Here is a 56,268-nt window from a genome sequence, read left to right on the forward strand (position 1 = left end):
TAATTGTTCAAAAAGAACGCAAAGATAAGGTAAAGACCCGTTTTTCTTAGTAGTACGAGTGTTCACCAGCTTGGTGCTCGGTCGCATCTTTCACGCCGGTAAGTTCACCAGGAAAACGTTGCAGCAGTTCTTTTTCAATGCCTTCTTTTAAAGTGACATCAACCATACTGCAGCCATTGCAACCGCCGCCAAACTGCAACACGGCAATGCCGTCGTCGGTTATTTGGCTGACTGCCACTTTACCGCCATGGTTAGCCAACTGTGGGTTAACTTCAGATTGAATCACATACTCAACGCGCTCAATCAGAGGCGCATCGTCAGCAACTTTCTTGGCTTTCGCATTCGGTGCTTTTAGGGTCAGTTGCGAGCCTAAATCTTGTTCTTCAAAATCAATCACAGCATCGGTTAAGAAAGGGGCACTACCTGAGTCAACCACCGCATCAAAACCGCTAAATGGTAATACTTCGTCGTCAGCTTCTACCGAGTCTGGTGGGCAATAAGATACGCCACATTCTGCTGAAGGCGTGCCCGGGTTAACAACAAATACGCGGATATTGGTGTTATCCGGTTGCTCAGCAAGCAGTTTACGAAAATGAGCTTGTGCGCTTTCGGTAATACGAATCATGGGCAAATCACCTCAATACTTTTGAATTACTCGTCGTTGGTAGGTAGCTATAAGCTAGTCGCTACCAAGCTATACTTGACTAAATCAGTAGGGTATATCTTATCGCAATTTTTGGGCATTGCATAGTAACCACTGTGGGCATTCGGTTAAGAGTTTGCTAGTTTACAAGACTACTTTTGGTTTCAGCAGGAAAATTTCATGCAACGTTTGCTTACTCTATGTGTGCTTTGCTTTATTGCAGTAGCTAGTTTTGCTAGCAATGCTACCAGCTTAGATGATTATCTTCCCGACGATGTAACTTACAACCCTGATATTCCAACGCCACAGCAGGTACTCGGCTACGAAGTGGGCGAATGGCACGTAAGGCCTGAACAGTTGGTTCGTTACATGGAAATTCTTGCGGAAAAGTCCGACCGGTTCAGCCTTGAAGTCACAGGGTATACCCATGAGCGACGCCCACTTTTATTATTAACTGTGACCGCCCCAGAAAACCACAGCAATATTGAGCAGTTACGTGATCAACACCTCGCTTTGGCCGATCCGAAACGCAAAGGCAACCCGGATACTGCGCCGCTAGTACTCTACATGGGTTACAGCATTCATGGTGATGAACCTAGTGGCAGTAACTCCGCCTTGCTGTATGCCTATTATTTGGCCGCAGCTGAAGGCGAGAAAATCGAGCGCGTCTTAAAAGATACCATTATCTTGCTTGACCCTGCCTACAACCCTGATGGCTTAGCTCGTTTTGCACAGTGGGCTAATCAGCATAAAAGCATCAACTTAGTCAGCGATACTCAACATCGTGAGCACGTGCAGCCTACGCCTCGTGGCCGAGTTAACCACTATTGGTTTGACTTAAACCGCGATTGGTTGTTGTTACAGCATCCTGAGTCACGCGCTCGTATTGCCAATTTTCAAAAATGGAAGCCTAACGTCCTTACCGATTTTCATGAGATGGGCACAGATAGCACCTTTTTCTTCCAGCCGGGTATTCCATCACGAAAAAACCCGAATACGCCAGACGAAAACGTACGTCTAACCCAAACTCTGGCGGAGGGTCATGCGGCGGCACTGGATGAACAAGGCCGGTTGTATTTTACTGAAGAAGCCTTTGATGATTTCTATGTTGGGAAAGGTTCCACTTATCCTGATGTGCAAGGTGCTATCGGTATCCTTTTTGAGCAGGCTTCTAGCCGTGGTCATGCCCAAGACTCTATTAATGGCTTATTAGAGTTTCCTTTTACCATTCAAAACCAATTTACCACGTCGTTAACCAGCATGTATGGCGCTCACGCCAATAAGAAGTGGTTCTTGGATTACCAACAACGTTTTTACGATGACTCGATGGCCGCAGCTAAAAAAGCTGACTTTAACGGCTATGTGGTAGGTGATGAAACCGATCCTGCGCGGCTACACGAGATGCTTAACATTTTGCGTCAGCACGGCGTTCAGAGTTATGTGTTAACCGATGATCTAAAACTAAACGGGGTCACTTACCAAGCAGATCATGCTGCTTACATCCCGCTAGAACAACCTCAGTATTTATTGATTCGTGCGATGTTCATGAATCAGAAGAGCTTTAAAGACAATACTTTCTATGATGTTTCGGCATGGACCCTACCCCATGCGTTTAACCTGAACTGGGCAACCTACGATGGTCGCCGCGTAAAAATTGCCGACCAAGCGTGGCAACCCACCACCACCCCTAACCATGACTTGGCTGCTGATGCCTACGCTTATGCGTTTGAATGGCACCATTATTTTGCCCCGAAAACTCTGAACCGGTTATTGCAAGCGGGCATTCATGTGCGTCAAGCAAACCAAGCTTTTACTGCATCGACTAGCGCGGGCGATTATAACTTCACGGCTGGTACCGTGGTGGTGACTAAAGCCTATCAGCAACAAGATTGGGCTGAAGTACAACAGCAGCTTGCCGCCATTACCGCAGAAACCGGCGTAACAGTGCATGCCATCAGCTCGGGTTTAACCCGGCGCGGTATTGACCTTGGTAGCCGTAATTTGGCACCGGTGAAACCTATCCAAGTGATGATGCTAGTAGGTAACGATGCCAACATGTACGAAGGCGGCGAAGCTTGGTATTACCTCGATCGCCATGTTGGTGTACCACTTTCGATGGTTGATACGGACCGTTTTGGTGGCGTTGATTTAAGCCGCTATACGCACATTTTAATGGTCGACGGTCGTTATTCTAACCTGTCTAAGCGAGACGCAGAGCGACTGCAGCAATGGGTGCGCGACGGCGGTGTGGTAATTGGCCAACAAAACGGTGCACGTTGGTTAAGTCAGCATGATATTTTGGCGGCCGAATTTGTGAATTCAGATGAGTTTTCGAAGAAGTTTCCAACCGCGGGACTCACTTTTGCCGACCAAGATCATTTTTACGGTCAGCGCCGCGTAGCCGGAGCTATCTTTGAACTTGAATTAGATGCTACCCATCCGCTTACGTTTGGCTATCCTCGCGCTACCTTGCCGGTCTTTAAAGACAGCTTAAATGCGATGGTGGTGCCTGAGCAGCCGTTTGTTACCGTGGCAACATACCGTGCTAACGATCCACTGTTAGCCGGTTTTGCCGCCTCTCAGAACCGTGAAGTATTGGCAGGTAAAGCAGCAATCATCGCCCATCGTCACGGTCGTGGCCGCGTTATTGCCTTTACCGATGACATTAACTTCCGTGCCTTCTTCTGGGGCACCGCTAAGTTACTCAGTAATGCTATCTTCTTAGCAGATCAGGTCACTCCTAGCCTGAGCGACGAAGAAAATGCTGCCGAGGCTGCCGCTGAAGCGGCTGAAAGTGCTCACTAAGCACCTCTCTTAGGAGTTATTCATTGAGCGGTGGATGAGGTTCAGCAAAAGCGAACGTCCATGCATCCACCGCTTTGGCGCCGCGCTGCTCAATTGCAGCTGCGGCCGCCGATATTGATGCGCCCGTAGTCAGCACATCATCCACCACCGCGACCGTGAGCCCGGTCATATTACCAGTGCAATACAGACTGCGCTGCATACTATCCCAACGTTGTGAGGCACTGCTATGATGTTGTTGGGTACCGGTATCGTAGAGTCGTCGTAAACCACCACTAATGATCGGCAACTGCAACTGTTCAGCGACCGCCCGCGCCAGCAATCCGGCTTGATTATAACCACGCTTAACCCAACGCGAATAACTCATCGGCATCGCCATAATCGCATCTGGCCGGGGCTTATCCTGATAGCAATGCAGTACCTGGGCCACCATCAAGGGTGCTAGCACCTGAGCTAACTCGGGACAACTGTGGAATTTAAAACGATGCACGAGTGAGCGCGTATCTGCTTGCCAGCTCATCGCCGCATACCAGTATCGCCCTTGCGCTCGTTCGGGTTGCTGACAACGCCATTTTAGGCAGCTCGGCGGTAATCGCGGTAGGTCATACAAACACACCAAACAGAGTCCGCCACCTGTTCGACCAGTTAAAGATTGATTACAGAGCCAGCAATAACCTAACATAGAGGGCCTTTTTTCAAGTGGTTTAAGTTAGCAAGGACACTCATGGTAGACTCAGTTTGGCGCGCCGTCAGGGGCACAGGGACGGATATTGTGGTACTCCATGGCTGGGGTTTGAATGCGAACATCTGGACGCCAATTGTCGCTGATTTAGCCAAATTAGGCCGTGTCCATCGCCTAGACCTACCCGGCTATGGCGAGTCACCTTGGCCTGCGGACCGCGAACTGACGTTTGCTAATCTGTGTGAACTCACGCTAGCAGCCTTGCCTTCACACTGTCATTTAATCGGCTGGTCTCTTGGCGGCTTAGTAGCAAGCCAGATCGGATTGCAAGCTCCAGAACGCCTGCATAGCTTAACCACCGTAGCTTCATCGCCTTATTTTCCTGCAACACCTGAATGGCCAGGCATCGAACCGCATATCTTGCATACCTTTGCGAAACAACTGAGCAAAGATTTCAAACGTACGGTGGAACGCTTCCTGGCGCTCCAGTCGTTAGGCGCGCCGCATGCCAAAGAAGATATTAAACAGATTAAAGCATGGCTTTTTGCCAAACCGATGGCGACCCCTGCGGTGCTCGATGCTGGTTTAGATATGTTGGCCAGTGTGGATTTGCGTCCGCAGTTGGCGCAACTGGCGGTACCTTTATTGCGGGTTTATGGCAAATTAGATGCGTTAGTGCCGGCCGCAGTAGCTGACCACGTAAGCCAGCTCCTGCCAAGCACTGCGAGCGCACAGCATCAGTATCTGGCGCCACGCTGTAGTCATGCGCCTTTCATCAGCGATCCGAGCGGCTTTATGGCCGCCCTACAACCCTTTTTGCAGCAATACGCGCCCAGTTAACGCTGACATTGTGGGCAATACACGGTACTACGCTGACCTAAACGGATTTCTTTCAAGGTGCTCTTGCACTGCATGCAAGCTTTACCGCCGCGCCCGTACACCATCAGTTCTTGCTTGAAGTAACCAGGCTGACCATCGGCTTGAGTGAAATCTTGCAAGGTAGTGCCGCCTTGTTCAATGGCTCTAGCAAGGGTTTCTTTGATGATGGGCACCAAGCGTTGATAACGTGCTTTACTGACTTTACCAGCAGCACGTTTTGGATGAATTCCCGCTTTAAACAAAGACTCATTGGCGTAGATGTTCCCTACCCCAACCACCACATGATTATCCATAATGAAGGTTTTAATGGCTTGCTGGCGGCCACGCGAGGCGTTGAATAGATAGTCTAAGGTAAAGTCATCGGTTAAGGGTTCCGGCCCTAACTCGCGCAATAACGGGTGATCCGCACTAGGATGAGTTGCGCTGTACAACCAACAACCAAAGCGGCGCGGGTCGTTAAAGCGTAAACAAAGGCCGGATCCTAGCACCAGATCAATATGGTCATGTTTAACTACCAGACTATCTGCGGGTACCACCCGCAAAGCTCCGGACATCCCCAAGTGCACAATCAGGTAGCCCTTTGTGGTGCTAATAATCAGGTATTTGGAGCGGCGTTCGACGCCTTCGATGGTAGCCCCAGCAACTGTTTCTAAAGAAGCTGGAACCGGCCAGCGTAAGCGTCGATCACGGACAATTACCTGGGTAATCTGTTGCCCTGTAAGATGGGGGCTGATACCTAGACGACTGACTTCAACTTCGGGTAATTCTGGCATGGCTAGACCTCATCAAAAAATACCGCGCAGCTTGTGTTTATAGCTACGCTATTTTATATTCCCGCTCTTGTTCTACACCACATATTTGCAGTATGTTGAGGCATGCACCACATGACCGCCGAAATTAGTTTAAGCGAACAACAATTTCGTACTCAAGCTATTGATTATGACCAGCTTGCTGCGCACGGGTATGTTATTGTACCGCAGTATCTAGCTGCGCCTTACTGCCTGCAATTGTACCAGTATGCCCAACAATTGAGTAGCAACTGCTGGCAACAGGCCGGCATCGGTCGGGCTGATCAGTACACCACCAATACGGCCGTGCGCCAGGATAAGATCCGCTGGTTACAACGCGAATTTGCACTTGAAAACGCTTATTTAACCATGATGGATAACTTGCGCTTAGAAGTAAATCGCGAGCTCTTTATGGGTTTATTTGATTACGAGTGCCACCTTGCTCACTATCCGCCTGGTGCTTTTTATCGCAAACACCTAGATGCTTTTAAAGGTCGCAGTAATCGTATCTTAACCAGCGTGTTCTACTTAAATCCAGATTGGCAAGACGCCGATGGTGGGCAACTCATTATTTATGGTAAACGTGGTGAGGTGCTCGAGACGGTGCTCCCCGAGGCGGGCAAGTTAGTGCTGTTTTTAAGCGATGTGTTTGTGCATGAAGTACTTGCCGGACAACGCGACCGTTATAGCATTACCGGCTGGTATCGGCATAACAATAGTATCAATGGTGTTATTGATCCTACCCGTTAACCCGGTGCTTGAGCACACTAAATAGCGCCCATAAAAAAACCCAGCTAGGCTGGGTTTTTTTATGCTCAGAAGAAGCTTACTTAATTTTAGCTTCTTTGAAAACCACGTGCTTACGAACCACTGGATCGTATTTTTTGATTTCCATTTTTTCTGGCATGTTGCGCTTGTTCTTGTCGGTAGTGTAGAAATAACCAGTACCGGCAGAAGAAACTAAACGAATCTTATCACGCATGGTTTATCTCCTTACACAGCTTCGCCACGAGCGCGCAAATCTGCGAGCACCGCGTCGATACCATTTTTATCAACAATACGCATACCTTTGGTAGAGATACGCAATTTAACCCAACGCTTTTCTGATTCTACCCAGAAGCGGTGTGATTGCAGGTTCGGCAGGAAACGACGCTTGGTCGCATTGCGCGCGTGAGAACGGTTATTACCGGTAACCGGACGCTTTCCTGTAACTTGACATACTCGTGACATTCTATTTACTCCAAAATTGCTTCAAGCTCGCCTGTCGCCCATCGCGGCCTTGCCTTGAATCCGAGGGCGCATTTTATACAGCAAATTGGCCCGGCAATCAAGTGATCGCAGATATTTTTTGATCTTTCTGATCCTATAAACGGCGGCGCTACTTTACTACAACAACCCTCGTTCAGCAAATGAAACTGGTGATCCAGCACCAATTATAAAGTGATCGAGTAGCGCGACGTCGATCATCGCTAGGGCTCGCTTCAAGCGCTCAGTGACGCGCTGGTCGGCTTGGCTAGGTTCAGCCACCCCGGACGGATGATTGTGCGCTAGTATAACCGCTGCCGCATTACATTGCAGTACTAACTTAACCACCTCACGCGGATAAACTGGAGCCGCATTGATGGTGCCCTGAAATAATTCCACGTATTTTAACAGCCGGTGCTGACTATCAAGTAGCAGCACCACAAACACTTCGCGTTCTTGATGACGCAACTGTGCGGTAAGATAGTCACGCACCATGGAGGGTTGGGTAAAGCCATCGTCACGCCGTAATTGCCAAGCCAAATAGCGCCGTGAAATTTCCATCACCACTTGCAATTGCATTACCCGGGCCGGGCCAATCCCTGTCTGCTGCAGGAGACTCTCGGCGGGCGCCGCGAGCAAACCGCCAATACCCTCGTAATGGCTCAACAGGTCGCGTGAGTAGGTGACCACATCTTTGCCCTTAACTCCGGTGCCGAGCAAGATAGCCAATAATTCAGCATCGGTTAAGGTGGCGACTCCTAGTTCAGCCATTTTTTCGCGTGGGCGCTCAGCGACTGGCCAATCTTTTACGGTGGGCATGGTTACTTTCCTTGTTTACTCAGATGTGTCAGAGCGCCTAATGTAGCTAATTTTGACCGACGATCGGCCGCCATTGGTTAACGACCCAAAGCCAGAAGGTCTGATATTCATGCGCCAAAGCGCTAAACTAAGGGCTTGCGCAGCAGGCGTGCGTCCTTATCTAAGCTAGATTGCGTGATTGAAAAGTACCACGTCAGATATCGCCTAAAGCTATCCCAATGTGCTAAGGTAAAGACCTTGTAAAGGTAAGGACTTACTATGACTTATAGCCCCGAGCAACCGCTAGCCGACCGCAACATACTGGTGGGTGTAAGCGGTGGTATTGCCGCTTATAAAATTCCCGAATTGGTGCGTCGTCTGCGTGATTACGGCGCCTCTGTGCGCGTGGTGATGACCCAAGGTGCCCAAGCCTTTATCACGCCACTAACGCTCCAAGCGGTATCGGGACATCCGGTGCATCATGACTTGCTTGACCCTGCGGCCGAAGCTGCCATGGGCCATATAGAATTGGCTAAATGGGCTGATTTAGTGCTGCTAGCGCCTGCGAGTGCAAATATGCTGGCAAGACTTGCTAACGGCAGCGCTGATGACTTACTTAGCACCCTGTGCTTAGCTACTGCCGCTCCTATCTGGGTGGCACCTGCCATGAACCAGCAGATGTGGGCAGCACCAGCAGTACAAGCTAACTTGCAACGGATTAAGCAGTACGGCATGCAGCTGATAGAACCTAATAGCGGTGCTCAAGCTTGCGGTGATGTTGGTAGTGGGCGTATGCCAGAACCGCTAGAGCTGCGAGAGCTGGTAGTACGGGCGTTAGCAGCGGATAAACAATCTGTGGCTGCTCTTCTGGCGAATCAACACGTGGTGATTACCGCAGGTCCCACCCGCGAGGCGATCGACCCGGTACGCTATTTGTCTAACCATAGCTCGGGTAAAATGGGGTTCGCTTTAGCTACGGCGGCGCAACAACTAGGCGCTACTGTGACTTTAATTGCCGGCCCTTGTCAGCTCCCCACTCCAGCAGGCGTGACGCGCATCGATGTGACTAGTGCTGAGGACATGTTAGCGGCAGTGTTAGCAGCGGTTCCCTCAGCCGACATTTTTATTGGGTGTGCAGCAGTCGCCGATTATCGTCCGGCAACCGTTGCTAGCCATAAAATGAAAAAGACCGCGGAGCAAGATGAGTTAGCTCTGACTCTCATTAAGAACCCAGATATTTTGGCCACCGTCAGTAACTTACCTAAGCCACCTTTTACTATTGGCTTCGCCGCTGAAACCAATGACGTTGCCCGGTATGCCCAAAGTAAATTGGTACGAAAGAAACTCGCGATGATCGCTGCTAACGATGTTAGTAGCAGCGCTATCGGCTTTAACAGCGACGTCAATGCCATGACACTCTACTGGCACGACCAACAAGGGCAACTCAAGCACTTAGATCTGCCGGTGGCAGATAAACTGAGTATTGCTACCCAGTTGTTACAGCATGCCGTTAAACTAAAAAATAGCCATGACTTTTCTTTTCAAAGTGGCGCAGATTCAGCAACCTCTTAAGTTTAGAACCAGGAACCCAGCATGACTGCTATCGACCTTAAAATTCTTGACCCTAAAATTGGCCAAAGCATCCCCTTGCCAACTTACGCAACCCCAGGTTCAGCCGGCCTAGATTTGCGTGCTTGTCTTGACCAACCACTTACGGTGGAGCCAGGCGAGACCCATCTGGTAGGAACCGGGCTAGCGATTCATATCGCCGACCCTAACCTTGCCGCTACCCTGCTGCCACGTTCTGGATTGGGACATAAACATGGCTTGGTGCTAGGTAATTTAGTGGGGTTAATCGATTCAGATTATCAAGGTGAACTGAAAGTGTCGGTTTGGAACCGCAGCACTAATGCTTATACCATTGAGCCTGGCGAGCGCATTGCGCAGATGGTTATCGTGCCGGTGGTGCAAGTGCAATTTAATCTCGTTGAAGATTTTTCTGAGTCCGACAGAGGCGCCGGTGGCTTCGGTCATTCGGGTACCCGCTAAGCCGTGCTAAATAGGCTCTGCTACTAAGAATCATAACCAAGGAAGCAACCACGTGACCGCAAAACAGAATCGTAAACAGGATATTTTAGCGGCTCTCGCCGCCATGTTAGAAACCAGCCCGGGCCAACGCATCACCACAGCCCGTTTGGCTGCTGAAGTGGGTGTCTCTGAGGCCGCTTTGTACCGTCATTTCGCCTCGAAAGCGAAAATGTTTGAAGGCCTGATTGATTTTACTGAAGATGCCATTTTGTCACGCATCAACCAGATCTTAGAAAATGAAAAAGACACGTTAGCGCGCTGTGAAATGATGGTGCGGCTAGTGCTTACTTTTGTTGAGCGTAACCCTGGCATCACGCGGGTGATTACCGGAGATGCCCTACTCGGTGAGCACGAACGTTTACGAGACCGAGTGACTGGCATTTTTGATAAGCTAGAAGCTAACTTCAAACAGGTATTACGGGAGCGTCGATTACGTGAGAAAGTGGTCGCTGGGCTAGATGAAGGGATGCTCGCCAATCTACTTATGGCTTATACCGATGGTAAAATCGCGCAGTTTGTGCGGTCAGGGTTTACCCATAAACCAACCACTCATTTTGAGCAGCAGTGGCAAACCATTGCGGAACAATTGCTACGCTAGTCAGGCAACTAGCACCAGAAGCATGAGCAGCTTAGACTGGTCTGCTTCTGGTCATATCAATGCATCGCTTAATTGTTCTCACTGGCTGTATCAGTCGCCACCGATTCAGACGTCCGAGCGCGGCTTAGCAAGTTAATTGCGGCTTGCTGTGGCGTGGTATCTCCGTACAGAACATCATACAACTGCTCACAAATCGGCATTTCCACACCATGGCGTCGTGCTAGAGTCACCACTTCGCGCGTGTTGCGATAGCCTTCCACCGCTTGGCCGATTTCAGCCATGGCTTGGTCAACCGTTTTGCCTTGACCCAAAGCCAAACCAAAACGCCGATTACGTGATTGGTTGTCGGTACAAGTTAGAATTAAGTCGCCTAATCCTGCCATGCCAGTAAAGGTTTCTGGTTTAGCCCCAAGCTTTAATCCTAATCGGGTGAGCTCAGCCAAGCCGCGTGTAATGAGGGCAGTGCGAGCATTAGCGCCAAAACCCACACCATCCGCCATCCCCGCACCAATAGCGATCACATTCTTAACGGCGCCACCTAACTGCACGCCAATAAAGTCGTCGTTGGTATAAACGCGAAAACTGCGATCGCAGTGCAGCAGTTCAGACAGATCTTCAACAAATTGCGGATCCGTAGAAGACATCGAGATAGCGGTAGGTAAACCTTTGGCCATTTCCATCGCAAAAGTTGGGCCAGAAAGCACCGCTAAGGCGTGCTCGTCACCCAAAATATCTTCTGCTACTTCAAATAATAACCGGCCTGTTTCGGGCTCTAAACCTTTGGTCGCCCATGCCACACGGGCATCAGGCAATAATTGCGGCGCAATATCTTGTAGTACTTGCTTAAAGCCGCCACTGGGCACAACCACCACTATATTATGGCACGCAGCTACCGCTTCAGCTAAGTCTGCAGTAACTTGGAGATTATCAGGTAAGGTAATGCCTGGCAGATAGCGTTTGTTCTCGCGCTCAGCAGCCATAGCTGCAACTTGCTCGGCATCGCGACCCCATAAACAGGTCGCCGTACCCTTACGGGCAAAACAAAGTGCTAGGGCGGTTCCATAAGAACCGGCTCCTAGCACTGTTACTTGTGCATTACGCATTCGTTTTGCAATCTAACTTATTGCTGAGTAGCTTCGGCAGCTTCTTGCTGCTGACGCTGGATATGCTGAGCAAATACCGCGTCGAAGTTAACTGGCGCTAAGTTCAATTGTGGGAAGGTTGCGCGGCTAACTAAGCTAGACAAAGTTTCGCGTGCGTATGGGAACAAGATATTCGGGCAGAACGCGCCTAATAAGTGTGCACGTTGACCATCTTCGAGTGAATCAGCGATGGTGAAAATACCTGCTTGGTGAACTTCAGCCAAGAACGCTACTTCGCCATTTACTTTGTTGGTTGCAGTAATTTTCAACACAACTTCGTAGGTGTTGTCTTCTAACTTAGTGTTATTCACATTTAAGTCTAAGCTCAACTCTGGCTTCCACTCTTGACGGAAAACTGCCGGCGAGTTTGGCGCTTCAAACGAAACATCTTTGACATAGACGCGTTGAATTTGGAATGCTTGTTGTTGTGGTGCGTCGTCCTGTGCGGCGCCATTTACTTGCTGTTCATCAGCCATTGTTCTACTTCCTATTGCTTGATCAAACGATTATTTTTTTACCAGTGGGAAACTGGCGCCCTGCCAGGCAGAAATTCCACCTTGGAGTATTGCAACCTGTTCAAACCCAGCTTTAGCTAACGTAGCTGCAGCCCCTTTTGCGGTCATTCCCGTTGCGCATACCACCACGATGGGGGCAGATTTGAATTTCTCAAGTGGTGCCAGTTCATTTTTCCGGATTTTATCGGCAGTTAAATGCAGAGAATCCTGAATGTGCCCTTTACGGTACTCATCCACCGAGCGAATATCAACATACACCCCATCATTTCTATTAATTAATAAGGTTGCTTGCTGCGGGGTCAAACTTTTTATTTTGGAAGTTGCGGCTTGAACATAAGTAACCACAATGGCAATTAAAAGAATAACCCAAAGCAGACTCATAAATAGGTGGTCTGCAGCGAAGGCAAGGATTTGCTCCATGGTGAACGTAACTCCAGTTGAAAAACAAGCCACAGAGTATACCTACTGATTTGCCCGTTGCCAGTAAAATTTGGTGTTAATGAATGTCTAGAAAGGGTGCGGAGCAAGCTAAAATCGCATAAAATAGATTCAATTTGATGAATTTACTAAAAAACCACCGAGGATGTTATGGGTAAAGCGCATACACCATTGGCGTTAATTATTTTAGACGGTTGGGGCCATCGTGAGGCAGTTGCCGATAATGCGATAGCGGCAGCACATACTCCGACTATGGATGCCCTGTGGCAACAATGCCCACATACATTGATTGACGGCTCAGGGATGGCAGTAGGCCTACCCGACGGGCAAATGGGTAACTCTGAGGTGGGCCATGTGAACCTTGGTGCAGGCCGTGTGGTGTATCAAGACTTTACCCGCATCAGCAAAGCTATCAGCGATGGCGATTTCTTTGCTAATCCTGCTTTAACTGAGGCGGTAGACAAGGCGGTGCGGGCCGACCAAGCGGTTCACATCATGGGGCTGTTATCACCAGGTGGCGTGCATAGTCACGAAGACCATCTGTTAGCCATGGTTGAACTAGCCGCCCAGCGCGGGGCACAAAAAATTTATGTGCATGGATTTCTAGACGGTCGTGACACCCCACCACGTTCTGCCAAAGCTTCTCTGGAGCGCTTTGATGCCTTGTTTAGTCAGCTTGGCGTGGGGCGATTTGCAAGTCTATGCGGACGCTACTTTGCGATGGACCGAGATAAGCGCTGGGAGCGAGTCGCGCAAGCTTGGGATTTAATCGTCCATGGCAAGGCTTCTTATCAAGCAGATAGTGCCTTAGTAGCACTTGCTGATGCCTACGAACGTGGCGAAAATGACGAGTTTGTGCAAGCCACCCGGATTGGCGATAAAGCGCCGATGCAAGAGGGTGATGCAGTGATCTTCATGAACTTCCGCGCCGACCGCGCGCGTCAACTGAGCCACGCCTTTTTAGATCAAGACTTTACTGGATTTGACCGTGGTCAGCGGCCCCAGTTAGGAGCCTTTGTTATGCTTACAGAATATGCAGCAGAGCTGAATGGCCCCGTTGCCTATCCGCCTGAGTCTCTGCATAACGTTTTAGGCGAATGGCTCGCCAAGCATGACTACACCCAGTTGCGTATTTCTGAAACCGAAAAGTATGCGCATGTCACCTTTTTCTTCAGTGGCGGACGGGAACAAGAGTTTGCTGGGGAACAGCGAGTGTTGATCCCATCTCCCAATGTAGCAACCTACGATTTGCAGCCAGAGATGAATTCCGAGCTACTCACTGATGAGTTGGTTGCCGCTATTCGCGCCGGCCAACATGACGTGATTATCTGTAACTACCCGAACGGCGACATGGTCGGTCATACGGGCAATTTTGCCGCAGCGGTACAGGCTTGTGAAGCTGTCGATCGTTGTATTGCGCGGGTGGTTGAAGCGCTGCGCGAGGTTGGCGGTGAGTGTCTAATTACTGCAGATCACGGCAATGCTGAGCAAATGCAAGACCACCATACCGGCCAATCACACACTGCCCACACCAGTGAGCTGGTGCCGTTTATTTATGTGGGTCGTGATGCCACAGCTCGTGCCGGTGGCACCTTGTCTGATGTAGCTCCTACGATGCTGCATTTATTAGGGCTACCAACTCCGCCAGAAATGACGGGCAAACCCATTGTTACCTTAACTCAAAGCAGCTAATGGTAGCTACTTGGGGTCGCTGGCTGGCGCTGACATTCTGGCTCTTAAGTAGTGCTGCGACCGCAGCGCAGACGGACAGCCAAGCAGAGCAAGCTGCAACTGAAGCCCAGTTGCAGCAAATTGCGACTGAGCTTAAGCGCCGGCAGCAAGCCTTAGACCAACGCTCTGAACAACTCAGCTTAACTGAGCGCGAACTACAACAGTTAGAACGGCAAATAGCCAGTATTGCTAACGAACTTAACCATACCGCCACCGAGCTAGCGGCGACTGTCGCTCGTATCAAGGATTTACAGCAACAGCAGCAGCAACTAGAACAGCAACAGCAACAACAGCTGGCGCTTTTGGCTGAACAAATTGATACCGCCTATCGGTTAGGCAAACACGATTATTTAAAGCTGTTATTGCAACAACAAGAGCCCAGCAAAATTGAGCGGGTGCTGGGCTACTATCGCTACTTTAATGAAGCTCGGATGCAGCAATTAGAGCAGCTGCAAGCTACCTATGCGCAACTAGAACAAGTACGGGCCGACGTTGATGAGCAACAAGCTAAGCAGCAACAGCAATTGGCTGAGCAGCGCCAGCAACAAGGCGTGTTGCAGCAACAACAGCAGCAACAACAACAACTTATCGCACGCTTAAATCGCGAGCAACAAGCGGATCAGCAAGCCATTAGCCAACTCCGCCAGAACCAAGAAGCCTTAGAGCAGGTGTTGGCGGCAATCATCGCAGCAATGCGCAATGAGCCGCAATTAAATGGATTGGCCGAGCTCAAGCGACAGTTACAGTGGCCTGCCGAGGGCAAAGTACAACGAGTGTTTGGTACAGCGCGAAGTGGCGGCTTACAGTGGAAAGGTGTGATCATTGACGCGGCAGATGGCACCCCTGTTACGGCTATCGCTGATGGCCGCGTCTTGTTTGCTAATTGGTTACGTGGCTACGGCCTATTACTAGTACTCGACCATGGCGATGGTTATATGAGCCTGTATGGCCACAACCAAACCATTTTACCCGCCGAGGGTGACATAGTGCGCCGTAATGAAACCATCGCCTTAGTGGGACAAAGCGGTGGCCGTGAGAGCCCAGCCTTGTATTTTGAGATCCGAGTTAAAGGCGACGCTGTTAACCCTACCCAGTGGTGTCGCTAAATGTCGCGCCCGTTGCTAGGGGGTGCTTGCCTGTTAATCTTGAGCTTGATCGCAAGCAAAGCCTTAGCCCAGCCTCCTCAGCTACTAACCCCGCCATTCAGCGAAGCGCCAAAGCCAGCCAAGATTGCTCTCGTGATTGACGATGTGGGCCACCACCTTCGCCATCAAGAGTTTCTCGACTTAGCTATACCTATTACTATAGCTATCTTACCAGGCTCGCCGCATGCCACTAAACTAGCGACCACTGCGCATCAGGCTGGTCATCAGGTGATGCTGCACCTACCGATGCAAGCTCAAGGACAGCAGACCGCCACAGAAGCTGGCATGCTAAGCGCGAGCGACTCGTTAGCACATATTGAACTCTTGCTTGATTATGCATTGCAGCAGGTGCCCCATGCACAAGGGGTGAACAATCATCAAGGCAGCTATTTAACCGAACAAGAACAAAGTATGGCGTGGTTGATGCAAGCCTTAAAGCAGCGTCAGTTGTATTTTTTAGATAGCCGTACTAGCGCAGCTACCGTGGCAGAACAACAGGCCCTTGCTCATGGCGTACCCACCATAAGGCGGCATGTATTTCTTGATAATCAGTTGCAGCAGGTGGCGTTAGAACAAGCTTGGCAGGGACTCCTAGAATTGGCCCAACAGCAGTCGCAGGCGGTGGTGATTGCGCACCCTCACCCAGAAACATTGGCCTTTCTAAAAGCAAAGATTCCGCTGTTGCCAACGGAATCTTTTCAGTTTGTGTACGTTTCTGAGCTCTTAAATTAAGCCATCGCTAAACGCAATTTCTTCATTGCATTCACTTCTAACTGGCGTACTCGCTCGGCTGACACTTGATATTTTTCTGCCAGCTCTTGTAGGGTCGTTTTATTCTCTTCATCTAACCAACGCGCCCTAACAATATCTTGGCTACGCTCATCCAGAGTATTAATTGCCGATAATAAACGCTGCTGAGTATGAGACTCCCACTGCTCTTGCTCAACTTCTTCAGCGAGGTCTGAGCGCTTATCTTCTAGATATTGAGCCGGTGAGTAATTGCTACCTTCGCGCGCATCATCATCGTCTGAGCTCAACTCAAAGGCTTGGTCATGGGCACTCATTCGAGCTTCCATTTCCAATACTTCAGAAGTACTAACACCTAAAGTTTCAGCTACCGTGTTTACTTCATCTTGAGTAAACCAACCCAAACGCTTTTTCATTTTGCGCAGGTTGAAGAACAATTTACGTTGTGCTTTGGTAGTAGCGATTTTGACTAAACGCCAGTTCTTCAGCACGTACTCATGGATTTCAGCTTTAATCCAATGCACCGCGAAAGATACCAAGCGTACCCCCACGGTCGGGTCAAACCGGCGTACAGCTTTCATCAAGCCAATGTTGCCTTCTTGAATTAAATCGGCCTGAGGCAAGCCATAACCTGAGTAGCTGCGGGCCACATGTACGACAAAGCGCAGGTGCGACATGATGAGCTGACGTGCAGCCTCTAAATCGTCCTGTTCTTGTAGGCGCTCCGCCAACTCGCGTTCTTCTTCTGCTGACAGCATAGGAATGCGATTCACTGACGAAATATACGCCTCTAAGCTACCGCTCGATTGCGGTACCGTTAATGCCATACTCGTAATTTCAGTGCTCATGCAACAACATCCTCTTTAAATTTGGGTGCCTGTACTAAGTTCTGCAGGCACCTACTCAGACTCTTTTTAAGCCTGAAAGTTCCCTCATTCTAGCAAAAACGACGCTGCTGACAATGGTTGTGAGATCTTTAACTCAGGTTTAACTTATGGGCTAAGCTAGGTCATTTCAATGGTTCGTACATGTTTTCTTACAGCAAGGTACGATCCAAGCAGCCCCAAACCAATTGCCACTAACCATAACACCATCATTTCACTAAAGTTTAAGCCTTCAATACGAAATTGGCTTTGATACAGTTCACTGACGTGAGCAACGGTACCGCTGATCCACCAAATGATCAACGCCGTTGCTACCCAAGCAATCACGCCACCCACCAGGCCATACCAAATGCCCGTATACAAAAAAGGCCGTTGAATATAGGCATCGGTAGCACCCACCAATTTCATCACCATGATTTCATCGCGTTTGCTATTGATATTCAAACGGATGGTATTGCCTACGATTAACACCACCGCCACACATAACAACAAAGCTAACGCTGATAAGCCATGGCGTATCACCGCTAAAATAGCCTCCAGCCTCGTCAGCCAATCTAAATCTAAGCGCGCTTCAGCTACTTCACGCTCTTGTTGTAACTGGCTAAGCAATTGCCGCGCTGTAGCCGCACTGCGCTGTGCTGCTACCGGGGTAACAATAAGCACATCCGGCAAAGGGTTCTGTTGCAATGCCGCCAACGCATCACCAAAGCCCGACTGTTCTTTAAACTCGCTCAAAGCTTGTTGTTTATCAATCCAACGTACAGATTCTATGGCACTAGACAAGCTCAAACGCTTATGCACAGTGTCTACTTCTTGCTGGGTTAAGTCTTTGCGCAAAAACAGCGTGATTTCTGCGGCATTCTGCCAATCAGCACCCAAGCTTTCCGTGTTTTTAACCACCACGTATAGCGTTGCTGGTAGCGTTAAACTTAACCCTAGCACCGCCATCGTCATCATGCTAGCCAACGGATAACGTAACAACTCGCCAAGACTAGCCAAGGCTTGTTGCACATTGTGCACCCAAAACATGACAAAACGTTGAAGCTTTGAAATGTTGACTTGGCTTGCCCCTTGTTGGCGTGATCGGAATAATAAACTCATGGCTTAATTCTCCTGCAAGCCATCGTTGATCATACGCCCATCACGCAAGGTTAGGGTGCGGTAGCGTAACCGCGCAATCAGGCCTAAATCGTGCGTTGCAATTAATACGGATACCCCCACCCGATTAAATTCTTCAAATAACCGAATAATATCCATAGATAGCTTAGGATCTAAGTTGCCGGTAGGTTCGTCCGCCAACAATAACGGCGGCTTATTGACCACGGCACGAGCTATCCCAACGCGCTGCTGCTCGCCGCCCGATAGCATATAGGGGTAGTGCCGAACTTTGTCCAACAGACCTACTTTCTCCAGTGCTGCATGCACCCGTTTTTTCGCTTCGGCCATACTGTAGCCTTCGATCAGCAGGGGCAGTGCGACATTGTCTAACACGGTTTTATCCATCAGCAGGCGGTGGTCTTGAAAAATCATTCCAATATCACGCCGCACATAAGGTACTTGCCGTGCCGAGATCCGTTTTAAATCGTGGCCATTGATGAGCACACGGCCAGCTGTTGGGCGCTCAAGGATACTTATTAATTTGAGCAAGGTACTTTTACCTGCCCCCGAATGACCCGTTAGAAACGCCATTTCACCTGGTTCCAGATGAAAGCTCACGTTGTTTAATGCCTGAAAGCCACCAGGGTAAGTTTTGCTTACTTGCTCAAATTTAATCATGCGTTATCACTGTGGGTTAACTCGCGCTGAAACAGCGCTGCAACAAACTCGTCCGCGACAAACGGGCGCAAATCGTCAATACCTTCGCCTACCCCAATATAACGAATAGGAATGTTAAATTGGTCGGCGATAGCAAAAATAACCCCACCTTTGGCGGTGCCATCAAGCTTGGTTAAAGTGATGCCAGATACCCCCACAGCTTCAGTGAAAAGCTTGGCTTGGCTGATGGCATTTTGCCCTGTGCCAGCATCTAGCGTCAGCATCACTTCATGCGGTGCGGTTTCGTCTAGCTTGCGCATCACCCGTACCACTTTTTTCAGTTCTTCCATCAAATGTGCTTTATTTTGCAAACGCCCGGCCGTGTCGGCAATCAAGACATCAACCCCGCGCGCTTTGGCCGCTTCTACCGCATCAAAAATTACGCTAGCACTATCAGCGCCGGTATGTTGAGCAATAACAGGGATATCGTTACGCTCACCCCACACTTGCAATTGCTCAACCGCTGCAGCCCTAAAAGTATCGCCAGCAGCTAGCATCACCGATTTGCCTTGGCGTTTAAATTGCTGGGCTAACTTACCAATAGTGGTGGTTTTACCTACTCCGTTCACACCTACCATCAAGATCACAAAAGGGCCATCTTGATTCACTTGTAATGGTTGCTCAACGGGCTTGAGGATCTCGGTTAAATCCTGCTGCAACAGGTCATACAAGGCATTGGCATCTTTCAACTGATGGCGGTTCGCATGCTGCGTTAAACGGTCGACAATACGCTGCGTGGTGGGAACCCCAATATCAGCCGTAAGCAACTGCGTTTCTAATTCCTCAAACAGCTCATCATCTATTTTTTTGTCTTTGAACAAGCCCCACAAGCCATCGCCGATAGCGCTTGATGTTTTTTTGAGGCCTTGGGTCAGGCGAGCCCACAAACCTTGTTTGGCCGGTTTAGCTGCCTTCTTAGCAGCTACCTCTGCAGTGACTTGGGCGCACACTTCGGCCGCATCTGGTGCTGCTATCGCCGCCACTGTTGTCGGCTCGGCTGGTTCAACTGGCTCGGCTTGTCCAGCTGGTTCAGCTGGTTCAACTGGTTCAACTGGTTCAACTGGTTCAACTGGTTCAACTGGTTCAACTGGTTCAACTGGTTCAGCGCTTTCGGCTAGTTCACTGCTTTCGGTTGGTTCTGTACTTTCAGTTAGTTCGCCAACTACAGCTGCTTCTTCGCGCTCGGCTGGTTCGCCAGCCTCCGCTATCGTGGCTTGGTCACTCACTGAATCACTGTTCGAATCTATGCTTGGATCAGTGGCAGAATCAGTGGTTGCTGGAGTTGAGGTTACCTCGGATGCCTCTTTGGGCTTGTCTTTTTTACGAAAAAACGAAAATAACGATCCTTTGGCCATGCTTGCTTTACCTTTGGAAGTTCTGTGCTGCTCGGTTACAATGCCCAACAGTTTACCATGTCAAACCCTAGAAGGCGTACTTTAGCATGCCAAACCGCTCAAACAAGCAGAAAAAAGCCAGCCACAAAGGTGCTGGCGAACTCCGCCTTATCGGTGGTTTTTTGCGTGGCCGCAAATTAAGCATCGCTGATTTACCAGGGCTACGACCAACCACCGATAGAATTCGCGAAACTCTATTCAACTGGCTGCAGTTTGAGCTGGCCCAACAACGCGTGCTAGACGCCTTTGCTGGCAGCGGAGCGCTAGGTTTCGAGGCGCTCTCACGGGGGGCTGCGAGCGTGACCCTGTTAGAGCGCAATAAGCAAGCCGCGACCTTATTGCAACAACATGCAAAGGTACTCAACCAAGCCATGCAGGCCAGAGACCTACCAGAGCCTTGTCAGGCCGAGGCACTAGCAACGGATGCTTTAACCTATTTAGCGCAACCAGCGCCGCAGCAGTTTGATGTGGTCTTTATCGACCCGCCGTTTCAACAAGGCCTTGCTGATAAATGCATTGCGGCACTTGAGCAGCAGCAATGGCTAGCACCAGACAGTTGGGTGTATGTGGAAACAGAGGCGAATTGGATTGCGCAAGTGCCAGCTCATTGGCATTTGTATCGAGAGAAGCGAGCTGGCCAAGTCGCCTTTCGCTTATATCAAGTAACTAGCACCAACGTGACTCCGATACCAGAGTGACAGTAAATTAGGATACCAATAATGAGTATGGCAGTTTGGGCAGGACGTTTATTATTTGCTTTGGTATGGGCCGCGATGCTAGCCAATTTGGTCTGGCCGTTTCCTGGTAAAGGCTTTGCGCTTTTTCTCATCTTAATGATGGTACTGATTGCGGTGCATTTGTTGCAATTACTGATGTTTGTCACCGTCTACAAAGAGCATATTTTGTGGCGACGAGGTGACTATTGGCAAATAGTCATTTTTGGCATTATTGGTTGGCTTGCCATTGTCCAATCACAACCGCAACGCCAACCAAAGTAGAGTCGTTAATCAGCTAAGCTAACCCCAATATTGGAGACGCCTTCGTCTGCTACCATTTGGCGCACCTGTTGCACCAGTGCCTGACTTGGTTGAGGCTGGCTGGCGGCAAGGGTCTCCAAAAAGTTTAACATGGCTTGTTGCACTTCAACTTCGTACACCGCCAACTCATGCTCGCGCAATAGTTTGCGGCGCTGCTCGGCAGACATCTCAGCACCTTCGGTTAGCTCAAGGAATTTCGCTACGCCAGCTTGAGATACTTTTGCGACGCTAACGAAATCAGCGCTGTTGTTATCCATCAGTCCTTGCAATAAAGTACTGATTGCGGTGCAAGCATCCATCGCCGGATAAACACCAAGCATATCGTGGCCATGTTCGCTAGGCGTCTCGTCATCGACTTTCTCTTGCCAGCGAGCAAAGTTCACTTTAACTTTCTTAGGTTGCCAGACCCATTCCCAACAGGCATTAAGTGCACCTTGCAAGGGTTTTGGATCACCAAAGCCGGTGACCTGATGAAAAAGCTCATAGTTAGGTAGCATGCGCTGGCACAAATAAAGCGCCAGCAGCGTTTGATAAGGCATAGGTAGCGCACGAATGCGCTCAAAAGTATTGAGTACCGCCATAATGTCCTCATATTTATTTAGTCACAGGAGTATACATGCATTTATCACTAAACACCGAATACTCTGAGGTTGTTGCAGCAGCAAAACGACTGGCGGGGCGCACTCGGCGTACCAATGTCATCGTCAATCAGCACCTTAATGACGCTTTAGGTGCTACCTTGATGCTCAAATGTGAACATACTCAACACACGGGGGCGTTTAAATTTCGAGGCGCTTGTAATGCCCTTTTGCAGCTTACCCCAGCGCAACGTCAAGCGGGGGTGTATACGGTTTCTTCAGGCAATCATGGTGCCGCTTTAGCTGCGGCTGGGCAACAGCTGGGTATTGCGGTAACCGTTGGGGTCGCCACCAATGCCTCACCGATAAAACGCGCGAACATGCAGCGCTATGGCGCCGAATTGATCGATATAGAGCCTGGCATGGCTGCCCGTGAAGCTTTTGTCGCAGCTCGCGAACCTAGTGGTGGCATCTTTGTGCCACCCTACGACCATCCTCACATTCTGCAAGGCCAAGGCACGGCGGCGCTAGAATTATTACAAGAGTATCCAGAGTTAGATGTGTTACTCGCCCCGCTTGGTGGCGGCGGTCTGTTAAGCGGGACTGCGATCGTGGGTAAGCAGCACCAAGTAGCCAACGTGTATGGGATTGAACCTGAATTAGCTGCCGATGGCTATGCCAGTTTTAAAACCGGTGTGTTGCAACCAGCAATGCCACCGTTGAGCATTTGTGATGGCTTGCTCACCCGCGTCGGAGAGCATACCTTTGCCCGTATTAAAGCGTGGGTAGATAAGATTTTACTGGTGAATGATGACCAAGTGCTGCAAGCCCAAGCTCTTGTATGGGAGCACACTCAACAATGGATAGAGCCATCGTCAGCAACGGTTATCGCAGCCATAACGCGCTACCCTGAGCTATTTCAGGGCAAGCGCATTGGCGTGATTATTAGTGGTGGTAATTGTCAGCGAGCAAATAACTGATCTAAGTCTTGGAAGGCCTTAAACTCAAGTGCATTGCCACAGTAATCGTAAAAGAACATGGTGGCTTGTTCGCCCGGCTGGCCGGCGAAGCGAATATGTGGCTCTATCACAAACTTGATGCCTGCCGCGGTCACTTGCTCAGCTAATTGCTGCCATTGCGGCATAGTTAGCACCACGCCAAAGTGAGGTACCGGAACCTCATGCCCATCAACCGGATTATGGTGAGCCACGCCAGCACGCTCGGGTGCTAAATGAGTCACTAATTGGTGCCCAAAGAAATCCCAGTCAACCCATTGTGCCGCGCTGCGCCCTTCAGCTAAGCCCAATACGTTACCGTAAAAGGCTCGCGCTTGCTCAATCGAGCTTACTGGAATAGCCAAATGAAAAGGTTGTAACTGCATTGACCCTACTGCCTCATGGCTCGTTAATCGTCTTAATTAATGTTTAATCGGCATGGCTGAGGCTGGCTTATGCCAGAGTCGGTAGCCGACTGCCAACATAAGCACCAACCAATTCACTGGCGGTACTAACCCTAAAGTTAGTACCGCTAAGGTATTCCACAACGGCTGGCGATAGTGCTGCCCTACCAATCCATAAAACAACAACGCCGCAAGTAAACCCTGCAATAAAAACAGGCTAATAGGCATAGATGTTCCTTAATGTCTCGTTATTATTGTGGAAATAAGCCTACCTTATCTTCATTGAATTGTAAAAGAAGCTTAAATTTTCTGACATATTAAGCGCTTAGAGCACGATCTAAATCGGCAATAAGGTCTTCAACGTCTTCAATCCCCACTGAAATCCTTACAAAGTTGTCAAGAATGCCCAACTTGGCTCGGTTTTCGGCAGGAATAGATGCATGGGTCATGATCGCCGGATGCTCAATCAAGCTCTCCACACCGCCCAAGCTTTCCGCTAGAGCGAAAATTTCTACAGCTTCTAAAAAGCGGCGTGCTTTATCGAGGTCGCCTTTCAATAAAATAGAAATCATGCCGCCAAAGCCGGTCATTTGTTGCTTAGCGAGCTGGTGTTGCGGGTGACTTGGTAAGCCCGGGTAAATGACTTTTTCTACTTGCGGATGCTGATCTAACCATTGTGCAATCTTGAGCGCAGCAGCATTATGGTGCTGCATACGCAACGCCAGCGTTTTCACCCCACGCAACGCTAAATAACTGTCGAATGGCCCAGCAATAGCACCTACAGCATTTTGTAAAAAGGTCATTTGCTCAGCTATCTCGGCGTTATCGCCAACCACCGCAATACCACCAACCATATCTGAGTGACCGTTCAAATATTTTGTAGCTGAGTGCATCACCACGTCTGCGCCGAGCTCCAACGGACGTTGATTAAAAGGTGTCGCAAAGGTGTTGTCCACCACAACCCAAATATTATGCTGCTTTGCTAGCTTGCACACGGCGGCAATATCAACCAACTTCAACATCGGATTACTTGGCGTTTCAATCCAAATCATCTTGGTACTGCCAGTAATAGCGGCAGCGACTGCTGCTAGATCGGTTAAATCGACGTACGAGAAGTTCAGCCCTGCTGAACGTCCACGAACCTTATCAAATAGACGGAAGGTACCGCCGTACAAGTCGTCCATCGCGATCACATGGTCCCCGCTGTTCAGCAGTTCCATGATGGTTGAGGTTGCGGCCATCCCTGAAGCGAACGCATAACCATGCTGGCCGCCCTCAAGATTCGCTACCGCGCGCTCCCAAGCAAAACGTGTTGGGTTGTGCGAGCGTGAATACTCAAACCCTTTGTGTACACCGGGGCTCTCTTGAATATACGTAGAGCTGGTAAAAATAGGCGGCATGACCGCGCCAGTCGCCGGTTCAGGTGCTTGTCCGCCATGAATAGCACGAGTTGCAAATTTTAGTGTCTTTTGGTCAGCCATTATTACTTCTCCAGCAGGCCTTTCTCGGCCATCCAATCGTCATTGTAGAGTTTTGATAAATAGCGATTACCAGTGTCACAAGCCAAGGTAACCACACGTTTAGGACTGGTTTGCTCACGGCAATAGCGGAGCGCGGCAGCAATCAAAGTACCGCTTGATGACCCTACCATCACGCCTTCTTTCACCAACAGCTCACGGGCCGTATGAAAGGCTTCTTTGTCACTGATAGCATAAGCTTTGTTAGCTAAGTTGATCTGACAAATATCTGGCACGAAATCTTCTCCTATGCCCTCTACTAACCAACTACCTGCAGTTACTTCTTCATTGCGATTAATCAAAGGTTCTAAAATAGAGCCCTCTGGGTCAGCGAGAACCAAATCAACCTGTGGGTTTTGTTCGCGTAAATAGCTACCAATACCGGATAGCGTTCCGCCTGAACCTACGCCGCACACAAAGGCATCCAGCTGGCCTTGCATCTGTTGCCAAATTTCAGGTCCGGTCGTGCGATAATGAGCTGCCACGTTGGCTGGGTTAGTAAATTGATTCACATAGAACCAACCATGTTCAGCAGCCAAGCGCTCAGCCATATCTTGGTAGTATTCAGGGTGGCCTTTACCCACGTCTGAACGAGTACGAATCACTTCAGCACCCATGGCTTTTAAGTTATTCACTTTTTCTGCCGACATTTTGTCTGGCATCACAATTTTTAGCGGGTAGCCTTTACTGGCAGCAACCAAGGCTAAGCCTAAACCAGTATTGCCTGCGGTAGCTTCAATAATCGTCATTCCAGGGCGTAATTTGCCCTGTTGTTCAGCGGCTTCAATCATGCTTACCGCAATACGGTCTTTAATAGAGCCGCCTGGATTCAGCAGTTCTAATTTTAAATACAACTCACAGGGGCCGGTATCAATATTACTAACTTTGACCATCGGCGTGTTGCCAATCATTTCTAAAACGTTCTGATAAACATGCATATGAATGAATTCCGCTACTAGGTTCGCTTAAAATATAATGGCATTATCGCACGGTGCAGTGTTCCATAGCAAAAGCCGGTGTGGCAGAGTAATAGCACCTGAGCTACATAACAATAAAGGATAATCATGGCTAATCAACCGCAACCTCAGTATCAGCAAGTTAGGCGTACATTGTTAACCCGAGCGAAACCAGCTTGGTACCTTAGCACCATTGCTGCCAGTGGCTTGCTGTTAAGTGCCTGCGGCCAACCAACAGCCTCGGTCGAAAGCCCTCAACAACAGTTCATGGCGGCTTTTAAACCTTATTGCGGACAAGCCTTCAGCGCCACTATCGTGGCCGATAATCAGCCGAGCCCAGCCTGGGATCATCCGTTAGTGGTGCATATTCGCGATTGTGAAGCTAATACCATTCGGATGCCGTTGCATGTTGGTGACGATCGTTCACGTACATGGGTACTAACCAGACAACAAACTCAACAACAAGAAGTTATTGATTTTCAACATTATCATTTGCATGAAGATGGTAGCGCGGATGCCGTCTCACCATACGGTGGCCAAACTGTACAAGCTGGCAGCGCTAGTAAGCAGGCATTTCCTGTCGATGAGGCCAGTAAAGCTTTGTTTGTCGCGAATGGATTGGATGTGTCTACCACCAATACTTGGACGTTTGAGTTTGTTGACGCCAATACCCTAAGCTATCAATTGAGCCGGCCGGGTCGTTTATTTGAAGTTCACATTGATCTCAGTCAACCCATACCAGTACCGCCACCAGCTTGGGGTTATCAGGAGTAGAGCCATGCTAGATTTACGGAGCGATACGGTCACCAAACCAACAGCGGCCATGCGTGCCGCAATGGCAGCAGCGCCCGTTGGCGATGATGTTTTTGGGGATGATCCTACCATCAATGCATTGCAACAACGCATTGCCAAATTGGCTGGTAAAGAAGCCGCGCTCATTGCTAGTAGTGGTACCCAAACCAATTTATTAGCTCTCCTCAGTCACTGTCAACGTGGCGATGAGTACTTAGTTGGTCAGGAATATCACACCTATCGCTATGAAGCTGGTGGCGCCGCAGTGCTAGGTGGCATCGTACCGCAGCCGTTTGAATTGGAAGCGGATGGTACGCTTAACTTAACTCAAGTCGAAAAACGAATTAAGCCCGATGACCCGCATTTTCCAATCACTCGCTTACTATCTTTGGAGAATACTCATACGGGTAAAGTGATTAGCCAAGACTTTATGCTCAAGGCACGTAAACTTTGCAATAAACATGGCCTTAAGCTGCATTTAGATGGTGCCCGCATTTTTAACGCCTGTGTAGCTAGTAAACAATCACTGGCCACCCTTGTTGAACCCTTCGATAGTGTCTCTATCTGTTTTTCTAAAGGGCTAGGCACGCCCATTGGCTCCGTCTTGGTAGGTTCGCACAAACTCATCGAACGTGCCCGGCGCTGGCGCAAAATGCTCGGTGGCGGCATGCGCCAAGCTGGGATCGTAGCGGCCGCAATGGATTATGCCCTTGACCATCATCTTGAGCGGCTTGCCGACGATCATCGGCATGCACAGCAACTACACGACGGATTAATGCAGTTAAGCCAGAACGGCGCTGCTATTACCGTAGAGCCAGCGCAAACTAACATGGTTTACCTCAACTACAACAGCACCGACGACGCGCAAAAAGTGAGCACACACTTACGTGAGCAGGGCATTATTGTTGGAGCAGGCCAACGGCTACGACTAGTCACTCATTTAGATATCAGCAGCCAGGATATTGAACGCGTGATCATTGCTTTTGATCAGGCCTTAAAGTTGTTGTAATTGTTGAAGTAACCGATCTAAAGCCCGATAACTTAAACTTTCGGCAAGATGGCTACGCTGAATCTCCGAAGCTTGTGCAGCGTCGGCAATGGTTCGCGCTAGCCGCAAGGTGCGGTGATAGGCCCGGTGAGATAACTGCAAGCGCTCGATGGCTTGCACCAAGAACTGATGATCCGCATCACTCAAACAGCAATGCTCTGCGAGTTGACTCGGTTTAAGCTCAACATTTAAACAGCCTTGTCGCGCCAGTTGTACCTTGCGTGCGCTGGCCACTTGTTGGCGCCAAAGCGAAGTTAGCGGTGGCTGAGCAACCTCACGCTGGGCGAGCACCTCCGGCTGTCGCGGCACATCCACTTGCATATCGATGCGATCAAGCAAGGGGCCAGAAAGCTTGCCAAGATAGCGCATGATTTGCTCTGGGCTCGAGCGCGCACTTGCCAAGGTGCCATCAAATTGTCCGCACGGTGATGGATTAAGAGCACAAACCAGTTGAAACTTTGCTGGAAACTGCGCTTGGTAACCCGCCCGGCTTATGGTGACGTGACCTGACTCCAAGGGTTCGCGCAGTGAATCTAACACATGACGCTGAAATTCTGGCAACTCATCTAAAAACAAAATTGAGCGATGAGCTAGAGAAATTTCACCTGGCCGTGGTGGCGAACCTCCGCCCACCAGTGCTGCTGCTGAACAGGAATGGTGCGGCGCTCGAACACAGCGTTGCTGCCAATGTTGGGGCTGCTCCGTTGCGTTTGAAATACTCCGTACTGCGGCTACTTCTAAGCCTTCTTGTTCAGCCAAATGAGGCAAGAGCCCCAGCAGGCGTTGGGCGAGCATGGTTTTGCCAGTGCCCGGGGGGCCTACAAAAAGTAAGTGATGACCTCCCATGGCCGCCAACAATAGCGCCCGCTTCGCTTGCTCTTGTCCAATGACATCGGCAACATCGCCAAAGGGTTCCAAATCGACATGGGGCTCTTGATACTTGATATAAGGAAGCCCATGCGGGCCCTGCAAATGGCTCACCACATCGCGCAGGCTGATGGCCGCAACACACTGTTGTTGCTTTAAGATGCTGGCTTCGGGGGCATTATCAAGGGGAATAACAGCTTCTCGGCCCTCATCTCGACAGGCCAATACCGCCGGCAAAACACCTAATACCGAACGTAAATCACCGTTAAGCGTTAACTCACCAAAAAATTCACGGCTTTCAACTTTTGCCGACGACAACTGCTTATCGGCCACTAATATGCCGATAGCTATAGCAAGATCATAGCGCGCACCGTGCTTAGGTAAATCTGCTGGAGCCAAATTGATGGTGATTTTTTTTGCTTTGGGGAATAAATATCCGCTGGCCATAATCGCTGATCTAACCCGATCCTTGGCTTCGCGCACACCAGCCTGCGGTAAACCGACCATGTTGAAACCAGGCAGACCCGCCGCTAGGCAAACTTCTACCGTAACTAAAGGGGCGTCCATACCATACAAGGCGCGCGTATAGACTTGCGCTAAACTGATTGAGCTCATAACCACTCCGTGGTGAAAAGACCTCAGTTTAGCGCGGTAAGAAGCACTTGTTGCTATCGCAATAGCGGATTGCGGCTGCCGATTTTACGCAACCTTGCTCGGCAAATGACTTACCAGTAATGCTCCATGGTGACATTACCAGGCTTGCGCCGGAGATTTTTCGGTAACCCGAGATCTGCGAGCACTTGCTTGGCATCACGAATCATGTCCGGATTACCACAAAGCATAACTTGTGCACTGCTATCTAACTGGTCTGCTAGCGCCGCTTGCAAAGCTCCTGATTCAATCAAAGCCGGCACCCGACCCGACAAAGCCCCGGTAACCTGCTCACGACTCACTATCGGCTGATAGCTGAATTGTTGTGGATACTGCTGTAACCACTGTTGCGCTAGGTTCTGATAGGCTAAATCGCTGGCATAACGCACCGCATGAACTAGATGAATCCGTTTGAACCGTTGCCAAGGCTCTGCGGTACCTAGCATCGAAAAATACGGCCCCACCCCGGTACCGGTCGCAATGAGCCACAAGCTCTCACCATCCGGCACTTCGTTCAGGGTAAAAAAGCCACTTGGTGGCTGTGATACTTCAATTCTTTGCCCTGCCTGTAAGCCATGTAATAACGGCGATAACAAGCCATCTTGAATACGATTGACCAAAAACTCCAATTCATCTGCGGTGGGCGCGTTAACCAATGAATACGCGCGTTGTATCCGTTGCCCGTCTACTTCTAAACCCAGACGCACAAATTGCCCCGCAATAAAATCAAACTTAGGAGTACGCACCTTTAAGGTGAATAAATCTTGATTCCAGGCGTAGTTTTCAACTACTTCGCCCGTTAGCCATTGTGCCATGATGATTTACTCTGGTTTTTGCATTGCTGCTAAATCACGCTCTAACTGCTCTACCCGCTGCCGTAGACGCAATAATAACTGCTGCTGCACATCTAATTCTTCACGCGTAACCACATCTAGTTTGCCTAACTGCTGCTGCAAAATAGTTTTTACGCGCTGTTCAAAACTACCCGCTAAATCTTTGATCCCCGCAGGAATGCTGTCATTAATCTGGCGGGCTATGTCTTCTATTTTTTTCGCATCCATAACAACCCCTTATCTTTATCTGGTGGTGGCTGACATCATTAACGTTTAGCTTAGCAAGAAGTTGCGGTAAAATCTGCTTTTCATACGCTTTACCCAGCTTTTGTCACCTCCAACAAGAAGGTTGTTTATTCGTCATGCTGTTGAACCCTCGTCAACAAGAGGCCGTGCGGGCCATTACTGGACCGGTACTGGTATTAGCTGGCGCAGGTAGTGGCAAAACACGAGTCATTACAGAAAAAATTGCCCATTTAATTACTCGATGTGGTTACCCAGCGAAACATATTGCGGCGGTGACCTTTACCAATAAAGCAGCCAAAGAAATGAAAGAGCGGGTTGGGCAAACTCTCGGTCGTGAGTATACCCGTGGATTAACGGTTTCTACTTTTCACACCTTGGGCTTAACGATTATCAAAAAAGAAGTCACTCAGCTCAACATGAAAGCGGGCTTCTCTTTATTTGATGATCAAGACAGCCTGGCACTCTTAAATGCCTTAACTGAACCTGAATTAGATGGAGACAAAGAGCTCCTGAAACGCTTACAACACAAGATTGGGCAATGGAAAAATGCCATGCTCCTGCCCGATCAGGCACTAGCCCAAGCGCAAACCGATGATGATAAGTTATTTGCTGAGTTTTATCGGCGCTATCAACAAAATATGAGAGCTTGCAACGCACTCGACTTTGACGATCTGATTTTACTGCCAACGCTCTTGCTGCGCACTAACGAGGCGGTTCGTCAGCGCTGGCAGCAGAAGTTTCAGTACCTTTTGGTTGATGAGTATCAAGATACCAATACCAGTCAGTACGAGCTCGTTCGGTTACTGGTGGGGGATCAAGCAAACTTTACGGTGGTAGGTGACGACGATCAGTCGATTTATTCTTGGCGTGGGGCCCAGCCCCAAAACTTGGCTTTGTTACAGCGTGATTTTCCGCAGTTGCAGGTGATTAAACTCGAGCAGAATTATCGTTCCCATGGGCGGATTCTAAAAGCGGCGAATATTCTTATCGAGAATAACCCCCACGTTTTTGAAAAGAAGCTCTTTTCAGAAATGGAATACGGAGTGCCACTGCGGGTTATTTACGGGCGTAATGAAGAACATGAAGCTGAACGAGTGGTCGCAGAAATTGTGCGTCGACGCTTTCTCGAGCGTACTCCTTATTCGCAATTTGCCTTGCTTTATCGGGGCAATCATCAAGCACGGATTTTCGAGAAAGCTTTGATTGCCAACCGAATTCCCTATCGTATGACTGGCGGCCAAAGCTTTTTTGCGCGGGCCGAAATCAAAGACATGATGGCCTATCTAAGGCTATTAGTTAATCCAACCGATGATACCGCCTTTATTCGCATCATTAACTGCCCCAAACGTGGCATCGGTCCGAATACCGTGGAGCGGATCGGCGAGTTAGCGCACGAGCTGCATACAGGGCTCCTTGAGGCAGCAAACCATCAAGCACTCAAAACTCGTTTGGGCGCACGCGAGTTTCAGTCGGTGCAATATTTTTGTCAGCTGATACAACGCTGTGCTCGACGTTGCGACCATCAACCAGAGGCTGCATCGGCCTTGTTTGATTTGCTTAAAACGATAGGCTACGAAGAGTGGCTTTACGAAACCAGCCCGAGTGTCAGTGCCGCCGAAATGCGCTGGAAAAACATCTATGAGTTGATGCGGTGGGTGTCAGATATGCTAAAGGGTGATGCTGAACACGAGCCACTTAGCCTTGCCGATACGGTAGCTAAATTGTGTTTACGAGACATGATGTCGCGCCAAGAAGAAGCCGAACAAGGCGATCAAGTACAGTTGATGACCTTGCACGCATCCAAAGGCTTGGAGTTCCCGCATGTATTTATGGTGGGCATGGAAGAAGGTTTACTCCCACATCAATCCAGTATTGATGAAAACATGGTGGAAGAAGAACGCCGGCTTGCCTACGTAGGAATTACTCGAGCACAGCAGTCGCTTACCTTTACCATGGCGAAAGAACGTCGACAATATGGTGACACCCTACGCCCTGAGCCTAGTAGATTTTTATTTGAACTCCCCCAAGATGATTTAGAGTGGGAAGAGCAAACCATAGCCACAGAAGCTCAGCAAGAGCAAACACGGTTATCAGGGATCGCACTACTGCGTAAAGCTATGGAAGATTAAGCTCGCGTTGCCGACTTACTGGTCGGCTGGGCATTGAATGGTGACTTTACTTGCTGGGGCTCTCCAAACAATTGGCCTTGCCCGATATTCACGCCATTATGGATAAGCGCCTGTAATTGATCGTGATTATCAACGCCCGCTGCGGCAATTTCGATGGCTAGATCGCGGCATAGATGCACCACATTTCGTACCATCACTTGTGCTCTTTGGCTGGTCGCAATGTCCGCCACAAAGCGCGGGTCTAACTTCACATGGGTAAAGGGATAATTCAAAATAAATTGCAGTGCTCCTGCACTACGGCCAAACTCGTTCAGCGCCAAACCTACCCCGAGCTCAGCTAACTGACGCAAACAGCTCAGCTGGCGTTTGGAGTTATCATTAAGCTCAGTCTCACTAAACTCTAGGATTAACGACTCTGGCGCAACTCCAGAGTTAGTGATGATATCAATTAATACCTTCACATCTGCCAGTTTATAAAGATGCTTACTAGACAGGCCCACATAGATAGGTAACGGCTGATCTTCAGCCTGTAAAATAGCGCAACAGCGTTTCAGCATCCAATGATCAAGCGCCAGCGTCATCCCGGTTTTGTCAGCTACTGCATTAAAGCGATCTGCCGGAAGCAAGCTATCATCGCGTTGCCACCTTAGTTGCAATTCACGGGCAACTTCTGTGTTATCGCGCAGATCGGCTAAGGTAAACTGTTGTAATACAAAATCTTGGTCAAATTGAGCATGCCGCAATTCGGTTTCGCGATGCAACGAGGCCACCAAATCCTGGTGAATACTTTCATCAAAGACCACATAGCGACCGCGGCCCATACTTTTTGCTTGATACATGGCAGCATCAGCATCGCGCAGTAAACGCTCTGCCGAATCATTGCGCGATTTACACTCGGCGATACCCACGCTGGCACCCGAATAATGTTCGCTCTCACCAAAGACAAACGGCAATCGCATTTTTTCAATAATGCGCGATGCAACATCTCTAGCATCGTCAATATGGCGAATCATATCTAGTAAAATAACAAACTCATCGCCACCTAATCGTGCCACTGTGTCATTATCGCGAATGCACTCACCAATCCGACGACTCGCTTCAAGCAAGAACTCATCACCCGCCGAATGGCCTAGCGTGTCATTAATATTTTTGAAGCGGTCTAAATCAACAAACAGCACCGCAAAATTATGGTGCGGGAAACGCTTTTTATGCTTCAGCGTTTGCTGTAACCGCTCAGTAAACATGGAGCGATTCGGTAAGCCCGTTAACGCATCATGGTGCGCGTCATAGAATAGTTTTTCTTCTACTTTTTTACGGCGCTCAATTTCGCTAACCAGCTCTTCTGTACGCTCCGCTACCTTACGCTCAAGATAGGCATTAACGCGTTTAACTTCATCGGCATTCCGACGGCGCTCGATGGCTACCGCAACATGTTGTGATACGAAGTTAAGAAGCTCTAAATCGTCCTGCTTATAGGTGATGTCATTCACGTAGGTTTGCACGGATAACACCCCAATCACTTCGTCTTCAACCACCAAAGGCGAGCCCAACCACTGCGTTGGATGAGTACCGTAATAGCTTACCGCATCTTCCACTTCACCTGCCTGTACCAGCTGTTGATACTTGGCTCGGTCAATGAATACCGGTTGCGCATGACGGATAACATACTCGGTCATGCCTTTAGCTAACTTACGTTCGCGTTGTAAATTGCCATCATAGGCATCAACACTGTAGGGAAACTCCAGCACACCTCGGTCTTGATTAATCAGAGCAACAAAGAAGTTATCGTTATTGATGAGCATCCCTATCTGTCGATAAAGCTGTTCATAGAAGGTTTGCATGGACTCAGAGGTGTTGGTAATTTCCGAAATCGCAAACAACACGGAGGTTAATTTTTCAGCTCGCTCACGGACACTAATTTCATTAATCAGATCATCATTAATCTGCCGTAATTTTGCGGTTTGACGAGCAATTTCTGCCTGCATGTATTCACGCTGACGAACTCTATCTAAAGCATTTACAATGTGTTGCGAAACGAATAACAATAACTCTTGGTCTTGCTCTGTGTAGCGAATCTGCTCAGAGTAACTCTGCACCACCATGGCACCAACCACTTGACCATTTGAGCGCAAAGGCACCCCTAACCAGTCTACTGGAGGTGACCCTAAGTCGCGAATTTCACCTCGCTCTTTTAACCGTTCAAAGACCTCAATATCATACAAAAATGGCTTACCCGTACGCATCACATAACCGGTTAAGCCTTGCCCTAGCATCTCAGCCGGAATCACTTGCTCAAGGGCCGGAAAATCATCATATTCATCCACAAAATAGACAAACTGAACCGTGTCTTTAGCTTGGTCATACAAACAAATGTAAAAGTTTCGAGCATCCATCAGCTCGCCAATAATGGCGTGCACCGACGCGTAGAAATCTTGCATGTTTTGTACAGAAGAGGCTAATTCAGAGATTTTAAACAGTGCTTTTTGCACCACTTCAGATTGGCGATATTTAAGTGCTAGTTTTTGCAGACGCGCAACAGCCTTACGCAGGCGCGTAATTTCTTTGCTTTCGGTGTTCTGCACTGCTGAAGTTTGAGCTTCAGGCTGCATCCCTGTTGACGTAGGCATAAGCTAGCTGTTTCGTTTTGTTTAATTGTTGTTTTTGTTTTATTTATTGTTTTAAAACTAACCAACCTCAAAGTATATATTTACATTGCTAAATTACAAAGAGATTTATAAAAATCAGCTCAAATTATAGACACAAAAAAACCGCCGAAGCGGTTTTTTATATTCATGTTATGAATGCTAACTATTAAATTTCAGCAATCATAAAATCGATAGCAGCTTGGATTTCTTCATCGCTACAGTCGTTACAGGTACCTTTAGGTGGCATCGCATTGATACCTTCAATAGCATGCTTCAGCACTGTATCCATGCCTTGAGCTAAGCGTGGCTCCCAATCGGCTGCATTGTTTAATTTAGGAGCACCTAACACCCCAGAGGTATGACAAGCAACACAGAACTTGTTGTAAACTGCTTCACCAGAACGCGCGCCACCAGAACTTGCAGCTGCGGCTGGAGCAGCTCCAGCTACCCGTACTTGCGCTACCGGTGCAATGCGCTCTTTAATATCTGCGGTACTTTGTTGTGGTACTACAGCAGCACTTGCACCACCTACGACAAATGCCATTGCGGCAACCATTAAACGGCTAGATTTAAAAATAGATAATACGTTCACAGTAAACTCCTGATTGAACTAATGAGCTTGCACGCTCGGTTTGTTGTTGCGATTATAGCCAGATTCCACTCAAGGTTAAATACTTCCGTGCAATGTCAACCAATCCTAGCTTAGATACGCGTAAAATTGCCCTTTTGGATCTGGATGCTTTCTTTGCCAGTGCTGAACTCTTGCGCCAACCACAACTGCGCGATAAGCCTTTTGCGGTGGGTGGTGGCGGAGATCGCGGAGTGGTTGCTACTGCTAATTATTTAGCGCGGCAATATGGCGTGCGCAGTGCAATGGCCGGCAGCCAGGCTCGACGATTATGCCCACAACTTATCTTCGTGCGCCCCGATCATGCTTACTATCGCGCTATGTCCAATCAAGTTTTCGAGGTACTACAACAGTATACCGAGACGATTGAACCTGCTTCTATCGACGAATTCTATTTAGACCTTACCCACAATCAGCACTATCAAGGGAGTGCCAGCTTAACAGTTAGTGCTATTCGAGAGCAACTACGAGCGCTAGGTTTAACCGCATCGGCGGGCATTTCTAATCAAAAGATGGTAGCTAAAATAGCTAGCGAAGAAAACAAGCCTGATGGTCAGTATTTAGTAACCCCAGAGCAAGTGAGCGCTTATCTTGCGCAATTAGATCTAAAGCGAATCCCTGGAATTGGACCGAAAAGTTTACAAAAATTGCATTACGCTGGCTTATTTTTAGGTAAAGATGTCCAACAAGCTGAGTTAACCAGTTTACAACGCATTTTAGGCGAAAAGGCCGGCTGGTTAGTTTATCAACGTTGTTTAGGTAACGACCCAAGAGCTGTGATTACCGAGCGTGTGCGCAAAAGTGTTGGAGTGGAAGAAACCCTAAGCCAAGATGCCACGAGCCTACGCCAACTCGAACAGTTCCTTGAACAAGTGCTACTGCCGCAATTGCAGAAGCGGATGAAAGTGAGTAACTGGCAGCAAGCCTTCATTAAAAGCCAGACGATTAAGTTAAAATTTTCAGATTTTCAACAAACAACCGTATCCCGAACAGCTAACTTAGCGTCACCCAGCTTATTTTATCAACTGCTACGAGATGCCTGGGATAGGCGCCAGCAACGGCAAGTCCGGCTCATTGGCATCAGCGTGGCGCTACCCGACCCTGATGATGCCCTGCAATTGGAATTGGAGCTGGAGTAAGCGATTGCGACTAGGAGCTAAACTCATAGCTGCCTAACTGAATCACCTGGTTACGCAACTCAATCGCACTTAACGCAGCCTGTACGCGAGGATGCTGTAAGTGCCCTTCAAACTCGATAAAAAAGTGATAGTGCCCGAAACGCTGCCCGGTTGGTCGCGACACCAACGCCAATAGGTTGATTTGATGAACCGCAAAAGCTTGTAAGTGCTCGAGTAAGAGCCCCGGATGGTCAGCGTCATCGACAATAACTATCGAAGATTTATAGCGTATCGAATGATCCGGTGCGGCTAAAGGCTGCGGCTGCTGTACCGCCACAAATCGAGTGACATTGTGGGCGTAATCTGTCACATCATGTTCCACCCAAGCCCAGTCCGCTGCGCTAGCATTAGGCTCGGCCGCTGCCAACAGGTGCTCCGGAATGATTGCTGCCGCTGCCTGGGTTGTTGCTTGCAACTGCGCCAACGCTGCGGTATTGCTGGCGGTAGAAATCACCTCAATATCATGTTGCGATAACCAATCGCTGCATTGTCCTTGGGCAACAAACTGCGCAAAAATGACGTCCGGCTGTGGGTGATTTGCAACTACCGAAAAGCGCACCGGAATAGCCACCTCAGCAATAATTTGCAAAGGCTGCTTTAGAAAGCTATCAACGACTGGTGAAACAATCCCCTCAACGATATTTTCTAACGGCACTACCGCAATCCCCGCCTGCTCAGGGATGGCCTGCAGCGTTCGGGAAAGAGAGCTGTAGAAACTTATCGTAGGCGGCGCCTTGGTAAATTGCGGTAGGCGCAATACCTCACGCGCAGCTAACTCTGAGAACGTACCTGAAGGACCCAAAGTTGCGAGAAAAGTGGCTGAACTGCTAGTGGCTGGCACGAGATGCTTTACATCCTTTAACGATATCTTTGTATGAGTTGCAGTGAGATTAACTTACACGCTTTTATTCACAGATAAAAGTTACAGATTGTATTGAATTAGCATCTAGGTATTGGCAGTATGGCTGCTGACTTTATCGCTCAAGGCAGATGCGTATGGATTGGCTCACATTGCTACCCCCCTTGGTAGCCATTATCGTGGTTTTTTGGCGCAAAGAAGTGATTGTTGCGCTACTCCTTGCCATTTTTACCTCAGAATTATTATTACTTTTACACCATCAGCAGCCACTTTGGAGCGCTGGTGCTGCCATGCTAGAGCGTATCATTGCCGTCTTTAGTTCGGCCGGTAACACTCGTATTCTCATTTTTAGTTTGCTGGTAGGTGCGCTGCTTGCCTATGTGCGTGAGTCTGGTGGCGTGACTGCCATGGTCAATAGTTTACTCAAACGTGGTTTTGGCAAAACGAAGCGCAGTGCCAGCTTAATGACCGTTTTTACCGGAGTTTTTATATTTATTGAATCCAACCTTAGTGTGCTCACTGCGGGTATATTATCTCGCGGCTTATTTGAGAAGCTAGGCATGAGTAGAGCGCGATTGGCCTATTTGATTGATAGTACCAGCGCTCCCATCTGTATTTTGATTCTGCTTAATGGCTGGGGTGCCTACGTGCTCGGTATGTTAGAACAACAGCAACTGCCGGGGTCTTCGGTTGCCACCCTCTGGGCGACCATTCCATTCAACTTTTACGCACTCATTACCTTAGCTCTGGTGTTTTATACTGCCATTAGTGGCAAAGTACATGGCGCATTAGCTAAACATGAACAACAACCCCAGCCACCGCAAGATATCCAGCCGCAGGCCCCAAGCAACAGCAAGGCGCGTTACATGCTGGTACCTTTAACCGTCATGGTCGTGGGAATGATCGCATTTATGGTGATTACGGGCGACGGTAATCTAACCGCTGGTGATGGCTCAAAATCAGTGCTTTATGCTACAGCGTTAGCCTGTTTGGTCGCCTACTTGATGCTCTTGGTCAGCCGTCGTAACAGCCATCAGCAATTAGTGACGATTGGCTTTAAAGGCATGAGCGAATTATTACCGCTGGTAACTATCGTTTTGTTATCATTAGCGCTTGGTGCTAGCGTCCGTGAACTTGGCACAGGAACTTTTTTGGCCGGGTTAGTCGGTGACTATCTACCGTTGGTACTGATAGCCCCGATGCTATTTATTGCTGGTGCCCTGATTAGCTTTACCACCGGCACCTCGTGGGGCACTTTTGCTATTCTAATCCCGATTGCGGCACCCTTAATAATAGCACTAGATTTGCCAGCTCCCCTACTTTTGGCCGCGGTGCTTGGCGGAGGGGTTTTCGGTGACCATTGCTCACCCATTTCAGATACCACAGCTGTATCTGCGCTGGCGTCAGGCAGCGATTTGCTTGACCATGTTCGCACCCAGTTACCTTATGCACTGGTTGCTGGTGGGCTTACGGTAATTTTATATACAGTGGCAAGCTGGCTGATGCTTTAAGCTCGCCAGCTGATTTGTTTTTGCTACCAACTATTTGGATAATCATCAAACATGACACACGGTTTGCACTTTCGCTCTACTCGCGCCGAAATATCACGCCAAGCGCTTACCCACAATGTGCAACTCATCAAAGAAAAGTTGGGCAATAATTACCTTATCGGCGTAGTTAAGGCTGACGCTTATGGACACGGGATGATCAGCACGGCACAGGCTATAGCAGCTAACGTTGATGCTTACGCAGTGGCTTACATTGACGAAGCTCTAGCCTTACGCGAAGCTGGCTTAACCCAGCCCATTGTATTACTCGAAGGCTGTTTCAGCGCTGCCGAGCTTCCTATCTGTGCACATTACAATTTACTCCCGGTGATTCATCAGCAACACCAACTCGATGCCGTGCTCACTACACGCTTGGCTCGTCCTGTTGGGGTCTGGCTAAAGGCTGATACAGGATTACACCGATTAGGCTGGCGTCCAGAGCAATTACCCGCCGTTTATCAACAACTCGATCAGTCTACGCAAGTTGCTTCTATCACGCTGATGTCGCACCTAGCGATTGGAGATACACGCCATCAATTCACCCAACAACAGCTAGAGGCCTTTACTGATCTTTGTGCCCAAACCAAGCCCTCAGCTCAGATGAGTGTCATCAATAGTCCAGCATTATTAAGTGCCACTAAGGATATCAGCAATGGTTATGCTCATTGGGTTCGCAGCGGTATTGCCATGTACGGTGTCGCTCCTATTTTAGAAGGAGTTGAACTCCCTCCATTGCAACCGGTGATGCGCCTTCTCGCTCCGATCATCGCCTTACGTGATATTCCTCAGGGCGATACGGTCGGTTACGGTGGTACTTGGCGAGCAACGCGTCCGAGTAAAATTGCAACCGTTGCCATCGGCTATGCTGATGGTTACCCACGCAGTGCAGCCAACGGCACTCCAGTTTGGCTTCACGGTAAACAGGTGCCCTTAGCCGGTACTGTATCTATGGATATGATTACGCTTGATGTAACCGACCTAGAGCAGGTCGCCATTGGCGATGAGGTTGAGCTGTGGGGGCCTAATCTAAGTGTGAATATCGTTGCGGAACACGCCAACACCATCAGTTACGATTTGTTTACTGGGGTTAGTCAACGTGTTCCTAGACTCGAAGTTTAATTACTCGGCTGGCGTGGGCTTCTGATACAACTTAAACCACGCTAGCGTATGTTCAATTTTTGCGATCATATTCGATGGTCTTGCGCTGACCGAATGAGAGGCGTCTGGCACCCTCACCATCACCGTATCTACCTTGCGCAATTGCAATGCTTGATAATATTGCTCTATTTCAGACATCGGCACTCGACGGTCGTTTTCACCGCTAAAGAGCAATACTGGGGTTGTTACATTTTCAACCAACGAAAGTGGTGAGCGCTGCCAGTAGTGATCCACATCTTGCCATGGCAATGCCGGAAATTGATTCGCAATCTGACCCAAGTAGCTATCTGCCGTAAGCGTTTTGCTGATCCAGTTAATGACCGGGTTGGTTGCAGCGGCAGCGTTAAAACGATCGGTTAACCCCACCGCATAGGTGGTTGCGATACCACCAGCAGAGCCACCAGCAATGAATAAATTATTACCGTCAACAAAGCCTTTTGCTAACAGCGCATCGATACCCGACATGTGGTCTGCAAAGTCACGTTCTGACGCATAGTAACCGTCAAGCTTTAACGCATGTTCAGCACCGTAACTGGTGCTACCCCGATAGTTGTTGTAGAAGACTACGTAGCCAGCCGCAGCATAGCGCTGATGTTCAGCTGCAAACATGGGGCTGTAGGCTAAATGCGGGCCACCATGAATTTCTAGCAATAGTGGGTACTTTTTATTGGGGTCAAAATTGGGTGGAGTGATATACCAACCATGAATCTCCGTGTCGTCAAAACTCGATTTGTAAGTGATCTCGTGCACTTCTCCAAGTGTTTTATGCGCAAGTAAATCTTCATTGAGCTTGGTTAATTGGCGCGCCTTCGTGCTAGTTACCGAGTCTAACAAAGCAACATCTGCTGGTCGGTATGAACTAGCTCGCGTATAGACGACCTGCCCCGTATTAGTAGCAATAGAATAACTACCGCTGGTGTAAGGTCGCGAAATATATTCACCGCCAACATCACTGACCCCCTCGGTTAACCGCCCATTTAATCTTACTTGCCCCAACTTAACGAGGCTGCGGTCGGTAAATTGAATGGCCAACGCACTATTATTAATCCATTGTGGGTTTTCTACCGAGCGGTCCCAGTCCGCTAACAACGCCTGCTGCTGATTCTTACCTAAATCTAAAACTTGGAGTCGATTATGATGATAAGCAATGGGTTCGTTTCCTCGATGCAAGAACGCCAACAGCTTGCCATTCGGTGACAAGGTTGGAGCAAACTCACGTCCAGGCAACGTAGTTAACTGGCTCAGCTCCTTATCTTTCACTCTTACTTGCCATAAATCAGCTTCTGCCACTTGATATTCCCAATCGGTAGAACGGTTCGCTGAAAAAATAAGGTGGCTATTATCTGCACTCCAAACTAGGGGGCCCGAATGGCTGTAAGGACCTTCCGTTAGCTGGCGTGCATGCCCTCCTTCAGCTGGAATAACAAAAACTTGACTGTATTGATTGGCCAAAATGCCGGCACCATCGCGCTGATAATAAGTTCTCTCCACGATGGTAGGCGCTTTTGCCCAGTTTGCAGAAGCGGGCTGTTGCGGGCGGTAAACCGAGCGAGCAAACTCCGATTTAGGCGCATCAACGTTCATCATAAAAGCTAGCCAGCGTCCATCATGAGACCAGCTCAACTGACTTGGACTCTGGTCTACCGCAGTCACAACTGACATAGTTTTCTGCGCTACATAATAGACATGAATCTGATTACGGCCTTCATGACTGGTGGTAAAAGCCAAGCGTTTACCATCCGGCGACCAGGTAGGATTCGCATAACCATGAGCCATGGTTAGCAATGGAGTATGCTCGCCACTTTGGGTATTGATCAACCACAAGTGGCGCTTGCTATTATCCTTAATCATGTCAAAGCTGTTACGGCTATAGATTACCCACTTCCCGTCAGGAGAAATTTGGGGACCTGCTGCATGCTCAAGTGCAAAGATATCTTCTGGCATGAAGGTTTCAACTGCTGGCTCTGCACTTACAACTGCGACATTTAGTAGCACCGCCAGCGGTCCGCTCCAGCGTAATAAGCTCTTAATCATGACATTCTCCAAACTAAACGTTTTGTTTTTATTAGTAATTAATGTACCCCTTTCTTTATCAAGAACCTAGTCTTTGGCCTACTTTTTGTATGGCTGGCATTAGAAATAGTCCTAGTAAATCCAGGGTTTTTATTTCGCATATGCCTAAATTAATACTATACTCATCTTGTTGTAACACCATGTGAGTAGCGTTTGACTCAACAGAAAACATAACGAGGTCAAGAACATGCTAGAAAGTTGGTTCTCGCAAGCTGATGCAGTCTTATTAGCTCGCTTTCAGTTTGCCTTTACAGTGGCATTCCACATCATATTCCCCGCCTTTACGATTGGTCTTGCAAGTTTTCTTGCCGTGCTAGAAGGGCTTTACCTTAAAACTCGCAATCCGGTCTACCAGAAGCTCTTTCGATATTGGGTGAAGATCTTTGCCGTAGCCTTCGGTATGGGCGTGGTTTCTGGCATTGTGATGAGCTATCAATTTGGTACCAACTGGGCCGTATTCTCAGATAAAGCAGGACCAGTTATTGGCCCACTCATGGGCTACGAGGTACTCACCGCTTTCTTCCTTGAAGCTGGGTTTTTAGGGGTGATGCTATTTGGCATGAACAAAGTAGGAGAGCGGCTGCACTTTTTTGCCACCTTGATGGTAGCCGTTGGAACTGCCATTAGCGCATTCTGGATTTTGTCAGTAAACAGCTGGATGCAAACACCTGCTGGATTTGCTATGAATGAACAAGGCCAATTTATTGTTACAAGTTGGTTTGAAGCTATTTTTAATCCTTCATTTCCATACCGTTTAGCGCACATGTTACTTGCCGCCTATTTAACCACAGCCTTTGTGGTAGGCGCAGTTGGTGCTTGGCACTTACTCAAAGATAGTACCTCGGCCAGCGCTAGAAAAATGTTCTCGATGGCTATGTGGATGGCATTAATTGTGGCACCACTACAAGTGTTTGTTGGCGACTTGCACGGCCTTAATACGCAAGAGCACCAACCGGCCAAAGTAGCCGCTATGGAAGGCCACTTTGAAACCCAAAGTAACGCCCCTCTGTACCTGTTTGGACTTCCTAATCAGACCACAGCTGAAGTGGATTACGCGGTGAAAATACCGGGCCTAGCTAGCCTCATATTACAGCACGATATTAATGCTGAAGTTACCGGTTTGGACCAATTCCCTCGAGACGAGTGGCCACCAGTAGCAACTGTGTTTTGGGCCTTTAGAATCATGGTCGGCATCGGTGTGTTAATGATGCTTATCGGTCTCTGGTCTGGGTTCCAGCGTCTACGTGGCGGCCTTTACCAGAGCAAAATGCTGCATCGTAGTGCTGTCTTGATGGGGCCACTAGGGTTTGTAGCTGTTATTGCCGGCTGGGTTGTCACCGAAGTAGGCCGACAACCTTGGGTCATTCAAGGCCTCTTAAGAACATCTGAGGCTGTCTCTCCTGTCGATGCGGTTGGGGTCGGCGCTAGCTTGCTAGCTTTTATTATCGTGTACTTTTTAGTCTTCGGTGCTGGTACCGTTTATATCTTAAGAAAGATGGCCGGCGATCCCGAGCATACCCACATACCTGATTATGCTCGTATCCCAATGGCTGCAGAACGTCTCTACCACGAGGAGAAATAAGCAATGGATTACGCATTAATTTGGGCTGCACTTATCTCGATCGCGGTATTCGCATATGTAGCTCTTGATGGTTTTGATTTGGGTATTGGGCTCTTGTTTCCATGGTTTACAAACGAGCAACATCGTGACCGTATGGTCAATACTGTTGCGCCGGTATGGGATGGCAATGAAACTTGGCTGGTCCTTGGTGGTGGTGGCCTACTCGCGGTTTTCCCGCTGGCTTATTCGGTGCTGTTACCAGCACTTTACATGCCCGTTATTGCCATGCTCCTAGGCTTGATTTTTCGTGGCGTTGCCTTTGAGTTTAGATTTAAGAGCCGCAATAACAAACATTGGTGGGACCGCTCTTTTATGCTTGGGTCCGCAGTTGCTGCGTTTAGCCAAGGAGTGATGTTAGGCGCCATGCTACAAGGTATTGATGTCACCGATCGAGCCTACTCAGGCGGATGGTTTGACTGGCTAAGCCCATTTACTATTTTTGCAGGCATTGCGGTATGTATTGGCTATATGTTGCTTGGCGCCACTTGGTTAATTATGAAAACCGATGGCCAATTACAAGGCCGAAGTTTTTCATTAGCTCGTAACTTATCGTTACTCATGATTCTTGCAATAGCAGCCGCTAGCATTTATCTGGTATCAACTTATGGGCAAGTCGCTGATAGATGGTTAACGTGGCCGACCTCCGCTGGTTTGTGGTTGTTACCTTTTGCCTTAGCTATAGTCGGCGGCGGACTCCTAACAGCACTTAACAAGAAACGTGAGGGAGCTCCATATCTCTGGGCTTTAGGAGTATTTTTAATTGCTTTTATTGGTTTTGCGGTGAGCATCTTCCCTTATCTTATCCCCTTTGAAATCACCTTATGGGAAGCCGCAGGACCAGATAATAGCCTCTCGTTCCTGCTCGTAGGCGCAGCCATTCTAATTCCTATTATTTTTGCCTACACTGGTTATACCTATTGGGTATTCAGAGGAAAAACCAGTGAGGATTCTGGATATCATGAATAAACCACCAACTAAGTTACGACAGTGGCTCTGGTTTATTGGTCTTTGGGCTGCCGGGGTGATCACTATCACCCTGGTAGGTCTTCTGATTAGAGCGGCAATTCTTTAATCGGAGTCTTTCTCTTTTCGAGTTAATCTATCTAAATAACCCATGGCAAAAGCAGAGCCAACAAAAGTTAAGTGCATCAACACGTACCACTTGATGGTTGGCTCATCCATGTTTTGCGCGTTCATAAACACTTTCAATAAATGAATAGAGGAAATCGCAACGATAGATGCAGCTACTTTGTTCTTTAAACCACCAGAATCAATTTTTCCTAACCAGGCTAACTTCTCAGTGTCGTTATTAATATTGAGTGTCGAAACGAAGTTTTCGTAACCACTCAACATCACCATCACTAGCAATCCTCCAACCAATGCAATATCGATTAAGGTTAGCGTTAACAAAATAAGGTCAACTTCTTTGATCGTTAGAATGTCTGGAAAAACATGTATAAGCTCCTGAAAGAACTTAATCCCCAGCAGCAACACCGCCAAGCTCAAACCAAGATAAATAGGTGCCAGCAACCAACGTAAGCTATACATTAAATTTTCTAAAAAACGTTCCATGAATATCTCAGAAAGTAAGGGTTCAACAAGAGGAACATCATACCAAGGTTAGCATTCACCGCTCAATTTTTTTAATCTACCGATGACCTCGACCATCAAGACTGCCGTTAGACCAGCTGAAGCCAAGTATAATTCAAGCCAATAATCAAAACGTAACGCGCTCCTTTACCCAGACTTACAAGCAATAAAAACCAACCGAAACGTAGCCTAAGCATTCCCGCAAACATAGTTAATGGATCGCCCAAAATAGGTAGCCAAGACAATAATAAACTCCACTTACCATAGCGATTAAACCAAGCCTGCCCCTGTGCTAGGCGAATTTTACTCACCGGAAACCAGCGCTGGTTTTGCCAATGAAGAAAGTACCTGCCCAAGCTGTAATTCACGCAAGACCCAAGTACATTCCCTAAAGTAGCCACTGCCCACAGTGTTTCGATCGAGTCTGTCTGATTGAGCAAAAGCATCAGAAGCACTTCTGACGAACCTGGCAATAAGGTAGCTGATAGAAATGCTGAGATAAAAAGACTCAAGAACACAATCCACAACCCTCCTTGTACAAAATTCAAACAGGCGAACACGAAAATCTATCATTGCAACTAGTTTACCTGTTACGTTACTGGACATGGGAGTAATAATTCCCTAAAATCCACGCTCGCTGTTTTACCAACAGTACATTCCAATACGCACCCGTAGCTCAGCTGGATAGAGCGCTGCCCTCCGGAGGCAGAGGTCACAGGTTCGACTCCTGTCGGGTGCGCCATAATTCTATAGCCTGACATTGATAGCAAGTACTAACTTTGAGGCTTTTGTGCCGATTCTGTGCCAAAATTGTGACTTGTTAAGGTTTTGCCTCCAAGTTTCATGACCTTCGCACAACATTCTTGCTCTTAATCAATTTAGGAAGCAAATTCTGTCGTTTTCTCTTAAGCATAAACAACAATATTCAATTTTAAGCATCGTCTTTAAATAATTCCTGTGCTGTATAATACAAGCTTTGATCAAAACGACGTTCTGGACTTAACTCTTTGTGCCCGCCATTCATAATCACATTTGTGATGCTAGATAATTTCATAATTGGATTATAACGTCGAGGATGATTCATAAATCTACGAGTCATTTTACCATTCAGAGCAAATTCTTTGTCAGTCTGCAGGTTGAAAGCCATTTGAGTATAAATATTATGAATATTTACCTTATCTGTTTGTGTTAGTTCGTAAAGAATCCTTGCAAGCCTTAGCGTTGATCTATAAAGCCTTGTAACTTTCCCCACATCTCGCTCTCTTGATGCGCAATCAATAAAGGTACGGCAAATAGCAAAGTCGCTCCAAACAAAAATATCATATGCATTACCCTTATCAATAATCGGTGACTTACCCAATGTCTTCCATATTGGATGTAATAAAAAAGGTTTTTGGTAGTCTTTAAACTCTGTAAATATTTTATTTAAACACCCAATGATTTCCTCCCTTTTACTCAACATTTCAACAGTATTATCCCAATGTTGAATTGTCGAACAGGTAGGCTCTAAGATTTCCTTTAGTCTCGCTCTAAATGGTTTTATCGAATCAAAAATACCTAGCGCGGCGTAAGAAGTACTTGCAGGTCTAATCACCAACTCGGTACCCCAGTCAGACTCTCTGTCGTTTGCAGTGGTATTGTCCGGAATAACTGTAAGCTTAACTTCCAAGGCTCGAATAAATGAGTCACCGAGTTTTAGTACGAGATCAATTCCTTTAATGTCTGTCCTTGAATATTCTTGGTAAGGCTCGAATTTTGACTCGAATAAAAAACTCAATTCATTATTTGCCACATCGGTACCAAATATAAAATCAAAACCTTCTTCTCGCGCTTCTACCTGAAGCTCTTGATTCGTGCATAGGTATACAGCAGAAGTATTTGTGTGAATCGCCACTAGTTGAGAAATATTTTTAATTAATGTACCCTTAAGCTGCTTATTTAGAACTGTAGGTAATGATGCTTAGACTCGGATTTTTAATACTGGTGCTTGTTGCTGTTCTGACTCAAATCAGTCAGGCGGTTGCTGATGTGCATCAATCTCACCAGTCCTCTTCTGAGCAACACCTCAATTTTGAGCATGACGAATCCCACATCGATAAGCGCAATCTCCCTAAAAGTGGAGAAATCAGCTTTGACTGCCATCACTGCTGTCACTGCCATGGCTCATTTCATTTATATGCCATGAAGACTGAAAAAACTCTCGCGTTACCACGAATGGGCACAATACGTCCTGGGTATACTGAGTTTTACACTAACCCTCTATCATCTCCGCTGTTCCGGCCTCCCATCTCCTCATAACTGCCTAATAAGCTGCTATAGCAGCGCAAAAAAATCATTATTTTACGCAGTAATATGACTGAGGAGTCTATCTATGGGTCCGTTTTCGACACATAGCAAACGCTTGTTTATTGCCGTAAGTCTGGCAATAAGTTCAAGCTACGCCAATGCACAACAGTTGCCCGAGCAATGGCAAAAAACTGTGCAGCAACACCCCAGTGTTGAAGCCGCTCAACAGCAGGCTGAAGCGCTGATCCAACAGGGCAAACAATTAAATCAGCCTTTGTACAACCCTAGCTTATCGTCACGCTTAGAGCGCGAGGGTGACATCAATAATTACACTGTTGGCCTAAGCCAAACGCTGGACTGGAGCACTCGCAATGAAGCACGAGCCAGTCAGAGTGACGCCATGACGGCTATGGCAGTGAGTATTTATCGCCAGTCGGCGACATCGCATGCTAAAACTCTGTTGAATGCCTATGTGCAATGGCTGGATGCAAAACAGCGTTACGCACTGGCCAAGCAGCAAGAGAAAATCGTTAAACAGGCGATAAGCCTGGTTGCCGAACGACGTAAAGCCGGTGACTTAGGTGCCGTCGACGAACAACTGACGGTACTCGCACTAAGTCGGCAACTGCAACAAACGGCAGCGGCTTATCAACAACTGCAATCCGCTGAAGCAGAGTTAAACGCTCTGCTAACAACGTCTGATGTCGGTCAACTCTCCATTAATGAGGAGCTATTTAACGTTGAACCTGCGTTAACGACTCGTTGGCAACAACATCCAGCGTTAAAAGCCGCTTACCTGCAATGGCAATTAAAGCGCGCCGATGTCGACTGGAAACGCTCGTTAACCACCGCCAACCCAACCATAGGCGTCGAAGCGGGCGAGAGCGATAACGAAACAGTAGTTGGCTTATCATTCAGCATTCCACTACAGATTCGCAATAACTACAGCGATGCGGTACGCGCAGCCAATAGCGAAGCTGTTGCTGAAGAAAAACGTTTGATTGCACTAAGGCAACAATGGCAAGCAGCACTGAAATCATCTCTTAACAATTATCGTTTTGTGAAAAAACAGTGGCAAAGCTGGCAAAAAGACTTTCAATCTCGGCAGGATGAGTCGATGCAGGTGATTGAGCAGTCCTGGCTCGCCGGTGACCTATCCACCACAGACTACCTCACCGCTGTGCAACAGCAGCTCGATAGCCAATTTGCAGGGATAGCGCTGCAAACACAATATCGGTTGGCCGCCATTGAATGGTTGTACCGTTCGGGCGAACTCAGTAAAGCGCTGACGTTATCGCCGTTAAGCCAGCCAACAAACGCAGAGATTGGAGAGTAAACGATGTCAGTAAAACCTTTATACGCAGCAATAGCACTTGCGCTGAGCTTTTCGGTTATGGCGCAGGATGAACACGGACACGACGAAAAAGAAGATACCCACAAGGAAAAAGGCAAACACGAGCAAGGTGAACATAAGGAAAGTGCAGGCGTGGAGCTATCCAGCAAGCAGCTGTCCATGGCGGATATCACCACGCGAACCTTGCAAACTCAAGTTATTGAATACCCGGTTTATGCTCCGGGCGAGGTGGTTGCTAACGACTTTAATAGCTATATCGTGAGTCCGCGCATCGATTCGACCGTTCTCAAACGTTTTGTCAGTATTGGCGACCACGTCGAAAAAGGTGAACCACTAGCCACCCTCTTCAGCGCCACCATGGCGGAGGCGCAAAGTCAGTATTTGGTCACACTTAACGAATGGCAACGCGTGCAGTCACTCGGTGAGTCAACGGTGGGTGAAAAACGCTTTGTTGAAGCGAAAAACGCCTTTACCTCAGCGCAAGCGCAACTCAAAGCATTTGGTATGTCAGCCAGTGATATTAAGCGTTTAAGTAAACCTGACTACCCTATCGGCGAATACCAACTGACCTCAGAAATTGGCGGGATTGTGGTTAGCGATAACTTCAAGCAGGGTCAGCCAGTCAATGCCGGTAACCACTTGGTTGAAGTTCTGCAAGAAGAAACCTTGTGGGTGAATGCTCGGCTACCGGGCTCAGCTGACCTTAATGTGCAGTTTGGTGATCCTGTTACAGTGAGTGTCGACAATCAGCGCTTTGCGGCAAAAGTCATTCAGGAAGGCCACACAATAGACCATAAAACCCGCACCCGAACGGTACGACTTGCGGTAAATAACGAAAAGGACCAATTACACCCTGGTTTATTTGCGGATGTTTATTTCTCAGTCAAGTCGGATGGACCGGTGCTTGCAGTTAAGGACTCAGCCTTAATGCGGGCATCTGATGGTGACTGGCAGATATTCATTGAGCACGAACCCGGAAAGTTTGAACCGAAGAAAGTCGAATTGGTTGATGAAAAGGGTCCGTGGAAAGTTATTCGAGGCGTTAAGGAAGGCACAAAATACGTAGACAACGGCGCGTTTTTCGTTCGCTCACAAATCGCTAAAGGCGGTTTTGACCCACATAACCACTAACAGGAGGTTGTATGTTTCAGCGCATTATTCAGTTTGCTGTCGCCAATCGCCTGTTATTGGTATTGGCTTTATTCAGCATCAGCATTGCGTCATTTTTTATTATTCCCAAACTTAATCTGGATGCCTTTCCCGATGTTACCAACGTTCAGGTAACGGTAAATACGGAAGCACCCGGATTAGCAGCGACCGAAGTCGAGCAGCTTATTACCTATCCGATAGAGTCGGTGATGTATGCCCTGCCCGACGTCAAAGAAGTTCGGTCAATCTCAAAAACAGGTTTATCGGGCATTACGGTAGTATTTGACGAGAGTGTCGATATCTACTTTGCCCGGCAACTGGTGTTTGAACGACTGCAGGCGGCAAAGGAATTAATACCCGAAGGCGTAGGTACACCCGAAATGGGTCCTAACTCTTCCGGCCTCGGCCAGGTTTATCAGTATCTGCTACTTGCCGAACCGGGCTCCGGTGTCAGCAGTATGGAGCTACGCAGTCTAAACGACTATGTGGTTAAACTGCTATTGATGCCCGTTGAGGGAATTACCGAAGTCTTGTCCTTTGGCGGCGAAGTTAAACAGTATCAGGTTAATCTTAACCCCGCTAAGCTGTTGTCTTACGACCTTACCCAGCAAGACGTCATGAGCGCGGTCAACAAGAATAACGGTAACGTTGGTGGTTGGTATATGCCCCGCGGTCAGGAGCAGTTGGTTATTCGCGGCACCGGCTGGCTGGATAGCGGTAAAAAAGGCCTGCAACAAATACGACAAATACCGCTCAAAACAGTTGACGGCGTTTCCGTAACACTGGGCCAGGTTGCCGAAGTCGAAATCGGCAGTGAAATTCGCCAGGGGGCGGTCTCAATGTCGCGTAAAGTCGACAGCGAGGTCAACCAGCTGGGCGAAGTGGTGTCGGGTATTGTGCTCAAACGCATGGGCTCGAATACCAAAGCCACCATCGACGGTATTAAAAAGCGCATTCCGCTTATTCAGCAAGCATTACCCGAGGGTGTCACCTTTGAGCCGTATTATGATCAGGCCGACTTAATACAAAAAGCCGTATCTACGGTCGCGTATTCACTGCTCATTGCCTTTGTGTTTATTATCGCAGTATTAGCACTGTTTTTGCTCAACATACGCGCTACTTTTTTAGTGTTACTGTCCATTCCCGTTTCTATCGCCATTGCCCTAATGGTAATGTCCGCGATGGGCATGTCGGCTAACCTGATGTCGCTGGGCGGGATAGCTGTTGCCATTGGTATGCTGGTCGACGGCTCCGTGGTGATGGTTGAAAACATCTTTAAGCACTTAAGTCGTCCGGATAGTGAACATCATGGCGACGCCGAGCAACGCACAGAGCACCGCGACCCGGATCCTCAGGCAGCCAAACTCGACAGTCATGGTATCAAGCTGCGAGTTAAGGAAGCGGCTAACGAAGTGGCTCGACCGGTATTCTTTGCCGCCATGATCATCTTGGTGGTCTTTATGCCACTGTTTAGTTTTCAGGGTGTTGAAGCTAAATTATTTGAACCCATGGCTATCAGCATTATGTTGGCCATTATCTCCGCGGTTTTTGTGGCCATTATGGTTGTCCCGGCATTAGCCAGTTACTTTTTCAGTCGGGGTATTAAGCCTCGTGAAAATAAACTGCTTAAACCACTAGATAATGGTTATAAAAGACTATTGTCGGTCGCTTTACGCAGTAAAAAGGCCGTTATTACCCTGGCCGGTTTGCTGTTTGTCGGCGCTTTGGTGTTAGTGCCTCGTCTCGGCACAGAATTTGCGCCCGAATTGGAAGAAGGCACGATTAATATTCGCGTGACATTAGCCCCCTCCTCTAACCTTGAAACGGCCTTAGAGGTGGCTCCGAAGCTTGAAAAAATCCTGATGTCGTTCCCGGAAACCACCTACGCACTCAGCCGCATTGGACGAGCCGAAGTGGGCGGTGATCCAGAGCCTATCAGCAACATCGAGATATATGTGGGCCTTAAGCCGCAATCCGAATGGACAACGGCATCCGATCGCTACGCCTTACAAGAAAAAATGGAGGCAAAACTCGATGCTCACCCAGGCTTGTTGTTTAATTTTTCACAACCTATCGCAACACGGGTTGATGAACTGCTCTCAGGTGTAAAATCGCAGCTAGCCATCAAACTATTTGGACCCGAGCTTGACGTGTTGGCCCGTAAAGGCCAGGAAATAGAAAGTGCCGTCAAGCAAGTTGACGGGGCGGTTGCAGTAGCGATGGAGCAAATAAAAGGTGAATCACAACTCGTGGTTTCGCCGAAACGCCAACAACTCTCACGCTACGGCTTAAATGTCTCCGATGTACTGAGCGTTGTCGACAATGGCTTGGGTGGCGCTTCGGCAGGCCAGATCATTCGCGGTAATGAGCGCTATGATATTTACGTGCGGTTGGCCAAGCAATTCCGCGATACGCCGGAGTCTATTCGCTCGTTACGCTTGTTAACTCCCTCAGGGGCCTGGGTAACCTTAGGCGAAGTCGCCAGCGTTGCAATTGAATCAGGACCACCGCAAATCCGTCGTGATGATGTACAGCGTCGCGTTGTGATTCAATCGAACGTTCAGGGTCGTGACATGGGTAGCGTGGTTGCCGATATTCGGAAGGCGATTGACGAGAAGGTGGATTTACCAACCGGTTACTCAGTCGACATTGGTGGCCAGTTCGAAAGTCAACAAAGAGCACAGAAGCGCTTGTCCATTGTCGTTCCCATATCGTTGGCACTCATCGCCCTGCTGCTTTATTTTGCTTTCGGCACCATGGGTCAAGCCATGTTGATTTTGGTGAATGTACCGTTGGCAGTCATCGGTGGTATTGTGGCACTCTATGTGTCAGGACAGTACTTATCGGTGCCCAGCGCCGTGGGTTTCATCACACTGTTTGGTGTGGCGGTACTAAACGGTGTGGTTCTGGTCGAAAGTATAAACCAGAGAATAACCGATGGGCATGCAGTTAATGATGCCGTGTTTGATGGCGCATGGTCGCGACTACGCCCGGTATTAATGACGGCAATAACCTCAGCGTTAGGACTCATTCCCATGCTGTTTGCAACCGGCGCAGGCGCTGAAATTCAGCGTCCACTGGCCACCGTCATTGTTGGCGGCTTGGTGTCTGCGACATTGCTAACACTGGTTATCTTACCCGTGCTCTATCCTTGGTTTTCGAAACAAAAGGTTAATGATTTGAGTCGTTAGGGTTCAATAGCACTTAAAGGGGCGGTTATTGCCGCCCCTTCTACTACAAAGAGGAACGTATTGTGGGACATCACCATAACCATGATCACTCAAAGGACATGCCGTCCAACCGCCTGGGATGGGCGTTTGTTCTTAACTTCGTTTTCACCATTATCGAGTTTATTGGTGGTTTTCTTACCAACAGTACCGCCATTTTAGCTGATGCCGTTCATGATCTTGGCGATAGCCTGTCGTTAGGTCTCGCTTGGATACTAAATAAACTTGGCAAAAAACAGGCTAACCAACACTTTACCTACGGTTATAAAAGACTGAACCTTGCCGGTGCATTTATTAATGCCGTTGTGTTAATCGCAGGCTCTGCCTGGGTACTTGTGGAAGCAATTCCCAGACTCTGGAACCCTCAGATGCCCGTCGCTGATGGCATGATTGCTTTAGCCGTCGTTGGCATTACAGTTAATGGATTTGCTGCTTACAAATTGTCAGAGGGCAAAACGTTAAACGAACGCGTTATTAACTGGCACTTGCTGGAGGATGTTTTCGGCTGGGTTGCTGTACTTATCGTTGGTATTGTTTTGCTGTTCGTAGACTGGCCGATTCTCGACCCTATATTGTCGATTGGCTTTACTCTATTTATTTTAGTGAATGTACTACGCAACCTGTGGGCAACACTGAAACTCTTCATACAGGCCACGCCAGACAAAAAAACCTACAAACAAGTCGCGGACGCTTTACTGGAGCTACCTCATGTCGCTGACCTACACCATCTGCATTTTTGGTCACTAGATGGCGAGGAGCATGTATTAACCGTTCATTTGGTGTTATCTAAAAACCTTGATATTGAGGCCCGTAGCGATTTAAAACAGCGCATCGATGACGTCCTTGCGCCCTATGCTTTAAGCCATACAACGGTAGAACTAGAAGATCCTGATGAAGCCTGTAGGGACAACTGATAATGAGTGCATTATTTTTAATGAAAACACTGGGCTTATTTATTGCCACCGCAATTGCTGAAATTATCGGATGCTATTTACCCTACCTATGGCTCAAAGAGGGCCATTCGGTTTGGTTGCTCATTCCGGCGGCAGTGAGCTTAGCCTTATTTGCTTACTTATTAACACTTCATCCAGCGGAAAGCGGGTGGGTCTACGCAGCTTATGGTGGTATTTACGTGTTAACTGCCATAAGCTGCGAATTATCGATAAATCGCCTTTATCCAGCTTCGACTTGATTGGGGCGGCGTTTGTGCTAACCGGTATGGGGATTCTTGTGTATGGCTGGCGTTAGCTATAAAGCAATTCAGTTAAAGAACTACGCTCAAAAGTTTTACTACACAGACTAACGCACCTTATGTTTGTCCGTGGTAGCGTCCTCAACCCCGTCATTAAGCGACGCCATCAGTGGACAATAGACATCTCCGTGTCCGGAGCTGCATTTTTGCACCAGCTCATTCAACGCTCGTTCAACTTGCTGTAAGCGCGATATCTTTCGACGAACACTGGTGAGCTTTTGCTCTCCAAGCTCCCGTGCTTCATCGCAATGAGCGCCATCTTGCAGAGTTAATAGCTCACCAATTTCATCCAGACTAAATCCGAGCCATTGAGACGCGCGAATAAAATGAAGCCGAGCAAGCGCTTGTTCGTCGTAATGTCGGATCCCCCCATACGGCTTCTCCGGCTCGCTCATTAGCCCTCGGCGCTGATAATAGCGCACCGTTTCCACGCCCACGCCGGCTGTTTTGGCCAGCGTGCCAATTGTCATTACGTTGCGTTTTTTTAACATAGCTATTGCTTCCGTAGTGAGGTACGGGTCTAAGATTAACACATTAAAGCAAAATGCCCGAAGGAGTTACTCTTATGTCAAATTCAAAATCTGGTCGGGGCTCTCTTCTCGCGGGAGGGATCGCAGCGACTCTGGCATCTGCGTGTTGTCTGGGTCCCCTCATATTACTTGCACTCGGTGTATCCGGGGCCTGGATTGGGAGCCTCACAGCACTTGAGCCTTATCGACCCATTTTTATTGCCATTGCATTGATTGCCATATTCTTTGCCTGGCGTCGAATATACCGGCGTGCTGATGACTGCAACCCTGATAACACCTGCGCAACGCCAAATGCTCGTAAGAGCTACAAAGTGATGTTTTGGCTCGTTGCGGTACTTACTTTAACAGCATTGGCTTACCCCTATGTTGTTCCTTTCTTTTACTAGGAGGCAATACACGATGAAAAAAACAATGATAACAACCATTTTATTTTTACTGTTTAGCATGCCCGCATTGGCGGTTGAGAAAACGGTTACGCTATCAGTACCCGGTATGACATGCGTCACCTGCCCAATTACTGTCAAAGCTGCACTTGGCCAAGTTGCAGGTGTGAGCGCCGTCGATGTCCGTTTTGAAGAGCGGGATGCAACCGTGACATTCGACGACGAAAAAACGTCAGTTAAGCAGCTCACTGAAGCAACGACAAATGCAGGATACCCATCAACACTGAAAGCAACGGCACCAAAAAATCAGTCATGAAACATCACAATGCCTTATAGCTGCTGTAAAACTGAAAGACCAAGGAGTAACCGTTATGAGTAATAACAATTTACACATTGCTGTC

At 48.3% G+C, this 56,268-nt stretch carries 57 protein-coding genes, 1 tRNA gene and 1 pseudogene (1 of these 59 only partly in view); 29 read left to right on the plus strand and 30 right to left on the minus strand.

All coding sequences use genetic code 11. From position 1 onward, the window contains the following. Nucleotides 1-46 precede the first annotated feature (46 nt). The gene (gene nfuA / locus ACQ661_RS10260; protein WP_369743094.1) at nt 47-625 is read right to left on the minus strand and encodes a Fe-S biogenesis protein NfuA; all 579 of its coding nucleotides are present in this window, start codon (nt 623-625) and stop codon (nt 47-49) included. A gap of 198 nt (nt 626-823) precedes the next feature. Between nfuA and ACQ661_RS10265 the strand changes: the two genes are divergently transcribed. Further along, the gene (locus tag ACQ661_RS10265) at nt 824-3,448 is read left to right on the plus strand and encodes a M14 family zinc carboxypeptidase (RefSeq protein ID WP_431668283.1); all 2,625 of its coding nucleotides are present in this window, start codon (nt 824-826) and stop codon (nt 3,446-3,448) included. A 16-nt stretch (nt 3,449-3,464) separates the two neighbouring features. Here ACQ661_RS10265 and ACQ661_RS10270 read toward each other — a convergent pair whose 3' ends face one another. Further along, on the minus strand, nt 3,465-3,965 hold the full coding sequence (locus ACQ661_RS10270; protein ID WP_162014608.1) for a ComF family protein: 501 nt from the start codon (nt 3,963-3,965) through the stop codon (nt 3,465-3,467). Between the two features lie 204 nt (nt 3,966-4,169). On the opposite strand from ACQ661_RS10270, the gene bioH reads away from it, so the two are divergent. After that, complete coding sequence (bioH, locus tag ACQ661_RS10275) at nt 4,170-4,967, plus strand: pimeloyl-ACP methyl ester esterase BioH (RefSeq protein ID WP_431668284.1); 798 nt, start codon at nt 4,170-4,172, stop codon at nt 4,965-4,967. On the opposite strand, the gene mutM is transcribed toward bioH, so the two are convergent. Beyond that, nucleotides 4,964-5,779 (minus strand): bifunctional DNA-formamidopyrimidine glycosylase/DNA-(apurinic or apyrimidinic site) lyase, encoded by an 816-nt coding sequence (mutM, locus tag ACQ661_RS10280; protein ID WP_431668285.1) that lies wholly within the window; start codon nt 5,777-5,779, stop codon nt 4,964-4,966. The genes bioH and mutM overlap by 4 nt on opposite strands. A gap of 111 nt (nt 5,780-5,890) precedes the next feature. On the opposite strand from mutM, the gene ACQ661_RS10285 reads away from it, so the two are divergent. Next, on the plus strand, nt 5,891-6,544 hold the full coding sequence (locus ACQ661_RS10285; RefSeq protein WP_369743089.1) for a 2OG-Fe(II) oxygenase: 654 nt from the start codon (nt 5,891-5,893) through the stop codon (nt 6,542-6,544). A gap of 76 nt (nt 6,545-6,620) precedes the next feature. Here the strand turns inward: ACQ661_RS10285 and rpmG are convergent, their stop codons facing one another. The 3 genes from rpmG to radC form a co-directional block, all read right to left on the minus strand. Continuing rightward, the gene (gene rpmG / locus ACQ661_RS10290; protein WP_092857736.1) at nt 6,621-6,776 is read right to left on the minus strand and encodes a 50S ribosomal protein L33; all 156 of its coding nucleotides are present in this window, start codon (nt 6,774-6,776) and stop codon (nt 6,621-6,623) included. An 11-nt stretch (nt 6,777-6,787) separates the two neighbouring features. Continuing rightward, on the minus strand, nt 6,788-7,024 hold the full coding sequence (gene rpmB / locus ACQ661_RS10295; protein WP_110076755.1) for a 50S ribosomal protein L28: 237 nt from the start codon (nt 7,022-7,024) through the stop codon (nt 6,788-6,790). 156 nt (nt 7,025-7,180) lie between these two features. After that, nucleotides 7,181-7,858: a RadC family protein gene (gene radC, locus ACQ661_RS10300; RefSeq protein WP_110076754.1), complete on the minus strand. Its 678-nt coding sequence runs from the start codon at nt 7,856-7,858 to the stop codon at nt 7,181-7,183. Between the two features lie 258 nt (nt 7,859-8,116). Between radC and coaBC the strand changes: the two genes are divergently transcribed. Genes coaBC through slmA form a run of 3 tightly spaced genes read left to right on the plus strand, consistent with a single transcriptional unit; the run spans nt 8,117 to nt 10,523 of the window. Beyond that, nucleotides 8,117-9,409, plus strand: coding sequence for a bifunctional phosphopantothenoylcysteine decarboxylase/phosphopantothenate--cysteine ligase CoaBC (gene coaBC / locus ACQ661_RS10305; protein ID WP_431668286.1), 1,293 nt, complete (start codon nt 8,117-8,119; stop codon nt 9,407-9,409). Nucleotides 9,410-9,430: 21 nt separating this feature from the next. After that, complete coding sequence (gene dut / locus ACQ661_RS10310) at nt 9,431-9,886, plus strand: dUTP diphosphatase (protein ID WP_153827065.1); 456 nt, start codon at nt 9,431-9,433, stop codon at nt 9,884-9,886. 52 nt (nt 9,887-9,938) lie between these two features. Continuing rightward, a complete protein-coding gene (gene slmA, locus ACQ661_RS10315; RefSeq protein ID WP_162014607.1) occupies nt 9,939-10,523 on the plus strand; it encodes a nucleoid occlusion factor SlmA in 585 nt (194 codons plus the stop codon). Nucleotides 10,524-10,591: 68 nt separating this feature from the next. On the opposite strand, the gene gpsA is transcribed toward slmA, so the two are convergent. From gpsA to ACQ661_RS10330, 3 genes are read right to left on the minus strand one after another with little or no spacing between them, the layout of a single operon-like run. Further along, on the minus strand, nt 10,592-11,626 hold the full coding sequence (gene gpsA / locus ACQ661_RS10320; protein WP_431668287.1) for an NAD(P)H-dependent glycerol-3-phosphate dehydrogenase: 1,035 nt from the start codon (nt 11,624-11,626) through the stop codon (nt 10,592-10,594). Nucleotides 11,627-11,643: 17 nt separating this feature from the next. Further along, on the minus strand, nt 11,644-12,141 hold the full coding sequence (gene secB, locus ACQ661_RS10325) for a protein-export chaperone SecB (protein ID WP_110076749.1): 498 nt from the start codon (nt 12,139-12,141) through the stop codon (nt 11,644-11,646). Nucleotides 12,142-12,171: 30 nt separating this feature from the next. Beyond that, nucleotides 12,172-12,600 (minus strand): rhodanese-like domain-containing protein, encoded by a 429-nt coding sequence (locus ACQ661_RS10330; protein WP_110076748.1) that lies wholly within the window; start codon nt 12,598-12,600, stop codon nt 12,172-12,174. Between the two features lie 168 nt (nt 12,601-12,768). On the opposite strand from ACQ661_RS10330, the gene gpmI reads away from it, so the two are divergent. The 3 genes from gpmI to ACQ661_RS10345 are packed head-to-tail and all read left to right on the plus strand — an operon-like array spanning nt 12,769 to nt 16,226. After that, complete coding sequence (gpmI, locus tag ACQ661_RS10335) at nt 12,769-14,310, plus strand: 2,3-bisphosphoglycerate-independent phosphoglycerate mutase (protein WP_431668288.1); 1,542 nt, start codon at nt 12,769-12,771, stop codon at nt 14,308-14,310. Further along, nucleotides 14,310-15,455 (plus strand): murein hydrolase activator EnvC family protein, encoded by a 1,146-nt coding sequence (locus ACQ661_RS10340; RefSeq protein ID WP_153827062.1) that lies wholly within the window; start codon nt 14,310-14,312, stop codon nt 15,453-15,455. The genes gpmI and ACQ661_RS10340 overlap by 1 nt, the downstream gene beginning before the upstream one ends. Then, complete coding sequence (locus tag ACQ661_RS10345; RefSeq protein ID WP_110076745.1) at nt 15,456-16,226, plus strand: divergent polysaccharide deacetylase family protein; 771 nt, start codon at nt 15,456-15,458, stop codon at nt 16,224-16,226. It begins immediately after the preceding gene. On the opposite strand, the gene rpoH is transcribed toward ACQ661_RS10345, so the two are convergent. From rpoH to ftsY, 4 genes are all read right to left on the minus strand, one after another. Then, a complete protein-coding gene (rpoH, locus tag ACQ661_RS10350) occupies nt 16,223-17,089 on the minus strand; it encodes an RNA polymerase sigma factor RpoH (protein WP_110076744.1) in 867 nt (288 codons plus the stop codon). The two genes, ACQ661_RS10345 and rpoH, sit on opposite strands and share 4 nt — an antisense overlap. A gap of 156 nt (nt 17,090-17,245) precedes the next feature. After that, nucleotides 17,246-18,226, minus strand: a complete 981-nt coding sequence (ftsX, locus tag ACQ661_RS10355; protein WP_110076743.1) for a permease-like cell division protein FtsX — start codon at nt 18,224-18,226, stop codon at nt 17,246-17,248. Between the two features lie 3 nt (nt 18,227-18,229). Beyond that, nucleotides 18,230-18,901, minus strand: coding sequence for a cell division ATP-binding protein FtsE (gene ftsE, locus ACQ661_RS10360; protein WP_110076742.1), 672 nt, complete (start codon nt 18,899-18,901; stop codon nt 18,230-18,232). After that, entirely contained in the window at nt 18,898-20,295 is a 1,398-nt protein-coding gene (gene ftsY, locus ACQ661_RS10365) for a signal recognition particle-docking protein FtsY (RefSeq protein ID WP_431668289.1), read from the minus strand. Before ftsY ends, ftsE begins: the two co-directional genes overlap by 4 nt. Nucleotides 20,296-20,381: 86 nt before the next feature. Between ftsY and rsmD the strand changes: the two genes are divergently transcribed. Beyond that, on the plus strand, nt 20,382-21,032 hold the full coding sequence (rsmD, locus tag ACQ661_RS10370) for a 16S rRNA (guanine(966)-N(2))-methyltransferase RsmD (RefSeq protein ID WP_110076740.1): 651 nt from the start codon (nt 20,382-20,384) through the stop codon (nt 21,030-21,032). A gap of 21 nt (nt 21,033-21,053) precedes the next feature. Beyond that, the gene (locus tag ACQ661_RS10375; protein ID WP_153827056.1) at nt 21,054-21,332 is read left to right on the plus strand and encodes a DUF1145 domain-containing protein; all 279 of its coding nucleotides are present in this window, start codon (nt 21,054-21,056) and stop codon (nt 21,330-21,332) included. Between the two features lie 5 nt (nt 21,333-21,337). Here ACQ661_RS10375 and ACQ661_RS10380 read toward each other — a convergent pair whose 3' ends face one another. Beyond that, complete coding sequence (locus ACQ661_RS10380; RefSeq protein WP_110076738.1) at nt 21,338-21,952, minus strand: YjaG family protein; 615 nt, start codon at nt 21,950-21,952, stop codon at nt 21,338-21,340. A 35-nt stretch (nt 21,953-21,987) separates the two neighbouring features. Between ACQ661_RS10380 and ACQ661_RS10385 the strand changes: the two genes are divergently transcribed. After that, nucleotides 21,988-22,929, plus strand: coding sequence for a threonine ammonia-lyase (locus ACQ661_RS10385; protein WP_431668290.1), 942 nt, complete (start codon nt 21,988-21,990; stop codon nt 22,927-22,929). Here ACQ661_RS10385 and ACQ661_RS10390 read toward each other — a convergent pair. From ACQ661_RS10390 to ACQ661_RS10405, 4 genes are all read right to left on the minus strand, one after another. After that, entirely contained in the window at nt 22,911-23,330 is a 420-nt protein-coding gene (locus tag ACQ661_RS10390; protein WP_431668291.1) for a VOC family protein, read from the minus strand. The genes ACQ661_RS10385 and ACQ661_RS10390 overlap by 19 nt on opposite strands. A gap of 36 nt (nt 23,331-23,366) precedes the next feature. Beyond that, nucleotides 23,367-23,576, minus strand: a complete 210-nt coding sequence (locus ACQ661_RS10395; RefSeq protein ID WP_431668292.1) for a hypothetical protein — start codon at nt 23,574-23,576, stop codon at nt 23,367-23,369. An 89-nt stretch (nt 23,577-23,665) separates the two neighbouring features. Continuing rightward, nucleotides 23,666-24,829, minus strand: a complete 1,164-nt coding sequence (locus ACQ661_RS10400; RefSeq protein ID WP_110076734.1) for a cystathionine gamma-synthase — start codon at nt 24,827-24,829, stop codon at nt 23,666-23,668. 2 nt (nt 24,830-24,831) lie between these two features. Continuing rightward, nucleotides 24,832-25,803, minus strand: coding sequence for a PLP-dependent cysteine synthase family protein (locus ACQ661_RS10405; RefSeq protein WP_110076733.1), 972 nt, complete (start codon nt 25,801-25,803; stop codon nt 24,832-24,834). Nucleotides 25,804-25,929: 126 nt separating this feature from the next. Between ACQ661_RS10405 and ACQ661_RS10410 the strand changes: the two genes are divergently transcribed. Together ACQ661_RS10410 and ltaE are read left to right on the plus strand one after the other, a co-directional pair. Further along, nucleotides 25,930-26,595 (plus strand): hypothetical protein, encoded by a 666-nt coding sequence (locus tag ACQ661_RS10410; RefSeq protein WP_110076732.1) that lies wholly within the window; start codon nt 25,930-25,932, stop codon nt 26,593-26,595. A gap of 4 nt (nt 26,596-26,599) precedes the next feature. Then, nucleotides 26,600-27,622 carry a low-specificity L-threonine aldolase gene (ltaE, locus tag ACQ661_RS10415; protein WP_110076731.1) on the plus strand — a complete coding sequence of 341 codons (1,023 nt, stop codon included), beginning with the start codon at nt 26,600-26,602 and terminating at the stop codon, nt 27,620-27,622. Here the strand turns inward: ltaE and ACQ661_RS10420 are convergent. The 3 genes from ACQ661_RS10420 to ACQ661_RS10430 all read right to left on the minus strand — a co-directional run bounded on the left by ACQ661_RS10420 (nt 27,608) and on the right by ACQ661_RS10430 (nt 30,240). Next, the gene (locus tag ACQ661_RS10420; protein WP_110076765.1) at nt 27,608-29,134 is read right to left on the minus strand and encodes a YifB family Mg chelatase-like AAA ATPase; all 1,527 of its coding nucleotides are present in this window, start codon (nt 29,132-29,134) and stop codon (nt 27,608-27,610) included. The genes ltaE and ACQ661_RS10420 overlap by 15 nt on opposite strands. Before the next feature lie 119 nt (nt 29,135-29,253). Further along, a complete protein-coding gene (locus ACQ661_RS10425) occupies nt 29,254-29,994 on the minus strand; it encodes a ferredoxin--NADP reductase (RefSeq protein WP_110076730.1) in 741 nt (246 codons plus the stop codon). A gap of 6 nt (nt 29,995-30,000) precedes the next feature. Further along, nucleotides 30,001-30,240 carry an accessory factor UbiK family protein gene (locus ACQ661_RS10430; protein ID WP_110076729.1) on the minus strand — a complete coding sequence of 80 codons (240 nt, stop codon included), beginning with the start codon at nt 30,238-30,240 and terminating at the stop codon, nt 30,001-30,003. A 134-nt stretch (nt 30,241-30,374) separates the two neighbouring features. On the opposite strand from ACQ661_RS10430, the gene rep reads away from it, so the two are divergent. Further along, nucleotides 30,375-32,387, plus strand: coding sequence for a DNA helicase Rep (rep, locus tag ACQ661_RS10435; protein WP_431668293.1), 2,013 nt, complete (start codon nt 30,375-30,377; stop codon nt 32,385-32,387). Here rep and ACQ661_RS10440 read toward each other — a convergent pair. After that, nucleotides 32,384-35,014: a sensor domain-containing phosphodiesterase gene (locus ACQ661_RS10440; protein ID WP_431668294.1), complete on the minus strand. Its 2,631-nt coding sequence runs from the start codon at nt 35,012-35,014 to the stop codon at nt 32,384-32,386. The genes rep and ACQ661_RS10440 overlap by 4 nt on opposite strands. A 184-nt stretch (nt 35,015-35,198) precedes the next feature. Further along, nucleotides 35,199-35,576 (minus strand): c-type cytochrome, encoded by a 378-nt coding sequence (locus ACQ661_RS10445; protein WP_219968260.1) that lies wholly within the window; start codon nt 35,574-35,576, stop codon nt 35,199-35,201. 140 nt (nt 35,577-35,716) lie between these two features. On the opposite strand from ACQ661_RS10445, the gene dinB reads away from it, so the two are divergent. Next, nucleotides 35,717-36,799 carry a DNA polymerase IV gene (dinB, locus tag ACQ661_RS10450; protein ID WP_313933263.1) on the plus strand — a complete coding sequence of 361 codons (1,083 nt, stop codon included), beginning with the start codon at nt 35,717-35,719 and terminating at the stop codon, nt 36,797-36,799. A gap of 10 nt (nt 36,800-36,809) precedes the next feature. On the opposite strand, the gene ACQ661_RS10455 is transcribed toward dinB, so the two are convergent. Further along, nucleotides 36,810-37,679: a prephenate dehydratase gene (locus ACQ661_RS10455; protein ID WP_181394953.1), complete on the minus strand. Its 870-nt coding sequence runs from the start codon at nt 37,677-37,679 to the stop codon at nt 36,810-36,812. A 155-nt stretch (nt 37,680-37,834) separates the two neighbouring features. Between ACQ661_RS10455 and ACQ661_RS10460 the strand changes: the two genes are divergently transcribed. Both ACQ661_RS10460 and alr read left to right on the plus strand, forming a co-directional pair. Further along, the gene (locus ACQ661_RS10460; RefSeq protein ID WP_431668295.1) at nt 37,835-39,208 is read left to right on the plus strand and encodes a Na+/H+ antiporter NhaC family protein; all 1,374 of its coding nucleotides are present in this window, start codon (nt 37,835-37,837) and stop codon (nt 39,206-39,208) included. Between the two features lie 51 nt (nt 39,209-39,259). After that, entirely contained in the window at nt 39,260-40,363 is a 1,104-nt protein-coding gene (alr, locus tag ACQ661_RS10465) for an alanine racemase (RefSeq protein ID WP_153827046.1), read from the plus strand. Here alr and ACQ661_RS10470 read toward each other — a convergent pair whose 3' ends face one another. Next, nucleotides 40,364-42,436, minus strand: coding sequence for a S9 family peptidase (locus tag ACQ661_RS10470; RefSeq protein WP_431668296.1), 2,073 nt, complete (start codon nt 42,434-42,436; stop codon nt 40,364-40,366). It abuts the gene before it with no gap. A gap of 226 nt (nt 42,437-42,662) precedes the next feature. Between ACQ661_RS10470 and ACQ661_RS10475 the strand changes: the two genes are divergently transcribed. Both ACQ661_RS10475 and cydB read left to right on the plus strand, forming a co-directional pair. After that, nucleotides 42,663-44,057: a cytochrome ubiquinol oxidase subunit I gene (locus ACQ661_RS10475; protein ID WP_431668297.1), complete on the plus strand. Its 1,395-nt coding sequence runs from the start codon at nt 42,663-42,665 to the stop codon at nt 44,055-44,057. Between the two features lie 3 nt (nt 44,058-44,060). Further along, entirely contained in the window at nt 44,061-45,062 is a 1,002-nt protein-coding gene (cydB, locus tag ACQ661_RS10480; RefSeq protein WP_431668298.1) for a cytochrome d ubiquinol oxidase subunit II, read from the plus strand. Nucleotides 45,063-45,164: 102 nt separating this feature from the next. Here the strand turns inward: cydB and ACQ661_RS10485 are convergent, their stop codons facing one another. Together ACQ661_RS10485 and ACQ661_RS10490 are read right to left on the minus strand one after the other, a co-directional pair. Further along, nucleotides 45,165-45,668: a TIGR00645 family protein gene (locus ACQ661_RS10485; protein ID WP_110076721.1), complete on the minus strand. Its 504-nt coding sequence runs from the start codon at nt 45,666-45,668 to the stop codon at nt 45,165-45,167. Nucleotides 45,669-45,775: 107 nt separating this feature from the next. Next, nucleotides 45,776-46,207: a YqaA family protein gene (locus tag ACQ661_RS10490; protein WP_431668304.1), complete on the minus strand. Its 432-nt coding sequence runs from the start codon at nt 46,205-46,207 to the stop codon at nt 45,776-45,778. A gap of 144 nt (nt 46,208-46,351) precedes the next feature. Here ACQ661_RS10490 and ACQ661_RS10495 point away from each other — a divergent pair. Then, nucleotides 46,352-46,428: transfer RNA gene (locus tag ACQ661_RS10495), tRNA-Arg, on the plus strand. Between the two features lie 189 nt (nt 46,429-46,617). Here ACQ661_RS10495 and ACQ661_RS10500 read toward each other — a convergent pair. Together ACQ661_RS10500 and ACQ661_RS10505 are read right to left on the minus strand one after the other, a co-directional pair. Continuing rightward, a complete protein-coding gene (locus ACQ661_RS10500) occupies nt 46,618-47,580 on the minus strand; it encodes a HindVP family restriction endonuclease (RefSeq protein WP_157980884.1) in 963 nt (320 codons plus the stop codon). 80 nt (nt 47,581-47,660) lie between these two features. Further along, a complete protein-coding gene (locus ACQ661_RS10505; protein WP_034733748.1) occupies nt 47,661-47,846 on the minus strand; it encodes a hypothetical protein in 186 nt (61 codons plus the stop codon). 211 nt (nt 47,847-48,057) lie between these two features. On the opposite strand from ACQ661_RS10505, the gene ACQ661_RS10510 reads away from it, so the two are divergent. The 5 genes and pseudogenes from ACQ661_RS10510 to ACQ661_RS10530 all read left to right on the plus strand — a co-directional run bounded on the left by ACQ661_RS10510 (nt 48,058) and on the right by ACQ661_RS10530 (nt 54,950). After that, nucleotides 48,058-49,308, plus strand: a complete 1,251-nt coding sequence (locus tag ACQ661_RS10510; RefSeq protein ID WP_431668299.1) for a TolC family protein — start codon at nt 48,058-48,060, stop codon at nt 49,306-49,308. Nucleotides 49,309-49,311: 3 nt separating this feature from the next. Continuing rightward, nucleotides 49,312-50,457 (plus strand): efflux RND transporter periplasmic adaptor subunit, encoded by a 1,146-nt coding sequence (locus tag ACQ661_RS10515; RefSeq protein ID WP_431668300.1) that lies wholly within the window; start codon nt 49,312-49,314, stop codon nt 50,455-50,457. An 11-nt stretch (nt 50,458-50,468) separates the two neighbouring features. After that, a complete protein-coding gene (locus ACQ661_RS10520; RefSeq protein ID WP_431668301.1) occupies nt 50,469-53,666 on the plus strand; it encodes an efflux RND transporter permease subunit in 3,198 nt (1,065 codons plus the stop codon). 62 nt (nt 53,667-53,728) lie between these two features. Then, nucleotides 53,729-54,616: a cation diffusion facilitator family transporter gene (locus ACQ661_RS10525; RefSeq protein ID WP_110076834.1), complete on the plus strand. Its 888-nt coding sequence runs from the start codon at nt 53,729-53,731 to the stop codon at nt 54,614-54,616. 2 nt (nt 54,617-54,618) lie between these two features. Next, nucleotides 54,619-54,950, plus strand: a pseudogene (locus ACQ661_RS10530) (YnfA family protein). 51 nt (nt 54,951-55,001) lie between these two features. On the opposite strand, the gene merR reads toward ACQ661_RS10530, so the two are convergent. Then, a complete protein-coding gene (gene merR, locus ACQ661_RS10535) occupies nt 55,002-55,445 on the minus strand; it encodes an Hg(II)-responsive transcriptional regulator (protein ID WP_153827230.1) in 444 nt (147 codons plus the stop codon). Between the two features lie 74 nt (nt 55,446-55,519). On the opposite strand from merR, the gene merT reads away from it, so the two are divergent. The 3 genes in view from merT to merA are tightly spaced (at most 55 nt apart) and all read left to right on the plus strand, a layout consistent with a single transcriptional unit that may run on beyond the window. Further along, nucleotides 55,520-55,870, plus strand: coding sequence for a mercuric ion transporter MerT (gene merT / locus ACQ661_RS10540; RefSeq protein WP_034734507.1), 351 nt, complete (start codon nt 55,520-55,522; stop codon nt 55,868-55,870). A 13-nt stretch (nt 55,871-55,883) separates the two neighbouring features. Further along, nucleotides 55,884-56,183 (plus strand): mercury resistance system periplasmic binding protein MerP, encoded by a 300-nt coding sequence (merP, locus tag ACQ661_RS10545; RefSeq protein ID WP_034818174.1) that lies wholly within the window; start codon nt 55,884-55,886, stop codon nt 56,181-56,183. Between the two features lie 55 nt (nt 56,184-56,238). After that, a protein-coding gene (gene merA / locus ACQ661_RS10550) for a mercury(II) reductase (RefSeq protein WP_126772024.1) crosses the window boundary here: on the plus strand, nt 56,239-56,268 show its 5' end (the start). Its footprint extends 1,374 nt past the window's final position; the window shows 30 of its 1,404 coding nt (coding positions 1-30); it begins with the start codon at nt 56,239-56,241; the stop codon falls past the right edge of the window.

The sequence above is a fragment of the Pseudidiomarina sp. WS423 genome, from assembly GCF_050750165.1.
GTDB lineage: Bacteria > Pseudomonadota > Gammaproteobacteria > Enterobacterales > Alteromonadaceae > Pseudidiomarina > Pseudidiomarina fusca.

Excerpts from the sequence above, each read along its gene's own strand:
- nfuA (WP_369743094.1), bottom strand. The coding sequence starts at position 625 with ATGATTCGTATTACCGAAAGCGCACAAGCTCATTTTCGTAAACTGCTT.
- ACQ661_RS10265 (WP_431668283.1), top strand. The coding sequence starts at position 824 with ATGCAACGTTTGCTTACTCTATGTGTGCTTTGCTTTATTGCAGTAGCT.
- ACQ661_RS10270 (WP_162014608.1), bottom strand. The coding sequence starts at position 3,965 with ATGAGCTGGCAAGCAGATACGCGCTCACTCGTGCATCGTTTTAAATTC.
- bioH (WP_431668284.1), top strand. The coding sequence starts at position 4,170 with ATGGTAGACTCAGTTTGGCGCGCCGTCAGGGGCACAGGGACGGATATT.
- mutM (WP_431668285.1), bottom strand. The coding sequence starts at position 5,779 with ATGCCAGAATTACCCGAAGTTGAAGTCAGTCGTCTAGGTATCAGCCCC.
- ACQ661_RS10285 (WP_369743089.1), top strand. The coding sequence starts at position 5,891 with ATGACCGCCGAAATTAGTTTAAGCGAACAACAATTTCGTACTCAAGCT.
- rpmG (WP_092857736.1), bottom strand. The coding sequence starts at position 6,776 with ATGCGTGATAAGATTCGTTTAGTTTCTTCTGCCGGTACTGGTTATTTC.
- rpmB (WP_110076755.1), bottom strand. The coding sequence starts at position 7,024 with ATGTCACGAGTATGTCAAGTTACAGGAAAGCGTCCGGTTACCGGTAAT.
- radC (WP_110076754.1), bottom strand. The coding sequence starts at position 7,858 with ATGCCCACCGTAAAAGATTGGCCAGTCGCTGAGCGCCCACGCGAAAAA.
- coaBC (WP_431668286.1), top strand. The coding sequence starts at position 8,117 with ATGACTTATAGCCCCGAGCAACCGCTAGCCGACCGCAACATACTGGTG.
- dut (WP_153827065.1), top strand. The coding sequence starts at position 9,431 with ATGACTGCTATCGACCTTAAAATTCTTGACCCTAAAATTGGCCAAAGC.
- gpsA (WP_431668287.1), bottom strand. The coding sequence starts at position 11,626 with ATGCGTAATGCACAAGTAACAGTGCTAGGAGCCGGTTCTTATGGAACC.
- secB (WP_110076749.1), bottom strand. The coding sequence starts at position 12,141 with ATGGCTGATGAACAGCAAGTAAATGGCGCCGCACAGGACGACGCACCA.
- ACQ661_RS10330 (WP_110076748.1), bottom strand. The coding sequence starts at position 12,600 with ATGGAGCAAATCCTTGCCTTCGCTGCAGACCACCTATTTATGAGTCTG.
- gpmI (WP_431668288.1), top strand. The coding sequence starts at position 12,769 with ATGGGTAAAGCGCATACACCATTGGCGTTAATTATTTTAGACGGTTGG.
- ACQ661_RS10340 (WP_153827062.1), top strand. The coding sequence starts at position 14,310 with ATGGTAGCTACTTGGGGTCGCTGGCTGGCGCTGACATTCTGGCTCTTA.
- ACQ661_RS10345 (WP_110076745.1), top strand. The coding sequence starts at position 15,456 with ATGTCGCGCCCGTTGCTAGGGGGTGCTTGCCTGTTAATCTTGAGCTTG.
- rpoH (WP_110076744.1), bottom strand. The coding sequence starts at position 17,089 with ATGAGCACTGAAATTACGAGTATGGCATTAACGGTACCGCAATCGAGC.
- ftsX (WP_110076743.1), bottom strand. The coding sequence starts at position 18,226 with ATGAGTTTATTATTCCGATCACGCCAACAAGGGGCAAGCCAAGTCAAC.
- ftsE (WP_110076742.1), bottom strand. The coding sequence starts at position 18,901 with ATGATTAAATTTGAGCAAGTAAGCAAAACTTACCCTGGTGGCTTTCAG.
- ftsY (WP_431668289.1), bottom strand. The coding sequence starts at position 20,295 with ATGGCCAAAGGATCGTTATTTTCGTTTTTTCGTAAAAAAGACAAGCCC.
- rsmD (WP_110076740.1), top strand. The coding sequence starts at position 20,382 with ATGCCAAACCGCTCAAACAAGCAGAAAAAAGCCAGCCACAAAGGTGCT.
- ACQ661_RS10375 (WP_153827056.1), top strand. The coding sequence starts at position 21,054 with ATGAGTATGGCAGTTTGGGCAGGACGTTTATTATTTGCTTTGGTATGG.
- ACQ661_RS10380 (WP_110076738.1), bottom strand. The coding sequence starts at position 21,952 with ATGGCGGTACTCAATACTTTTGAGCGCATTCGTGCGCTACCTATGCCT.
- ACQ661_RS10385 (WP_431668290.1), top strand. The coding sequence starts at position 21,988 with ATGCATTTATCACTAAACACCGAATACTCTGAGGTTGTTGCAGCAGCA.
- ACQ661_RS10390 (WP_431668291.1), bottom strand. The coding sequence starts at position 23,330 with ATGCAGTTACAACCTTTTCATTTGGCTATTCCAGTAAGCTCGATTGAG.
- ACQ661_RS10395 (WP_431668292.1), bottom strand. The coding sequence starts at position 23,576 with ATGCCTATTAGCCTGTTTTTATTGCAGGGTTTACTTGCGGCGTTGTTG.
- ACQ661_RS10400 (WP_110076734.1), bottom strand. The coding sequence starts at position 24,829 with ATGGCTGACCAAAAGACACTAAAATTTGCAACTCGTGCTATTCATGGC.
- ACQ661_RS10405 (WP_110076733.1), bottom strand. The coding sequence starts at position 25,803 with ATGCATGTTTATCAGAACGTTTTAGAAATGATTGGCAACACGCCGATG.
- ACQ661_RS10410 (WP_110076732.1), top strand. The coding sequence starts at position 25,930 with ATGGCTAATCAACCGCAACCTCAGTATCAGCAAGTTAGGCGTACATTG.
- ltaE (WP_110076731.1), top strand. The coding sequence starts at position 26,600 with ATGCTAGATTTACGGAGCGATACGGTCACCAAACCAACAGCGGCCATG.
- ACQ661_RS10425 (WP_110076730.1), bottom strand. The coding sequence starts at position 29,994 with ATGGCACAATGGCTAACGGGCGAAGTAGTTGAAAACTACGCCTGGAAT.
- ACQ661_RS10430 (WP_110076729.1), bottom strand. The coding sequence starts at position 30,240 with ATGGATGCGAAAAAAATAGAAGACATAGCCCGCCAGATTAATGACAGC.
- rep (WP_431668293.1), top strand. The coding sequence starts at position 30,375 with ATGCTGTTGAACCCTCGTCAACAAGAGGCCGTGCGGGCCATTACTGGA.
- ACQ661_RS10440 (WP_431668294.1), bottom strand. The coding sequence starts at position 35,014 with ATGCCTACGTCAACAGGGATGCAGCCTGAAGCTCAAACTTCAGCAGTG.
- ACQ661_RS10445 (WP_219968260.1), bottom strand. The coding sequence starts at position 35,576 with ATGGCATTTGTCGTAGGTGGTGCAAGTGCTGCTGTAGTACCACAACAA.
- dinB (WP_313933263.1), top strand. The coding sequence starts at position 35,717 with ATGTCAACCAATCCTAGCTTAGATACGCGTAAAATTGCCCTTTTGGAT.
- ACQ661_RS10460 (WP_431668295.1), top strand. The coding sequence starts at position 37,835 with ATGGATTGGCTCACATTGCTACCCCCCTTGGTAGCCATTATCGTGGTT.
- alr (WP_153827046.1), top strand. The coding sequence starts at position 39,260 with ATGACACACGGTTTGCACTTTCGCTCTACTCGCGCCGAAATATCACGC.
- ACQ661_RS10470 (WP_431668296.1), bottom strand. The coding sequence starts at position 42,436 with ATGATTAAGAGCTTATTACGCTGGAGCGGACCGCTGGCGGTGCTACTA.
- ACQ661_RS10475 (WP_431668297.1), top strand. The coding sequence starts at position 42,663 with ATGCTAGAAAGTTGGTTCTCGCAAGCTGATGCAGTCTTATTAGCTCGC.
- cydB (WP_431668298.1), top strand. The coding sequence starts at position 44,061 with ATGGATTACGCATTAATTTGGGCTGCACTTATCTCGATCGCGGTATTC.
- ACQ661_RS10485 (WP_110076721.1), bottom strand. The coding sequence starts at position 45,668 with ATGGAACGTTTTTTAGAAAATTTAATGTATAGCTTACGTTGGTTGCTG.
- ACQ661_RS10505 (WP_034733748.1), bottom strand. The coding sequence starts at position 47,846 with ATGGCAGTGACAGCAGTGATGGCAGTCAAAGCTGATTTCTCCACTTTT.
- ACQ661_RS10510 (WP_431668299.1), top strand. The coding sequence starts at position 48,058 with ATGGGTCCGTTTTCGACACATAGCAAACGCTTGTTTATTGCCGTAAGT.
- ACQ661_RS10515 (WP_431668300.1), top strand. The coding sequence starts at position 49,312 with ATGTCAGTAAAACCTTTATACGCAGCAATAGCACTTGCGCTGAGCTTT.
- ACQ661_RS10520 (WP_431668301.1), top strand. The coding sequence starts at position 50,469 with ATGTTTCAGCGCATTATTCAGTTTGCTGTCGCCAATCGCCTGTTATTG.
- merR (WP_153827230.1), bottom strand. The coding sequence starts at position 55,445 with ATGTTAAAAAAACGCAACGTAATGACAATTGGCACGCTGGCCAAAACA.
- merT (WP_034734507.1), top strand. The coding sequence starts at position 55,520 with ATGTCAAATTCAAAATCTGGTCGGGGCTCTCTTCTCGCGGGAGGGATC.
- merP (WP_034818174.1), top strand. The coding sequence starts at position 55,884 with ATGAAAAAAACAATGATAACAACCATTTTATTTTTACTGTTTAGCATG.